The sequence below is a fragment of the Lentibacillus halophilus genome (assembly GCF_039522485.1).
GTDB classification, from domain to species: Bacteria; Bacillota; Bacilli; order Bacillales; family Amphibacillaceae; genus Lentibacillus; species Lentibacillus halophilus.
Genome location: NZ_BAAADM010000054.1, coordinates 496310 through 553980 on the forward strand (window position 1 = coordinate 496310; position 57671 = coordinate 553980).

The 57671-nt window shown below is 43.7% G+C and carries 59 protein-coding genes and 1 other annotated feature (1 of these 60 cut by a window edge); of the genes, 5 read left to right on the forward strand and 54 right to left on the reverse strand.

Annotated elements, in window-relative coordinates; all coding sequences use genetic code 11:
• The 40 genes from ABDZ72_RS12240 to ABDZ72_RS12435 form a co-directional block, all read right to left on the reverse strand.
• A partial coding sequence (locus ABDZ72_RS12240) for an Ohr family peroxiredoxin (RefSeq protein WP_343753487.1) occupies positions 1-423 on the reverse strand: 423 nt, incomplete at its 3' end.
• Between the two features lie 60 nt (positions 424-483).
• The gene (locus ABDZ72_RS12245; protein ID WP_343753489.1) at positions 484-1341 is read right to left on the reverse strand and encodes a LysR family transcriptional regulator; all 858 of its coding nucleotides are present in this window, start codon (positions 1339-1341) and stop codon (positions 484-486) included.
• A gap of 92 nt (positions 1342-1433) precedes the next feature.
• Positions 1434-2042, reverse strand: a complete 609-nt coding sequence (gene pyrE, locus ABDZ72_RS12250; protein ID WP_343753756.1) for an orotate phosphoribosyltransferase — start codon at positions 2040-2042, stop codon at positions 1434-1436.
• Entirely contained in the window at positions 2035-2748 is a 714-nt protein-coding gene (gene pyrF, locus ABDZ72_RS12255) for an orotidine-5'-phosphate decarboxylase (protein WP_343753491.1), read from the reverse strand. The genes pyrE and pyrF overlap by 8 nt, the downstream gene beginning before the upstream one ends.
• Complete coding sequence (locus tag ABDZ72_RS12260) at positions 2745-3659, reverse strand: dihydroorotate dehydrogenase (RefSeq protein ID WP_343753493.1); 915 nt, start codon at positions 3657-3659, stop codon at positions 2745-2747. The genes pyrF and ABDZ72_RS12260 overlap by 4 nt, the downstream gene beginning before the upstream one ends.
• Positions 3656-4411: a dihydroorotate dehydrogenase electron transfer subunit gene (locus ABDZ72_RS12265; protein WP_343753495.1), complete on the reverse strand. Its 756-nt coding sequence runs from the start codon at positions 4409-4411 to the stop codon at positions 3656-3658. Before ABDZ72_RS12265 ends, ABDZ72_RS12260 begins: the two co-directional genes overlap by 4 nt.
• A complete protein-coding gene (gene carB / locus ABDZ72_RS12270) occupies positions 4408-7608 on the reverse strand; it encodes a carbamoyl-phosphate synthase large subunit (RefSeq protein ID WP_343753497.1) in 3201 nt (1066 codons plus the stop codon). Before carB ends, ABDZ72_RS12265 begins: the two co-directional genes overlap by 4 nt.
• Positions 7601-8701: a carbamoyl phosphate synthase small subunit gene (locus ABDZ72_RS12275; protein WP_343753499.1), complete on the reverse strand. Its 1101-nt coding sequence runs from the start codon at positions 8699-8701 to the stop codon at positions 7601-7603. The genes carB and ABDZ72_RS12275 overlap by 8 nt, the downstream gene beginning before the upstream one ends.
• Positions 8694-9977, reverse strand: a complete 1284-nt coding sequence (locus ABDZ72_RS12280; RefSeq protein WP_343753501.1) for a dihydroorotase — start codon at positions 9975-9977, stop codon at positions 8694-8696. The genes ABDZ72_RS12275 and ABDZ72_RS12280 overlap by 8 nt, the downstream gene beginning before the upstream one ends.
• Complete coding sequence (locus ABDZ72_RS12285) at positions 9977-10864, reverse strand: aspartate carbamoyltransferase catalytic subunit (RefSeq protein ID WP_343753503.1); 888 nt, start codon at positions 10862-10864, stop codon at positions 9977-9979. The genes ABDZ72_RS12280 and ABDZ72_RS12285 overlap by 1 nt, the downstream gene beginning before the upstream one ends.
• 31 nt (positions 10865-10895) lie before the next feature.
• Positions 10896-12290, reverse strand: a complete 1395-nt coding sequence (locus tag ABDZ72_RS12290) for a uracil-xanthine permease family protein (protein ID WP_343753505.1) — start codon at positions 12288-12290, stop codon at positions 10896-10898.
• Positions 12291-12449: 159 nt separating this feature from the next.
• The gene (gene pyrR / locus ABDZ72_RS12295) at positions 12450-12992 is read right to left on the reverse strand and encodes a bifunctional pyr operon transcriptional regulator/uracil phosphoribosyltransferase PyrR (RefSeq protein ID WP_343753507.1); all 543 of its coding nucleotides are present in this window, start codon (positions 12990-12992) and stop codon (positions 12450-12452) included.
• A 174-nt stretch (positions 12993-13166) separates the two neighbouring features.
• A complete protein-coding gene (locus tag ABDZ72_RS12300) occupies positions 13167-14075 on the reverse strand; it encodes an RluA family pseudouridine synthase (protein ID WP_343753509.1) in 909 nt (302 codons plus the stop codon).
• Entirely contained in the window at positions 14026-14538 is a 513-nt protein-coding gene (lspA, locus tag ABDZ72_RS12305) for a signal peptidase II (protein ID WP_343753511.1), read from the reverse strand. Before lspA ends, ABDZ72_RS12300 begins: the two co-directional genes overlap by 50 nt.
• Positions 14539-14662: 124 nt before the next feature.
• A complete protein-coding gene (gene ileS / locus ABDZ72_RS12310; RefSeq protein ID WP_343753513.1) occupies positions 14663-17422 on the reverse strand; it encodes an isoleucine--tRNA ligase in 2760 nt (919 codons plus the stop codon).
• A 74-nt stretch (positions 17423-17496) separates the two neighbouring features.
• Positions 17497-17720: a binding site (T-box leader), on the reverse strand.
• A gap of 60 nt (positions 17721-17780) precedes the next feature.
• Positions 17781-18296 carry a DivIVA domain-containing protein gene (locus ABDZ72_RS12315; RefSeq protein ID WP_343753515.1) on the reverse strand — a complete coding sequence of 172 codons (516 nt, stop codon included), beginning with the start codon at positions 18294-18296 and terminating at the stop codon, positions 17781-17783.
• A 67-nt stretch (positions 18297-18363) separates the two neighbouring features.
• On the reverse strand, positions 18364-19140 hold the full coding sequence (locus ABDZ72_RS12320) for a YlmH family RNA-binding protein (RefSeq protein WP_343753517.1): 777 nt from the start codon (positions 19138-19140) through the stop codon (positions 18364-18366).
• 10 nt (positions 19141-19150) lie between these two features.
• Positions 19151-19411 carry a YggT family protein gene (locus ABDZ72_RS12325; RefSeq protein ID WP_343753520.1) on the reverse strand — a complete coding sequence of 87 codons (261 nt, stop codon included), beginning with the start codon at positions 19409-19411 and terminating at the stop codon, positions 19151-19153.
• 6 nt (positions 19412-19417) lie between these two features.
• The gene (locus tag ABDZ72_RS12330; RefSeq protein WP_343753522.1) at positions 19418-19861 is read right to left on the reverse strand and encodes a cell division protein SepF; all 444 of its coding nucleotides are present in this window, start codon (positions 19859-19861) and stop codon (positions 19418-19420) included.
• A gap of 5 nt (positions 19862-19866) precedes the next feature.
• Positions 19867-20550 carry a YggS family pyridoxal phosphate-dependent enzyme gene (locus ABDZ72_RS12335; RefSeq protein ID WP_343753524.1) on the reverse strand — a complete coding sequence of 228 codons (684 nt, stop codon included), beginning with the start codon at positions 20548-20550 and terminating at the stop codon, positions 19867-19869.
• An 18-nt stretch (positions 20551-20568) separates the two neighbouring features.
• Entirely contained in the window at positions 20569-21384 is an 816-nt protein-coding gene (gene pgeF / locus ABDZ72_RS12340) for a peptidoglycan editing factor PgeF (protein WP_343753526.1), read from the reverse strand.
• A gap of 103 nt (positions 21385-21487) precedes the next feature.
• The gene (locus ABDZ72_RS12345) at positions 21488-21760 is read right to left on the reverse strand and encodes a YlmC/YmxH family sporulation protein (protein ID WP_343753528.1); all 273 of its coding nucleotides are present in this window, start codon (positions 21758-21760) and stop codon (positions 21488-21490) included.
• Between the two features lie 197 nt (positions 21761-21957).
• Entirely contained in the window at positions 21958-22737 is a 780-nt protein-coding gene (sigG, locus tag ABDZ72_RS12350) for an RNA polymerase sporulation sigma factor SigG (protein ID WP_343753530.1), read from the reverse strand.
• Between the two features lie 121 nt (positions 22738-22858).
• Positions 22859-23578 (reverse strand): RNA polymerase sporulation sigma factor SigE, encoded by a 720-nt coding sequence (gene sigE / locus ABDZ72_RS12355; RefSeq protein ID WP_343753532.1) that lies wholly within the window; start codon positions 23576-23578, stop codon positions 22859-22861.
• Positions 23579-23655: 77 nt separating this feature from the next.
• Positions 23656-24576: a sigma-E processing peptidase SpoIIGA gene (gene spoIIGA, locus ABDZ72_RS12360; protein WP_343753533.1), complete on the reverse strand. Its 921-nt coding sequence runs from the start codon at positions 24574-24576 to the stop codon at positions 23656-23658.
• A gap of 276 nt (positions 24577-24852) precedes the next feature.
• Positions 24853-26016 (reverse strand): cell division protein FtsZ, encoded by a 1164-nt coding sequence (ftsZ, locus tag ABDZ72_RS12365; protein WP_343753535.1) that lies wholly within the window; start codon positions 26014-26016, stop codon positions 24853-24855.
• A gap of 122 nt (positions 26017-26138) precedes the next feature.
• A complete protein-coding gene (gene ftsA, locus ABDZ72_RS12370; protein WP_343753537.1) occupies positions 26139-27428 on the reverse strand; it encodes a cell division protein FtsA in 1290 nt (429 codons plus the stop codon).
• Positions 27429-27617: 189 nt separating this feature from the next.
• A complete protein-coding gene (locus ABDZ72_RS12375; protein ID WP_343753539.1) occupies positions 27618-28409 on the reverse strand; it encodes a cell division protein FtsQ/DivIB in 792 nt (263 codons plus the stop codon).
• 146 nt (positions 28410-28555) lie between these two features.
• A complete protein-coding gene (spoVE, locus tag ABDZ72_RS12380; RefSeq protein WP_425542380.1) occupies positions 28556-29668 on the reverse strand; it encodes a stage V sporulation protein E in 1113 nt (370 codons plus the stop codon).
• A 143-nt stretch (positions 29669-29811) separates the two neighbouring features.
• On the reverse strand, positions 29812-31158 hold the full coding sequence (gene murD, locus ABDZ72_RS12385; RefSeq protein ID WP_343753541.1) for a UDP-N-acetylmuramoyl-L-alanine--D-glutamate ligase: 1347 nt from the start codon (positions 31156-31158) through the stop codon (positions 29812-29814).
• The gene (mraY, locus tag ABDZ72_RS12390) at positions 31155-32141 is read right to left on the reverse strand and encodes a phospho-N-acetylmuramoyl-pentapeptide-transferase (protein WP_343753543.1); all 987 of its coding nucleotides are present in this window, start codon (positions 32139-32141) and stop codon (positions 31155-31157) included. The genes murD and mraY overlap by 4 nt, the downstream gene beginning before the upstream one ends.
• A gap of 35 nt (positions 32142-32176) precedes the next feature.
• Entirely contained in the window at positions 32177-33562 is a 1386-nt protein-coding gene (locus ABDZ72_RS12395; RefSeq protein ID WP_343753545.1) for a UDP-N-acetylmuramoyl-tripeptide--D-alanyl-D-alanine ligase, read from the reverse strand.
• A 52-nt stretch (positions 33563-33614) separates the two neighbouring features.
• Complete coding sequence (locus tag ABDZ72_RS12400; RefSeq protein ID WP_343753547.1) at positions 33615-35087, reverse strand: UDP-N-acetylmuramoyl-L-alanyl-D-glutamate--2,6-diaminopimelate ligase; 1473 nt, start codon at positions 35085-35087, stop codon at positions 33615-33617.
• Between the two features lie 132 nt (positions 35088-35219).
• Positions 35220-37154, reverse strand: a complete 1935-nt coding sequence (locus ABDZ72_RS12405; protein WP_343753549.1) for a stage V sporulation protein D — start codon at positions 37152-37154, stop codon at positions 35220-35222.
• A gap of 471 nt (positions 37155-37625) precedes the next feature.
• Positions 37626-39794 carry a penicillin-binding transpeptidase domain-containing protein gene (locus ABDZ72_RS12410; RefSeq protein ID WP_343753551.1) on the reverse strand — a complete coding sequence of 723 codons (2169 nt, stop codon included), beginning with the start codon at positions 39792-39794 and terminating at the stop codon, positions 37626-37628.
• A gap of 11 nt (positions 39795-39805) precedes the next feature.
• Positions 39806-40186 carry a cell division protein FtsL gene (gene ftsL / locus ABDZ72_RS12415; protein ID WP_343753553.1) on the reverse strand — a complete coding sequence of 127 codons (381 nt, stop codon included), beginning with the start codon at positions 40184-40186 and terminating at the stop codon, positions 39806-39808.
• Between the two features lie 2 nt (positions 40187-40188).
• Positions 40189-41163, reverse strand: coding sequence for a 16S rRNA (cytosine(1402)-N(4))-methyltransferase RsmH (rsmH, locus tag ABDZ72_RS12420; RefSeq protein ID WP_343753555.1), 975 nt, complete (start codon positions 41161-41163; stop codon positions 40189-40191).
• 27 nt (positions 41164-41190) lie between these two features.
• Entirely contained in the window at positions 41191-41622 is a 432-nt protein-coding gene (gene mraZ / locus ABDZ72_RS12425; RefSeq protein WP_343753557.1) for a division/cell wall cluster transcriptional repressor MraZ, read from the reverse strand.
• A gap of 271 nt (positions 41623-41893) precedes the next feature.
• Complete coding sequence (gene bshC / locus ABDZ72_RS12430; RefSeq protein WP_343753559.1) at positions 41894-43516, reverse strand: bacillithiol biosynthesis cysteine-adding enzyme BshC; 1623 nt, start codon at positions 43514-43516, stop codon at positions 41894-41896.
• A 114-nt stretch (positions 43517-43630) separates the two neighbouring features.
• Positions 43631-44011, reverse strand: a complete 381-nt coding sequence (locus tag ABDZ72_RS12435; protein WP_343753561.1) for a DUF3397 domain-containing protein — start codon at positions 44009-44011, stop codon at positions 43631-43633.
• 156 nt (positions 44012-44167) lie between these two features.
• On the opposite strand from ABDZ72_RS12435, the gene ABDZ72_RS12440 reads away from it, so the two are divergent.
• Complete coding sequence (locus ABDZ72_RS12440; protein ID WP_343753563.1) at positions 44168-44656, forward strand: N-acetyltransferase; 489 nt, start codon at positions 44168-44170, stop codon at positions 44654-44656.
• Positions 44657-44760: 104 nt separating this feature from the next.
• Here ABDZ72_RS12440 and ABDZ72_RS12445 read toward each other — a convergent pair whose 3' ends face one another.
• From ABDZ72_RS12445 to ABDZ72_RS12455, 3 genes are all read right to left on the reverse strand, one after another.
• Positions 44761-45249 carry an RsfA family transcriptional regulator gene (locus ABDZ72_RS12445; protein ID WP_343753565.1) on the reverse strand — a complete coding sequence of 163 codons (489 nt, stop codon included), beginning with the start codon at positions 45247-45249 and terminating at the stop codon, positions 44761-44763.
• Positions 45250-45531: 282 nt separating this feature from the next.
• Positions 45532-45708 (reverse strand): 50S ribosomal protein L32, encoded by a 177-nt coding sequence (gene rpmF, locus ABDZ72_RS12450; protein WP_343753567.1) that lies wholly within the window; start codon positions 45706-45708, stop codon positions 45532-45534.
• Positions 45709-45746: 38 nt separating this feature from the next.
• Positions 45747-46265 (reverse strand): YceD family protein, encoded by a 519-nt coding sequence (locus tag ABDZ72_RS12455; protein WP_343753569.1) that lies wholly within the window; start codon positions 46263-46265, stop codon positions 45747-45749.
• Between the two features lie 197 nt (positions 46266-46462).
• On the opposite strand from ABDZ72_RS12455, the gene ABDZ72_RS12460 reads away from it, so the two are divergent.
• On the forward strand, positions 46463-47677 hold the full coding sequence (locus tag ABDZ72_RS12460) for a nucleotidyltransferase (protein ID WP_343753571.1): 1215 nt from the start codon (positions 46463-46465) through the stop codon (positions 47675-47677).
• A gap of 52 nt (positions 47678-47729) precedes the next feature.
• Here the strand turns inward: ABDZ72_RS12460 and ABDZ72_RS12465 are convergent, their stop codons facing one another.
• Positions 47730-48758 carry a SepM family pheromone-processing serine protease gene (locus ABDZ72_RS12465; protein WP_343753573.1) on the reverse strand — a complete coding sequence of 343 codons (1029 nt, stop codon included), beginning with the start codon at positions 48756-48758 and terminating at the stop codon, positions 47730-47732.
• 219 nt (positions 48759-48977) lie between these two features.
• Here ABDZ72_RS12465 and ylbJ point away from each other — a divergent pair, with 219 nt between their 5' ends.
• On the forward strand, positions 48978-50192 hold the full coding sequence (ylbJ, locus tag ABDZ72_RS12470; RefSeq protein WP_343753574.1) for a sporulation integral membrane protein YlbJ: 1215 nt from the start codon (positions 48978-48980) through the stop codon (positions 50190-50192).
• 33 nt (positions 50193-50225) lie between these two features.
• Here the strand turns inward: ylbJ and coaD are convergent, their stop codons facing one another.
• From coaD to ABDZ72_RS12510, 8 genes are all read right to left on the reverse strand, one after another.
• A complete protein-coding gene (gene coaD, locus ABDZ72_RS12475) occupies positions 50226-50711 on the reverse strand; it encodes a pantetheine-phosphate adenylyltransferase (RefSeq protein WP_343753576.1) in 486 nt (161 codons plus the stop codon).
• A gap of 15 nt (positions 50712-50726) precedes the next feature.
• On the reverse strand, positions 50727-51287 hold the full coding sequence (gene rsmD / locus ABDZ72_RS12480) for a 16S rRNA (guanine(966)-N(2))-methyltransferase RsmD (protein ID WP_343753578.1): 561 nt from the start codon (positions 51285-51287) through the stop codon (positions 50727-50729).
• 411 nt (positions 51288-51698) lie between these two features.
• Positions 51699-51974, reverse strand: coding sequence for a YlbG family protein (locus ABDZ72_RS12485; RefSeq protein WP_343753580.1), 276 nt, complete (start codon positions 51972-51974; stop codon positions 51699-51701).
• A gap of 66 nt (positions 51975-52040) precedes the next feature.
• Complete coding sequence (locus ABDZ72_RS12490) at positions 52041-52472, reverse strand: YlbF/YmcA family competence regulator (protein ID WP_343753582.1); 432 nt, start codon at positions 52470-52472, stop codon at positions 52041-52043.
• A gap of 65 nt (positions 52473-52537) precedes the next feature.
• Entirely contained in the window at positions 52538-52774 is a 237-nt protein-coding gene (locus ABDZ72_RS12495) for a YlbE-like family protein (RefSeq protein WP_343753584.1), read from the reverse strand.
• A 6-nt stretch (positions 52775-52780) separates the two neighbouring features.
• A complete protein-coding gene (gene ylbD, locus ABDZ72_RS12500; RefSeq protein ID WP_343753586.1) occupies positions 52781-53185 on the reverse strand; it encodes a YlbD family protein in 405 nt (134 codons plus the stop codon).
• A gap of 131 nt (positions 53186-53316) precedes the next feature.
• Positions 53317-54381, reverse strand: a complete 1065-nt coding sequence (locus ABDZ72_RS12505; RefSeq protein WP_343753588.1) for a CAP domain-containing protein — start codon at positions 54379-54381, stop codon at positions 53317-53319.
• A 272-nt stretch (positions 54382-54653) separates the two neighbouring features.
• A complete protein-coding gene (locus tag ABDZ72_RS12510) occupies positions 54654-55082 on the reverse strand; it encodes a CBS domain-containing protein (protein WP_343753590.1) in 429 nt (142 codons plus the stop codon).
• A gap of 155 nt (positions 55083-55237) precedes the next feature.
• Here ABDZ72_RS12510 and ABDZ72_RS12515 point away from each other — a divergent pair, with 155 nt between their 5' ends.
• Positions 55238-55603, forward strand: coding sequence for a YugN family protein (locus ABDZ72_RS12515; RefSeq protein WP_343753592.1), 366 nt, complete (start codon positions 55238-55240; stop codon positions 55601-55603).
• Between the two features lie 185 nt (positions 55604-55788).
• Positions 55789-56847 (forward strand): sporulation integral membrane protein YtvI, encoded by a 1059-nt coding sequence (gene ytvI, locus ABDZ72_RS12520; protein WP_343753594.1) that lies wholly within the window; start codon positions 55789-55791, stop codon positions 56845-56847.
• Between the two features lie 32 nt (positions 56848-56879).
• Here ytvI and ABDZ72_RS12525 read toward each other — a convergent pair whose 3' ends face one another.
• A complete protein-coding gene (locus ABDZ72_RS12525; RefSeq protein ID WP_343753760.1) occupies positions 56880-57335 on the reverse strand; it encodes a DUF420 domain-containing protein in 456 nt (151 codons plus the stop codon).
• A 78-nt stretch (positions 57336-57413) separates the two neighbouring features.
• On the reverse strand, positions 57414-57671 hold the final stretch of the coding sequence (gene ctaG, locus ABDZ72_RS12530; protein WP_343753596.1) for a cytochrome c oxidase assembly factor CtaG. 654 nt of this gene lie beyond the right edge of the window; the window shows 258 of its 912 coding nt (coding positions 655-912); the start codon falls outside the window, past its right edge; the stop codon is at positions 57414-57416.

Sequence of the window (57671 nt, forward strand, 5' to 3'; positions counted from 1 at the left end):
TTTTTCCACAGCCATTGGATTCAATGTGACATTAATATTATTTCCGATGGCTTTGGAGTACGGGCAAATCAGATAAGCTTCATTGGCCAATTCTTCTGCTTCTTCCGGATTGGCTCCTTCGATTCGCACGTCCAGATTAACAGCGATTTTGTATCCGCCATCGTCCGCATCGTTGCATAAACTTACTTCAACCGTTGTTTCCGAGTCCACACTTTCATGTTTCTTTTCTGCCGCGAGCTGAACGGCTCTGTCAAAGCAGGCGGCATAAGCTGCGGCAAAAAGCTGTTCCGGATCAGCGCCTTCATCCCCATTCGGGATTAGAGGATTAACAAGGTTCAAATCAATATATCCGTCTGCTGAACGTACATGACCGTCGCGACCATTTGCTGCAATAGCTTTGGACGTAAATAGAACGTCACTCATGATTACACTCCTATCTCATCTGTGTACAGGTTGTATTCCTGCTTTCCTCCCTGTTTAAACTTATAGAAATGCTTTTTGTTCGATCCCCTCAATAAAACGGTCCACTTGTGGCAAATTGCGGACACCTTCTTGATAACATATCCAAGTCTTACGCGTGACTGGACGTCCGTCCAACTGAAGGGCTACATGCGGATATTTATCCATTAGCGAGCTGGATACACTTTCCGGCAAAACAGCCATTCCCAACCCTTCCTGCATGAATTGTTTGCACGTTTCGATTTGGTCGACACTGATTTTTTTGACTGTTTTAATGTCTTGATGATAATACAGCCAGGTATCAACTTGATTATGCATACTATCATCGCTTTTAAACGAAATAAGCGGACGTTCTTTCAATTGATGATCCGGAAACGGTTCGGTATCAAATATATATAAAGCATCTTCAAATAATAGCTTGCTGATGGATTCCTTCAACGTCTCCCCGCGTATGATACAGACATGATAATGATTATGTTCGCGCTTAATGTCCTCACTGAGCCCAGTCACTAAATCAATTTCAACGTTCGGAAATGCTTGCGTGTATTCACCCAAAATAGACGGGAGAAAACGCTGGCTGACAAGCGATGAACAAGCCACCGATAATGTGCCTTGCACCTCACCGCTTGACCGCGCAAGTGTGTTTTTAATGGCCTTTTCCTGGGTGGTTACTTGGCGGGCATGACCTAGAACTATTTCTCCTGCCGGCGTCGGGACCAGGGTTTTGGGTGTCCGTATAAATAATTGTTCACCAAAATAGTTTTCCATATATTTTAGACGCTGCGTCACAGCCGGTTGTGAAATGAGAACGTCTTTGGCAGTACCGCGAACGGTGCCAATTTTCTGCAGTTTTAAGAGTAACTCATAATCGTCTATTTTCATGCCCATTCCCTCACTTAATACATTATACCGTATTATGCTGCGTATCACACTTATCACTAAGACTGGAATTAACAACAGCAGTTCTAAAAAAGTCAGAGATGGGCGCGCCATTCTTTTAATTCGTTCTGCTCTGTGTCTGTCAACGTCCCATCATTTGCCAAGAGCTGAACAACGGTATCGAAATCCGTAACGGTCCAAAAATCCAGGTTTGCCTCGTCAAATTGTTGATGGGCTTTTTTTAGACCATACGTAAAAATAGCCGCCACCCCCAGCACGTCAGCCCCAGCTTGTCGCAATGCTTCTGCTGCTTCAATCGACGAGCCACCGGTGGATATGAGGTCTTCCACAACAAGTACACGCTCACCCTTATGTAAATGTCCTTCAATGCGATTTTCTAATCCGTGCTTTTTCGGCTTTGAACGGACATACACCATAGGCAAATCAAGTTCCTCGGCCAACCAAGCAGCATGCGGAATTCCGGCTGTGGCACAACCGGCTATAACGTCTGGCTGCTCATTCATTTCGTCTATTATCCCGGTGAATCCGGACACAATTTGTTTGCGCACATCAGGATAGGACATCGTCAAACGATTATCACAATAAATGGGAGAACGAATACCTGATGTCCAAGTGAAATAATCATCCGTTTTAATTTGGATCGCCTTTATGTCCAACAATTCTCGTGCCATCGTATCATGCATTTCCATTATTCCACTCCTCTATCACATGGTTATAAGCGACTGCGGGATCAGGCGCATCACGCACCGTCCGTCCAAGAACGAGGATGTCAGCCCCATTTTCCCGGGCTCGGGACGGCGTGGACGGGCGTTTTTGATCATCTGCGGAGACTCCTTTTAAACGAATGCCCGGTGTAACAGCCAGAAGCGATGATCCACAAGCCTTTTTTATTGCTGGTACTTCGTCGACCGACGAAACCACGCCATCGGCACCATTCCGATGGGCTAATGATGCCAAATGGACGGCATGATCTTCCACATTGCCCGTAATTTTTAACTCATTATTCATCACAGCTGCATCGGCCGAAGTGAGCATCGTGACAGCAATCAGTTTGGGTGGACGTCCGGATGAAGCACCGGCCATCAGTCCTTCTTTTGCTTGTTGGATCATGGCACTGCCACCGGATGCATGAATGGTAATCATATCCACATCCAGTCCGGCGATATTTTTCATCGCTTTGTTGACCGTTGTCGGAATATCATGCAATTTCAAATCAAGGAAAATGCGGTGACCATTTTTCTTCAACGTCTCTATAAATGTTGGACCTTCCCGATAAAAAAGTTCCATTCCCACTTTTACCGGGATGCCCTGCAAATCATTTGCATCTATAAACTGTTCAGCTTCCTTTTGACCGGAGAAATCCAATGCAAAATATATCTGTTCCTTCATTCGTTATGACCCCTTCCGATCGCGTCTTGGACCGACTCATATCCATATTGCTGTAACACACCGGGCAAACGGTTGATCATCTCCGGGCATGTATACGGATTCGTGAAATTAGCCGTTCCAACGGCAACCGCACTGGCTCCTGCCAACATAAATTCCAGAACATCTTCCGCTTCAGCAATACCACCCATCCCGATAATTGGAATGGATATATGCGGTTTCACTGCATAGATCATCCGGATGGCAACCGGTTTGATGGCCTGCCCGGAAAGACCACCTGTTTTATTGGCCAGGGTCGGTTTTTGACTAGCCAAATGAATCTGCATCCCGGTCAGCGTATTGATCATGGACAGGCCGTCCGCACCTGCCTGCTCCACCGCTTTGGCCATTGCAACGATATCAGACGTATTTGGTGATAATTTGACATAAACGGGCAAATGGCTAACAGCTTTGACGTGTTCGGTCACCTTAGCAGCCATATCCGGATCAGAGCCGAACTGAATGCCACCTTCTTTTACATTCGGACACGAAATATTCAATTCCAAAGCACTTACCGATGGTGTCTTATTAAATGCTTCTGCAACAGTCACATATTCTTGAATCGTACTACCTGCGACATTCGCTACCACCGGAACATGGTACCCTTCCAAAAAAGACACTTCACTGGCGATAATCTGTTCTACTCCGGGATTCTGCAGGCCGATCGCATTCAGCATGCCTGAGGCGGTTTCAGCGACACGAGGTGTTGCATTTCCTAAACGGGCTTCTCCGGTGGCCGCTTTCATAATAACGGCTCCGAGCTTATTCAAATCATAGAAATCACTGTATTCCCGCCCGAATCCGAAACAACCTGATGCAGGCATAACCGGATTCTTCAGGCGCAGCCCCGGTAGGTCAACAGCCAAATTAGTCATAATATCACCCCATTCGCACCAAAGACTGGTCCATCTGAGCAAATTTTTTTGTAGCCACTCGCCGAATCATCCCGTATCATGCAAGCAAGACATGCTCCTGTACCACAGCCCATACGCTCCTCCAATGAAATGGAGCCGGGTTGGTCCTGTAATTGATGCGTCACGGCTTTGAGCATCGGAACCGGCCCGCAGGAAAAATAGTAATCAAACTCTCCCGCCTCATCCACTATATCCGTGACAAGCCCGTGATGACCGAGGCTTCCGTCATCAGTAACAACATACGTTTGACCGATGCGTTCAAACCGTTCTTTGTAGAATACGTGCGCTTTGGATTGAAAACCTAGGATTGTCTTTACGTTCACCCCTTGTTCATGCAATGCGTGAGCAAGACCGTACAGAGGAGGAACGCCAATGCCTCCTCCTATCAGCAAAGCTGTCTGCAGTGATGTCTCCTGCAAAGCAAACCCATTGCCGGATGGTCCTACTGTATCCAACGTCATACCAGGTTTCAAACGCGCCAGACAACGTGTTCCGTCGCCGATAATTTTAAACAGAATTGTTACGGTTTCCTGCTCGCTATCAATCGACGCAATGGAAATGGGTCTTCTCAACGTGTGCCCCTCCGCCAATACGTATAAAAATTGTCCGGGCTTGGCGGCCGCTGCAATATACGGATGATGCAGCGTCATTTCCATCGTATCCAAAGCGATCTCCTTGACAGATAAAATGGTCATATCCACACGTTCTTTCATGAACGGACCTCCTGATGAGAAGTCATTGGTGTGGCTTTAAACGTTGTCGAATCAATGACATTCAAAATGGCATTGGCTGTATCAAGGTTGGTAAGGCATGCAATACCGTGTTCCACTGCCTCCCGGCGGATCATAAACCCATCTGAACGCGGCTGTTTCCCAGAGGTCAGCGTATTAACGACAAGCTGAACTTCCAAATTCTCAATAATGGAGATGACATTTCGCTCAGCCGAGCCAATTTTGGCGACTTCTGTAACGGGGATACCAGCGTTTTGCATATAGGCTGCTGTTCCTTTGGTGGCATACAAATGGAAACCAAGCTCGTGAAACCGTTTAGCGGATGCCAATGCTTCTTGCTTATCTTTGTCCGCAACGGTCAATAAGACAGCACCATCTTTCGGCACAGGCATACTGGCCGCTTTTAATCCCTTGTACAATGCTTTTTCCAATGTTTCATCGTGGCCGATTGCTTCTCCGGTCGACTTCATCTCAGGACCAAGTGTCGTATCCACGCTGCGTAACTTTTCAAAGGAGAAGACCGGAACTTTTACCGAAACAGCATCTTGTTCAGGCAGAATTCCGGTTGCATAGCCCATCTGCTGCAAGGATTCTCCCAAGATGCAGCGGGTGGCAAGAGCTGCCATCGTCACACCGGTAATTTTGCTCAGGAATGGTATCGTACGACTGGCTCGCGGATTTACCTCGAGAACGTATACGTCACCTTGATCAATGATGAACTGCAGATTGATCAAACCGACAGCATTCATACGACGGGTTATTTTGATGGCTGCATCCAGACATTTCTCTTTGACATCTTGACTGATTCGCTGCGGCGGATATACCGCAATGGAGTCACCGGAGTGAACACCGGAACGTTCGATGTGTTCCATAATACCCGGGACAATCACGGTTTCCCCATCACTGATGGCATCGACTTCGATTTCAATGCCGGTTAAATACTTGTCAATCAAAATGGGATGTTCGCTATCCGCTCCATCCGACTTCGCTAAATAAGCGTCGAGTTCCTCCTCATCATGCACAACATCCATTCGGCTGCCGCCAATAACATAAGAAGGCCGGACGAGCACCGGATAACCGAGTTCTCTGGCAGCATCAAAAGCATCATCAAGTTGAGGGACTGCTTTGCCTTTTGGCCGTAACAAATTAAGTTCATTCAGCAACGCTTCAAATTTATCACGGTCTTCGGCTTTATCAATCGCCTCCAAATTCGTACCCAAAATGGTAACGTTCCGTCGTTTCAGCCCATCGGCCAAGTTGATTGCTGTCTGACCACCAAATTGGAGAATGACGCCTTCAGGCTGCTCCAGATCAATGACATGCATGACATCTTCCAATGTGAGCGGTTCGAAGTAAAGTTTGTCCGATATACTGAAATCGGTTGAAATCGTTTCCGGATTGTTGTTCATAATGATGGCTTCATAACCCATTTCCTGAATGGCCATCACGGAATGGACAGTGGCATAATCAAATTCAATCCCTTGACCAATCCGTATGGGTCCGGAGCCGATAACGAGTATTTTTTTACGTTCGGACGGCTGGGATTCATTTTCATCTTCATAGGTGCTGTAAAAATACGGTGTATCCGATTCGAACTCCGCCGCACACGTATCCACCATTTTGTAAACGGGTGTAATGGATTGTTCCATGCGGAATGTATAGATTTGATCGACTGATACATCCCATAACCGTGCAATATGTGTATCCGACAAACCGGCTTCTTTTGCTTGTTTCATCACTCCAGGAGAAAAAGGTTGGGCAGAAAGACTTTCTTCCAAACCAATCAGTTGCTGCAGTTTCACAAGATAAAAGCGGTCAATCTGTGTCAGCCGGTACAATTCATCAATGGGGACATCTCTGCGAATCACCTCAGCCAAAACAAACAAGCGTTCATCATCGGCTTTTTGAAGTCGATTTTTCAGTTCGTCAACCGTCAGCTCAACAAGACTTGGAAGCCATAGTTCTTCCGTGCCGATTTCCAGGGACCGGATTCCTTTAAGTAACGATTCCTCGAAACTTCGACCAATAGCCATCACTTCGCCGGTTGCTTTCATCTGTGTTCCGAGATAGCGGTTTCCGGTTACAAACTTATCAAATGGGAAGCGTGGAATTTTCGTTACCACATAATCCAAGGACGGTTCAAAACAAGCATAGGTTGTACCTGTAATCGGGTTGACGATTTCATCAAGCGTCAAGCCAATGGCGATTTTGGCAGCGATTTTCGCAATCGGATAACCGGTTGCTTTTGATGCTAAGGCTGACGACCTGCTTAGACGCGGATTTACCTCAATAACGTAGTATGCAAAACTGTTCGGGTCGATGGCCAGTTGTACGTTACAGCCGCCTTCGATTTCCAGGGCACGAATAATGTTGAGCGATGCATTCCGCAATAGCTGATATTCACGGTCACTCAATGTCTGTGATGGAGCAGCTACAATGGAATCGCCTGTATGAATTCCTACCGGATCAATGTTTTCCATATTGCAAACAGCAATAGCCAAGTCCTGTTTATCCCGCACCACTTCATATTCTATTTCTTTAAAACCGGCAATATTTTTCTCAATCAGACATTGATTGACCGGTGAAATGGCTAGACCATTCCGGACGATTTCTTCCAATTCATTTGCGTTATAGCACATTCCTCCGCCGGTGCCGCCTAATGTGTAAGCAGGACGAACAATAATCGGATATCCGATAGATGCAGCAAAATTTGAAGCCGCCTCGACAGAATTAACAATCGTGCTTTCAGGAACGGGTTCGCCGAGGTCATTCATCAACGAACGGAACACTTCTCTGTCTTCTGCTTTTTGAATAGCGCTCAGGGATGATCCCAAAAGTTCAACGTTATACGCATCCAATATACCACTTCTATCCAATTCAACTGCCATATTCAGACCGGTTTGTCCGCCCAGTGTCGGCAGTATGGCATCAGGCTGTTCTTTCCGGATAATTTTTGTCAAAAAGTCTGCCGTTAATGGCTCCATATAAACTTTATCCGCCATAGTATGATCGGTCATGATCGTGGCAGGATTGGAGTTAGCCAGAATAACCGTATAGCCTTCCTCTGACAGTGCCTGGCATGCCTGTGAGCCAGAATAATCAAATTCAGCGGCCTGACCGATCACAATCGGGCCCGATCCAATAACGAGAATGGTCTGTATATTCGTTTTTTTAGGCATACATATCCTCCTTACCATTGCGTGTGCAGTCTGTAATCAACTGTAAAAATTCATCATATATGTGCTTCATATCTTCGGATCCCGGTGAACTTTCTGGCTGATATTGAACGGAAAAAGCCGGGTGGACCGTGTGCCGGATACCTTCTACGGAATGATCATGAACGGAAACCTGTGTCAGTTCCAAGTCAGTTTTTGCTAATGAATCACGGGATACGGCATAGCCATGATTTTGCGACGTTATGAATACCTTATCATTTGTGAGGTCCTTCACTGGATGGCTCGGACCTCTATGACCGAATGAAAGCCTTTCTGTGTCTGCTCCAGTGGCCAGAGCCAACAGTTGATGACCCAAACCGATGCCGAACACAGGATAGCTGCCAACCATTGACCGGATGGTTGCAACCGAATCAGGAATATCTTTTGGATCACCTGGTCCGTTCGAAAGCAAGATCCCATCCGGCTTCAGTCGCAAAATGGCCTCCCATCCATAGTTATATGGAACAACAGTCACATGACAATCACGTTTGGTCAGCTCCCGTAAAATGCCATGCTTCATTCCGAAATCGATAAGAACGATTCGCTTGCCACCGCCTGGTACCACATAAGGCTTCAAGGTGGATGTTTTTTGAACTAAATCGCTTTCCCGCTCCGAATGGCGCAATCGTTCCAGTGCTTGTTCTGCGTTTTCACCAATTCCACTCATGGCTGCTCGCATCGTGCCATGTGCGCGAATTCGTTTCGTTAACATTCGGGTGTCAATCCCTGAGAGTCCGGGAATATTATTGGCCCGCAAATAATCATGGAGCGTCTCTTCACTACGAAAATTGGACGGAGATGAGCAGAATTCCTTTGCAACAAATCCATATACGAACGGGGTGACGGTTTCGAAGTCATCCCTATTGATGCCATAATTGCCTGCCAAAGGATATGTTTGCATCACAATCTCTCCGCAGTACGATGGGTCTGATACTATTTCCTGATAGCCGGTCATACCGGTGTGAAACACCATTTCTCCACTGGTGCCGTTATCAGCACCGAAGCCTTCACCTTTCAACGTCGTTCCATCTTCCAAAACTAAGAAACGTTCAGTCATATACATCCTCCTTGTAAACGATATGTCCGCCCACCACTGTCATAACTGGCATGGCTTGTACATGCCAGCCTTGAAACGGGGTGTTCTTTCCCTTGGACGACAATGCATGTTTGTCGATGATGCCTTCTTTATTGAGATTGACAACCGTAAAATCAGCAACGCCACCTTCTTCTAATGTTCCGTATGGCAATTGGAAAATGTGGGCAGGGTTGACGGTCAACCAATCAACAAGTTGTTTCAATGGAACCTTTCCCGTCTGGACCAAGTAAGTATATAAAAGCGGAAAAGCCGTTTCCATCCCGGTGATTCCAAATGGAGCATCACGGAATCCGCCCGCCTTTTCATGAGCTGCATGCGGGGCATGGTCTGTCGCAATACAATCAATGGTTCCATCAAGCAACCCTTCCAGCAACGCTTGTTGATCTTCTGTACTGCGCAAAGGCGGATTCATTTTAAAATCAGCATCATCAGCTGTGACAGCTTGTTCATTCATTAACAGGTGGTGCGGTGTAACTTCGGCTGTAACACGAATCCCTGCCTTTTTGGCATCACGAATGACACGAACAGACTCCTTTGTGCTGACATGACACACATGATAATGGCAGCCACTTGCCTCAGCCAGAAGCACATCACGGGCAATCTGTACGGATTCACTCAGTGACGGGATACCCGGCAAGTTCATCCGTTCACTTACGTCACCTCGGTGCACAACACCGTTATACACCAATGAATTATCTTCACAATGGGCAACCACTGGCATTCCATTGGCGGCGGCTTCCGACATAGCCCGAAGCATGTGATCGGCCGTCTGCACCCCGACCCCGTCATCAGTGAAAGCAAACACGTTCATTCCGGAAAGTTCTTTAATAGGTGTCAAATCATCCCCCTTTAGCCCTTTCGTAATGGAGGCATATGGCAACACATTTACGTAAGCATCCCGACTTATTCGATCCAGCAGCTGACGCACCGTTTCCGGATTGTCCGGAACAGGGTTGGTGTTTGGCATGGCGCATATGGTTGTAAATCCGCCGCGGGCAGCTGCCGTTGTTCCAGTAGCTATGGTTTCTTTATGTTCCCCGCCTGGCTCACGTAAATGCACATGAACATCGACAAATCCCGGAAGGAGCAGCTGATCCATGCAATCAATAGTGCAAGCCGATTCATCACTTATAACTGGAGCCATCGTTGTGATCATACCATCTTCCACCAAAAGTTCACATGGTTCTGTTTCCCCGTTCTGTAATAGCTGACGTGCATGTTTAAATAGATAACGCATTATAAGATTCCGCCTCCTTCGTCTAATAACCGTTGAATAATAGCCATTCGTACTGGTACCCCGTTTTCCATTTGTTTAAAAATCCGTGATCGATCACACTCGACCAGCCTTGTATCCATTTCAACGCCACGGTTCACCGGTGCAGGGTGTAATATGATGGCATGATTCTGCATATTCCTTTCCCGTTCCATCGTTAATCCATAATCTGCCAAATAGGATGATGTATCATAAGCGGATAATCCATGCCGTTCATGCTGAATGCGGAGCAGCATCAGCACATCACACATCTCACATGCCTCATCCATTGTCACATACGGAATGCCTAGTGTTTCATCTTTAAATCCCGGTACTTCTACAAAATAGACGTTGGCACCCATCGTCCTGAGCGCACTGGCATGCGAATACGCCACTCTGCTGTGCTTGATGTCACCGGCAATCGCAACATTAAGGCCTTTAAAAGCACCGAATTCCTGTTTAATGGTGAGCAAATCCAGCATGCATTGCGTCGGATGATCTTTTTTCCCGGAACCGGCATTAATAAGGGGAATGGAAATGTTTCCGGACAACTGGTCATACCACGTGTCCTGGCAATGTCGGATAACCAATAGATCCGCACCGACCGCTTCATAAGTTCGGGCCGTGTCGTAAAGGGATTCCCCTTTTGACATACTGGACGTATTCGTCTGTAAATCAAGTGTCTCCATTCCCAGCTTTTTTTCCGCCACAAGAAAGCTTGTCTTTGTACGTGTGCTCGGTTCAAAAAACAAATTTGCAGCAAAATAGCCTTTGGCATTCGGTGATGGATTATTGCCAACCTCTTCTGCTCGTTGCAAAATTGAGTGTATGGCATTGGATGAGAGATCGTTTACTGATAAAAAGTGCTGCATGCTTTTTCATCCTTTCTCTTGGTTTGACTGTTTATGCCACATGGTGATCGTGACTGTGACTGTCAGTTGAAAGACTGCTGTCATCAAACAAAGCTCCGTTGCCATAACCGCTTTCCTTGCCGGGAAGCACAAGGTTCAAGAGAACACCTATGATAGCTGACAATGCCATCCCGGCAATTTGTAAGTTATCCGATAATTGGATGAATGCTCCACCGACACCAATGACAAGGATGACCGAAGCGATAACAAGATTTCGTTTGTGACTGAGATCAATCTGGTTATCAATGAGCATCCGCAGACCATTCGAAGCAATAATACCAAACAAGAGAATGGAGACACCGCCCATGACTGCCGATGGAATCGAGCTGATCGTGGCAGTGACAATCCCGAGGAAGCCGAACAGGATAGCAAAGAGAGCCGCACCGCCTACAACGAAGACACTGAATACACGTGTAATGGATAAAACGCCAATGTTTTCACCGTACGTTGTATTCGGCGGACCACCGAGAAATGATGCGATCATCGTTGCAACCCCATCACCGAGAATGGAACGGTGAAGTCCAGGCGTTTTAAGAAAGTTTTTTCCGGCAACTTTGGAGAGCACCATTTGATCACCGATATGTTCGGCAATAGTTACGAGCGCCACAGGAACCATCAACAAAACTATCTCTCCGTTCATCACATCCAATGGCGCGTAGTCCAGAAACGGAACAACGAAATCCGGTGATTGAAACAATGCAACAAAAGCACCCCAAACGGATCCTGCTGATGCAATGGCTGTCCACTGCTCATTGATGCTTGATGTGTCAACAATACCTTGAAAAAGTGCGAATACATACCCGGATACAATTCCAATAAGAATCGGAATGAGATTTAAGAACCCTCGAAAAAAAATGGTGGCAATAATCGTTACGGCCAACGTAAACAGTGCCACACTGAAATGCGTCCCGCTATATACATCGTCATCCAATCCGGGCACATACATGGACATATCAATCGCCGTGGAAGCCAATCCGAGTCCAATAACGATGATCACCGGACCAACGACAATCGGTGGCAGTATGCGCATAAGCCAATTCAGTCCAAGCAGTCCGATCAAAAGCGCGACACCGCCATATACCAACCCTGCCAGGAAGGTGCCAATCATCGCGCCGGCCGGTCCACTGGCTGAACTGGCACCGATAATCGGAGCGATAAATGCGAAACTGGACCCTAAATAGGCTGGAATTTTTCCTTTGGTAACGACAAGATAAGCCAGTGTCCCTAAACCGCTTGATATCAATGCGACTGCCGGGGACAATCCGGTCAAAAACGGAACCAATATCGTAGAGCCGAACATCGCGAATAAATGCTGCAGACTGAGAGCGATCCACCGCTGCCATTTTGGCACGTCATGTACATCCATTACCATTTCCTGTTTTTTCATCGTTATCTCCTCCAAATTTTTCATGGCTTTTCATAACCACCAAAAAAATGCCTCTTTGCGAAAAGGCCGCAAAGAGGCACACGTGGTCATCAAATCAAGTACGCGTTTCCTGGAAGCGACCTTATTAATCTCACCGGATTCACTTAAAGGTCTATCTATTTATTTATCATAAATACTCACTTCATCATGGGCATCCACATCATTCAGCTGAACAACGATGATTTCACTTTCCGATGTGGGGATGTTTTTGCCAACATAATCGGCTCGAACTGGAAGCTCGCGGTGTCCCCGATCAACAAGAACACCAAGCTGAATTTGGGATGGCCGTCCGATATCCATTACCGCGTCCATTGCCGCACGGACGGTTCTGCCGGTATACAACACATCATCGATTAAAATAACTTTTTTGTCTTGTAAATCAGCATCAATTTTCGTTTCTTTCAACTCCGGATCCGCACTGACGGTTACTGTCTCCAAATCATCCCGGTATAGCGTTATATCAAGTTCTCCAACAGGGACAGTGACACCTTCAATTTGTTTAATTTTATCTTGCAGCCGTTTTGTCAGCGGAATTCCTCTTGTTTTAATACCAGCAAGAACAAGATTATGACCACCTTTGTTCTTTTCGACAATTTCATGGGCAATTCGTGTTATAGCCCGTCCTATGGCTGCCTGATCAAGCAATACGGTCTTCTTTTGCAAATGCAACCTCCCCTTCGTACCGAAAAAATCCCTTTTTCCTAGGAGGGAAAAAGGGATTTGGATATACGTGACGTGTCAGCGCATGACATTTCCGGTACCTTTTTAGCCTCACAGGACTATATTAAAGGTTCTTTATTTATTTCCTTTTTATTATCGCAGACGTTACTACTGCTGTCAATCGATTTTTTCCAGTTGTGTCAAAAGATCACGAAAATAAGGGGGCGCTTCCACTGTGAATTGAACTCTTTCTTCTGTTTTTGGATGGATAAAGGCCAGAGATTTTGCGTGTAATGCCTGTCCGTCTATCGCCATCGTTTTACGTTTTCCGTATTTGGGATCGCCTGCAATCGGGAAACCGATATAATTCATATGGACACGAATTTGATGGGTACGGCCCGTTTCCAGCTGACATTCAATATGTGTAGCATGTTCGAATCGTTGCAACACGCGGAAATGGGTGACGGCCTCCTTACCATTATCAACGACACCCATTTTTTGCCGGTTATTTTGATCTCTGCCAATCGGAGCATCAATGATACCCGTGTTATGGTCGATGACCCCATGTACGATCGCTTCATACTCGCGGTCCACGTTGTTAGCAGAGAGCTGATCTGCCAAATGTCTGTGCACGGTATCCGTTTTGGCGACGACCAATAGACCACTCGTATCTTTATCGATGCGATGAACGATGCCGGGACGTTCTTCGCCGTTTATCTGTGACAAATGATCACAGTGGTTAAGCAACGCATTCACGAGTGATCCGGATGAATGACCGGCTGATGGGTGGACGACCATTCCACGTGGTTTATTGACAACAAGCAAGTAATTATCTTCGTAGACAACCTCCAATGGAATTTGTTCCGCTTCAATTGTTAATGAATCAGGTTCGGGAACCGTCCATTCAACAACGTCACCTGTTTGACATTTATAATTGGTTTTTACGTTTTTGCCGTTAACATGTACATATCCATCTGTTATCCATGACTGAAGCTGTGAACGGGATGTATCAGAAAGCAGCCCAGTCAGCAGTTTGTCAATCCGTTTTTGATGTTCCGTTTCTGTTACCGTGTGTTGGTGTATCATGGTTACGTTTGTCCTTTCGCTCTTCAATAATCGTTGTTATGATCACGAGTATCACACCGACAACCAGAGATGCGTCGGCAATATTAAAAATGGGGTAGTCGTATCCAAAAATGACAAAATCAAAAAAATCGACCACTTCCTGTCGGAACAATCGGTCAATGAAATTGCCGATGGCACCGCCCAGAATCAGACTTAACGCCACCGCCAGCCATCGATTTTCCTTAGCATGTGTCTGCATGAAATAAACTATCCCAATCACAACGATGACGGTAATAATGTAAAAAAAGATCATTTTGCCCTGAAGGATTCCCCAGGCCGCCCCGCTATTACGATGGGACGTCATATAGAAAAAACCGCCAATAACAGTCAGTCGTTCCCCAATTTCCATGGTCTGTACAACAAACCACTTACTCAGTTGATCCATCACAATAACGAGGAATGCCAATAAATAATAGAAATACATGCCCGTGCCTCCAGTGTCTCAATCCCAATGTTTTATAGTTTACCACAATAAACCCGTTCAATAAAAATAGGAATGCCGTAACGCAAGCATTCCCATTTTATCGACGCCTGTGTCGTTGGTTGCGTTAAGACACCGTATAATGCTCATTCACAATGTCCGCACAGCGTAAGCATAAATCCGGGTGATTCTGATCCTGGCCAACCGTTTCAGAAGCCGTCCAGCAGCGTGCACACTTCTCTCCGGGATGTTTCTCCACAAGTACATATACGTATTGATACTCGTTCGCTTCCGGTGCGTCATCGGTAATAACAGCTTCAGAAACGATAAACAATTGATGAACATGAGGAATATTTTCCAAAACGTCTTTCGTCTCTTGATCTTTCGGAACAATGGTGATTTTGGCTTCCAGCGATTTTCCAATGTCTTTTGTTTCACGAGCTTCCTCCAGCGCTTTCAGGACATCATTTCGCACCTGCATAAAGTGATCCCACTTCGCATACAGCTTGTCAAAGCCCGTTATGTCACGTGGTTCCGGAATATCAGTCAGTTGCACACTTTCCTCTTCCACACCGGGGATATACTCCCAAATCTCATCGGTTGTATGCGGGATAACCGGTGTCAACAATTTTACCAAGGTGGTCACAATCTCATAATAAGCTGTCTGAATGCTCCTGCGACGCTCATTATCCGCCGCTTCGATATATAAAATATCCTTAGCAAAATCGAGATAAAACGAACTTAAATCAATGGTACAGAAATTATGAATTTCCGAATAAACCTGAGCAAATTCATATTCATCGTAACTGTTCCTGACGTTTGTTAACATATTTTGCAGGCGATGCAGCATATAGCGATCTACTTCAGCCATTTCTGCTTCAGGTAACGCATCCTTTGCCGGATCAAAATCATTTAAGTTTCCAAGCATAAAACGCACCGTGTTTCTGATTTTCCGGTAGCCTTCTGAAATCTGTTTCAAAATTTCCTGCGAAATCCGCACATCAGCCTGATAATCTACAGACGACACCCAAAGACGCAATATATCCGACCCGAGCTGTTTTTGAATTTTCATCGGATCCATGACGTTGCCGAGTGACTTACTCATTTTGCGTCCATTTCCATCCAGTGTGAAGCCATGGCTAATAATGGTTTCAAATGGTGCCTTACCAGTCACCGCCACCGCTGTTGAGATGGATGAATTAAACCAGCCACGATACTGATCGCTTCCTTCCAGATAGACATCAGCCGGGCGCTTCTGATCATCCCTCTCCACCAATACGGCTTCATGGGAAGACCCTGAATCAAACCACACGTCCATAATATCCGTTTCTTTTGTAAAGGTTCCATTCGGGCTATGTTCCGATGTAAACCCGTCCGGAAGTAAGTCGGTTGCATCCCATTCAAACCAGATATTTGATCCGTGTTGTGCGAACAATTGGGAAACATGATCAATCGTTTCATCATTAATAATTGGCGTTCCATCTTCTGCATAAAAAACAGGTATAGGAACACCCCATGTCCGCTGCCGAGAGATACACCAATCTTCCCGGTCACGCACCATGTTATAAAGTCGTGTTTCTCCCCAAGCCGGATACCAACTGATTCGTTTGATTTCATTCAAAATATCCTGACGAAAATCTTTAATGGAAGCGAACCATTGCGATGTTGCCCGAAAAATCGTCGGTTTTTTTGTACGCCAATCGTGTGGGTACGAGTGTGTAATGAATGTCAGTTTCAACAGTTTTCCGTTTTCACTTAATTTATCGGTAATGACTTTGTTGGCCTGATCATAAAACACACCTTCCAATCCGGGAGCTTCATCTGTGAAATATCCTTTATAATCAACAGGAGACAGTGGATCGAGGCCGTAAGTGCGCGCCATATGAAAGTCGTCTTCGCCATGACCCGGTGCTGTATGAACACAGCCAGTACCGGCATCAGTCGTCACATGCTCACCAAGCATCACAAGCGAATCACGATCATAGAACGGATGCTTAGCGGTCATCCTATCTGCTTGGTGTCCTTGAAATGTTTGAACAACTTCCGGATTTTCCCATTCCAATTCCGCTGTGATTGTTTCCACCAAGTCATGAGCAACAACATATTTTTCACCGTTAACAGCGACAACAGCATAATCCAGTTCCGGATGGAGCGCAATACCAAGATTAGCCGGAATCGTCCATGGTGTTGTCGTCCAAATAATAAATTTCTCTCCACCATTTAATATATGTTTGCCATCCTTTACGTCAAACGCAACATAAATCGATGGCGAGCGTTTATCATGGTATTCGATCTCCGCCTCAGCCAGTGCTGATTCCGATGATGGAGACCAGTATACTGGCTTCAATCCTCGATAAATGTAACCATTTTTGGCCATGTCACCGAACACTCTGATTTGGGCGGCTTCATAATCGTTCGTCAATGTAACATACGGGTTATTCCAATCGCCGCGGACACCGAGTTTCTTGAATTGGGTCCGTTGATTATCAAGCTGACCCATAGCATATTCGGCGCACTTCTGACGAAACTCGGCTATGCTCATTTTTTTGCGGTCGACGTTTTTCTTTTTTGTCAAGGCAGTTTCCACCGGCAGTCCATGTGTATCCCAGCCGGGGACGTATGGCGCATGGAATCCACTCATAGATTTATACCGAGTAATAAAATCTTTTAAGATCTTGTTAAGGGCATGACCAATATGCAAATCGCCATTGGCATACGGAGGACCGTCATGCAAAATAAACATCGGACGATCGTTTGTCCGTTCCAGATTCTTTTCGTAAATGTGTTCATCATCCCATTTTTTCTGGCGTTCCGGTTCTTTATTTGGTAAATTCCCACGCATCGGAAACGTTGTTTTAGGCATCAGCAGTGTATCTTTATAATCCAATGTACTTCCTCCTATTCATTTTTGTTTACTTATTTAGACCACAGTCTGAATATAAAAAAATCCTCTCTATCCCGGAAAGGGACGAGAAGACTCGCGGTACCACCCTTATCAATTTAAAATCGATGTTTATTTTAAATTTACTCGATATCCGTAACGTGGATAAACCGTCCATTTTTACTCGCTTCCAAATGGACACTCGGGAGTGATTTTCTGAATGACCTTGCCGTATCAGGCTTTCACCATCCCTGATTCGCTGAAGCAATAGCAACATTCATACTGTCTCCGTCATCATGATTGTGTATTTGTTCAGACCTTTATCATAATGAATTATATGTAATATTTCGGAAAGCGTCAAGGCCTAAGCATTGCTGTCAACATAGTTGGATGTTTCTTCCTTTTCCTCTTCTGTTTCGTCATTAAATAAGTCTTCCCAATCGTTTGTATTGATCACTTCGAGTTGTGCTTCTACAAGCATTTTTAGACGGGATCGGAACACTTTGGCCTGTTTTTTCAGTTCCTCGATATCCATTTCAATTCTTCTCGATTTATTTAATGATTCATTCACAATTCGATCGGCATTTTTTTCAGCTTCTTTAATAATCAATTTCGATTCTTTTTGCGCATTGCCTTTCACTTCCTCAGCGGTTTCCTGCGCCGTTAGAATGGAGTTATTCAACGTGCTTTCAATATTCGTGAAGTGCGAAAGCCTTTCATTCAACTGCTCCACCTGCTCCTGCAATTCCTTCTTTTCACGAATGGTCATTTCGTAATCTTTTATAACCTGATCAAGAAATTCGTTGACCTCATCTTCGTCATAGCCCCGAAAGCTCCGTGTAAACTCTTTATTGTGTATATCGAGCGGTGATAATGACATACAGCCACCTCCTTTTATCCAAATTGATTCGACAAAAACAACAAAAATCCTTCATCGTGTACCGGAATTATTTTAATACAGCTACAGTGATGTTTATATGACCTTTTTTTGTATAACCGTTGTTGTGCACCAATTTGCTTCGGCCCTTTCCTCGAAGCGACAATATATCACCTTCTTGAAGGGTGAATTTTTTGTCGTCTATAATTTTATGATTCACCTTCACCAAACCTTGTGAGATCATGTCAGAGGCTTTTGTTCTGGACAATTTATAAATAGCTTTCACAACCGTATCCAACCGTAATGACGACACGGTATGCGTGGATTCTATCCAATCGGTTTTGCTTTCGATCATTGTTGAAAGCGGCTTTTCATCCAGGCGGATACTCGTTTTTTTGATAGTTGTCAAATTTGCAAGCACATATGGGATAATTTCATCGGCGACCACCATCTGAACAAGCCCATCTTCCACGATAATATCGCCCAATTTTTTACGCTTGATGCCCAGGGATAAAAATGCGCCCATGACATCACTGTGTGTAAGCGAAACGAATTTGGAATGATAGAACCCTTGCAAGAGAGCAAGTTGAAAGGTGTCTTCCGTGATCGGTTCATATCTTGGTGCAATGACAATCCGATTCCGTTCAGTAGACGGATGGCCGCCATGTTTCAACACGGTTATATCCTCTAGACTGGTCCCGGCCAACATGTCGACAATTTGCTGCTCTCTTGGATTTAAAAAGTCTGTCAGTTTCGGCTGAAAGGTCTTCTCTACATCGTCTATCCAAGACAAGGCTTGATCAATGAATGGCTTCTCGTCTTTTCGAAAATGTTGGTATATATCCATTGCAAACCGCCTAGAACCAGCCGAATAAAACCGGGACACCCATCCTGGCAAAATAAAGAACCATAATAGCAACAATCGGTGACAAATCAATCATGCCGAGTGGTGGTATTATTTTTCTGAATGGCTCAAGATACGGTTCGCATATTTTCGTCAACATATTTCCGAAGGCTGATTCACGAGCTCCGGGAAACCAGGACATGAAAATGTAAATAATCAGTGCAAAACTGTAAAGCTGCAATGCCCCGGACAATAAAACAAATAGTAAATCCATCGTCTGCTACCATCCTTTATATGATTCGTCGTTTTCTGTTAAAACATCGGTGATACTTCCGGAAACATCCACATTCTCTGGTGTGCACAAAAATGTTCCGGTACCAAGTTTCTGAATATCCCCATTCACAGCATATACGGTTCCGCTCAAAAAATCGACAATACGCTTGGCCTCCTGGTGATCAATACGCTGCAAATTAATGACCACGGCACGTCGATTAACAACATTATCAGCAATTTCCTGTGCTTCATTATAATTGCGCGGTTCACATAACACGACCTTCGAGGAAGGCTGCTGAATACTTGTTAAATTAACGACATTTTCCTTACTCCGATGGTGAGCCGTTTGGCCAGAACCGTCATCACTCCTGTTCATCTCCGTTTCATCATCCATATAGATTTCTTCTTCATCCATGGTGAAGAACGTTTTCAATTTATTCATAATGCTCAATACGCTCACTCCGTTTCCGCAGAACCAACCAACGACGATCCAACACGGATATGGGTGGCTCCTTCTTCTATTGCGATATGATAATCGTTGCTCATGCCCATCGATAAATAATCGCACGGAGCGTTCGGCAACTGTTCGGCCTGTACGGTATTCCTGAGCGACGCCAACGAACGGAAAAAAGACCGCAGGCGTTCTTCATCATCGATGTGTGGAGCCATTGTCATAAGACCGGCCACACGAATGTTTTTATAGTTTTCCAGTTTCTTAATGAACGGAAGAACCTCGTCCGGCGAAAGACCATGTTTCGATGCTTCGCCGCTGACATTAACCTGTACCAGGCATTGTGTGGGATTGGTGGCCCGTTTATCAATTTCTTTAGCCAGTGACATCCGATCCAGCGAATGAATCATATCTGCCTTGTCGATGACATCTTTCGCTTTTCGTGACTGCAATGTTCCGATAAAATGCCAACAAGCATCGTCCTGTATGTATTCGTATTTATCCAAAAATCCTTCCAGACGGTTTTCGCCAATATGAGTGACCCCGGCAGCAATCGCTTCCTGCGCCCGTTCGATGGTAACATATTTCGTAACACCGATAATGGTTATGTCTTCCGGATCCCGATTGCTGTTTGCGCATGCCTGTCCAATATGCTGACGAACATGTTCCAGATTGGTTGCCACATCCATTGTATCCATTCCTCCCCATCATAATCCATTAACAAAACCTATATAACCGAGCATTCGTCCAGTTTTTGCATAATCCCGTCGATGAGAGAAAAACAACGATTCATCACGGAAAGTACAATATTGTGTCACGTCTATATTACGACGTATAACACCCTGCTGTAAAAGAATTTCTGCATTTAATTGTTTTAAATCCAATAAAAAGCGTCCATTGCCCTGATCGGTGACTGTTTTTGCGCACCATTCATCAGGAATATACCGGATAACATGCTCATCCACTTCATAAGCCTCACCGGAAATGCACGGACCAATCACTGCGAGCAAGTCAGACGGATTCGTTCCCTTTGCTTGAAACGATTGCACCATTTTTTCGCAGATTCGATGCACGGTTCCGCGCCAGCCTGCATGCGCAATGCCGGCCATTTTGGATACAGGGTCTACGAAGTAAATGGGAACACAGTCGGCAAAGTAAGCCGTACATAAGATACCGCTTTCCTCTGTGATAAGTCCGTCAACACCAGGTAGCGCCGTTTTATAAAGGTGTGCTCCTTTTCCCATGTCCTCCGGTGTGACTGCATGAACGGTTGTTTGATGGGTTTGCTCTCCCGACACCCACGATGATAATGGAAAAGGAACGGTGGCCGTCAGTCGTTGTCGGTTGGTGACGACATTTTCCTGAATGTCCGAAACATGCATACCCAGATTCAATGAATGGAAAGGGGTTGAACTGCACCCACCCTGTCGTGTTGTAAATCCTGCTCGCAGATCCGGGCAAATGGCTTGCCACTTTTCAATCGCCAGTACAGATTGTGTCAGCTGCTGGAATGGTTCCGTCATTTGTGTCCCCCCCGGAATAATATTATTTCCATTCTATCACATTTTCGTTGCAATGGATAAATGGATTATATCATTCAACCATAGATGACAACCCATTCATCTGCTATTCGATTAAATATTGATCTGGATAAAGAGTAGGTGTACTCGTTTCCTTAACCAATATGACGTCCGTACCGATGACTTCAATATAATTCCACGGAATAATCAGTTCATCTGCTTTTCCAAACAACCCCGACTTTTTATTTTTTGCGTAAAGGATCAACGCTGTAATTCGTCCATTGGTTGTATCAATCTCCAAGTCAGAAATATGTCCAAGCCGTTTTCCGTCATTCAACATAATGACTTCCTTTATTTGTAAATCTGATAACGTCACCACGTGTTTTCACCTGCCTTATTACCCATCATATGCAGGCAGAGTCTTAAAATATTATGCTCGAATATGTTCTTGTACGATGATCCCCTCCATCACATTAAAAAATCGACACCACAAGATATGTTATGGTGCCGATAATCGTTTATCATTATACCTTATTAATGACTTCACTTAGACGATCAATACGCAATTGAAACGACTTATTCGAACATTTCCTTATTCATCTGATCAATGGCTGTTTTTTCAAGCCGGGAAACCTGAGCTTGGGAAATACCGATTTCATCCGCTACTTCCATCTGTGTTTTTCCCTGAAAAAATCGTTTGTTCAATATGGATTTTTCTCGTCCTTCCAATTGGTGCATCCCTTCTTTTAATGACAATTTATCCACCCAAAGGTAATCGGTATCATTGTCATCACTCAACTGATCCATAACATAAATCGGGTCTCCGCCATCATTATAAATCGGTTCAAACAAGGAGACAGGGTCCTGTATAGCATCCAATGCAAAAACAATGTCTGAATGCGAAACCCCCATTTCTTCCGCTATTTCCATTGGTGTTGGTTCTTTGGATGTTTGATTGATCAATTTTTCACGGACTTGGAGAGCTTTGTACGCGTTATCCCGCAATGACCGTGACACTCTGATTGGATTATTGTCACGTAAATATCGCCTGATTTCTCCAATAATCATTGGAACAGCATATGTGGAGAACCGTACATTATGTCCTAAATCAAAATTATCGATTGATTTCATAAGCCCTATACAGCCAACCTGAAATAAGTCATCACCATATTCACCCCGGTTATTAAATCGCTGAATGACACTCAGGACAAGACGTAAATTGCCGTTAACCAGTTCCTCACGTGCTTCGAGATCGCCTTCCTGCATTTGCTTAAATAATTGACGCATTTCATCATTTTTTAAAACGGGTAATGTTGACGTATCAACACCGCAAATTTCAACTTTATGTTTTGTCATATTCTACCCTCCCGGTTGGAGATGCTGTCCATGGTCAGTATCTCCCCGTGGGAGGGATTTTATGCAGTCAGGTATGGTTCACAGATGGCTTGAAACCTCTGGAATTCACGTCAGATCAGGGTCATACCATTTTATTAAATTCTTTTTGCAGACGTCGTATAATTTTCTTCTCAAGTCGTGAAATATACGACTGAGATATTCCAAGCATTTCAGCCACATCTTTCTGTGTTTTTTCCTCTTGACCAACAAGCCCGAAGCGAAGTTCCATAATTTGTTTTTCTCTCGGATTCAACTGGTGAAGCGCATCTTTTAACAGATGTTTATCCACTTTTGATTCCATATCTTTCGTTGTCACATCATCATCGGTTCCCATCACATCCGACAAAAGCAATTCATTGCCGTCCCAGTCAATATTCAACGGTTCATCAAACGATATTTCGGATTTTAATTTATTATTTCTCCTCAAATACATAAGTATTTCATTTTCAATACACCGTGATGCATAGGTGGCAAGCTTGATTTTCTTTTCCGGGTTAAATGTATTAACCGCCTTAATCAGCCCAATCGTTCCAATGCTGATGAGATCCTCAATGTTAATACCAGTATTCTCGAATTTGCGGGCAATATAGACAACTAAACGAAGATTACGTTCAATAAGCATAGCTCTTGCTGTTTTATCTCCGTCTGTCAGCAATTCCAGCAGTCGTTGTTCTTCTTCCTTCGACAATGGCGGAGGAAGAGCTTCACTGCCACCTATGTAATAAATTTCATCTGTTTTCAAACCGAGTTTAAATAATAATTTATACCACCATAAACGCAATCGAAGTCTTAGTAATGTCACATTGAGCCGCTCCTTTTTGCTAGTTTTGCAATCAATGGCAGTATAAGCCATTTAACGTTAGTTTCCGAAGAACCTCGTCAAGCCGTTGTCGCTCTTGCCATCTTGATAAGCTGTGGATGCAGCAGACAATGGTAGGACTGATCTTTCGAAAGTGCTGCAAATTGAATGCCTATCAATGCTTTGTGTGTCACAATTTCTTTATCGTCATACTCAATGACGATTTTATCCGGTTTCAATGCCAGCATAAATGTGCGATTGCCGTCCACGCCTTGATATGGAACAATCTGACACTTTTTTTCCCATTTTATTGGAAGTTCTTCAAAGTCGAGTGTTTCATGAGCCGTTTTCAATGCGTGCCAGTCATTTTCTGTGAACCATTGTTTCAAAAAGTGTTGATCACAAATGATGACCGGTTTTTTTGTTAGTGGGTCCGTTAATTGGTTGCCACTGTCAATATAGGCTGTTGTTGCATGTTCCCATTCTTTAATTTGAATGCTGATGGGGCACAGTTGATCATAACGGATTTTTTCCACGGCATGCTTGTCCATACGGATCTTTGTAAACAACCATGAAAGCGGGAATCCAATCACGACAAACAGCCAGCTGACCGGATCCCCATAACCGCTGTTAAATGTGAGAATGCCATTCGCTGACAGGTTGACCGGATTTTGAACGAGAAAGTGTATGGCTATCAATCCACCTCCTATGGAAAACGTTACAAAATAAAATAAGAAAAACAATTGCATCATCCGATAAATCGATCGAAATGAAAAGCTGCAAACAATAATCATGACAGAATAAATAAGTTTGCCGATCAGACTAGTGAAAAATGAATCTGGATAATAAATCGACACTGGAACCAATAACGAAGCAATAAATGCACCAAAAATAATACGCGGTTTTCCTGTGCTGTCTTTTGCGATGGCTTGCGTAAGCATAAGAAGCATCATATCCAGCAATAAATTCAGTAGCCAGACAGCATCAAGATAAATGGTCACATCCTTCTTCCTTTCTTGGAGCTGATCATTCACATCGAGTATAGAAGGATTGGACAGCAAAGTCTGTCAATTCGTGTAGGACTATTGGGGCTAATTTTATCTGCTTATCAGAGACTTTGTCGGAGATAGCTTATCGGGATAGCACTTAACGTTTTGAGCACAAAAAACACCACTATGGCCGTTTATACAACATTGCCATAGTGGTGTTTTTTGGACCCACTATACCGATTCGCATTCGTTTTGTACGAAAAATATTTACCTGTCAAACGGGTTGATTTAACGATTACGGTTGCGGTTACGCAAAAAGGTAGGGATGTCCAGTTCATCGTCCTGCTGATTTGGACTCGGACGGTTTTGCTGTTGCTGGCTTTGCTGTTGGTTTTTCCCCTCTTCATGATCACTCGAGCCATCGTCTTTCTCTCTTGTCGCTGCTGTCTGATTGTGACCGATGGAAGGACGTTGCCGTGTTTGATTTTCTTCCTGACTGGATTCGTCAAATCCAGTAGCGATAACCGTAACGATCAGTTCGTCTTTTAAGTTCTCATTTATAACCGAGCCAAAGATAACGTTTACTTCCTGGTCTGCTGCTGATGTCACAAGATCAGCAGCTTCCTGCACTTCATACAAACTCAAATTCTCGCCGCCTGTTATGTTCATCAGTACGCCATGAGCCCCATCAATCGAGGTTTCCAGAAGTGGGGACGAAACAGCTTTTTTCGATGCTTCAGACGCTCGGTTTTCACCGGTGGCAATACCAATCCCCATCAGCGCAGACCCTTTATCAAACATGATGGTCTTGACGTCAGCAAAATCCACGTTAATAAGGCCGGGTTTGGCAATCAAATCAGAAATGCCCTGCACACCCTGGCGCAATACGTTGTCTGCTTCCCGGAACGCTTCCAGCATTGGTGTGTTTTTATCCACAATTTCAAGAAGACGGTCATTCGGAATAACAATAAGTGTATCAACATTTGCTTTTAATGCATCAATACCTGTTCCAGCCTGTGTTGATCTCCTTTTTCCCTCAAATGTAAACGGACGGGTTACAACACCAACAGTCAGTGCTCCCAGATCCTTTGCTGTCTGAGCAATCACCGGAGCAGCACCTGTTCCGGTACCTCCGCCCATACCAGCTGTGACAAAAATCATGTCTGCTCCCTGCAAAGCCTCTTCAATCTGTTCCTCATTCTCTTCAGCAGCTTTCCGACCCACTTCCGGATTCGAACCTGCTCCGAGCCCGCGTGTCAGTTTTTCACCCAATTGCAACTTTGTTTCCGCATTTGACAGATTGAGAGCCTGTGCATCCGTATTAACGGCAATAAATTCAACGCCTTCCACACCATGTTCAATCATACGGTTGACAGCATTGCTTCCACCGCCGCCAACGCCGATGACTTTTATTGTAGCAAGTTGGTCCATGTTTGTATCAAAATCTAACATACATCCGTTCCTCCTAATATGCTGACTAATATGCTGAATTCAACGTATTCAAATGCTCCGAACCATGGCGCGGCGACAAGCAAACCATCTATCCGGGAGCATTGCTTAAACCGATTATTCGCTTAATCAAAGAAATACTTAAACAGATTGGCCAGTCCGGATTCTTTTTTCTTGTTTTTGGCTGGTTGATCCTCTTCGGGCAACTGTTTTGAACGTTTTGTCCTTGTTGCCTTTACGTCATCCTGTTCCGGTGCTACTGATGGTAATAATTCTTTTCCCTGTATTTTCGCATTACGGTGGGCAAATTGCAAGATGCCTACACCGGCGGCAAATTGTGGTTCACGCACGCCTATGTAGTCGGGAATGGCAATACGGACATTTGACTGGAATAAATCCTGTGCCAATTCAAGAACACCCGGCATTTTCATGGTACCACCCGTCAACACGTACCCTCCCGGCAATTGTTGGAAACCCATGCGCCGGATTTCCCGCTCAGCATAAGCATATATTTCTTCAAGACGCGCCTCTATCATATCAGCAATCTGCAGCTGGTTATATGTTTCTGAGTGATTGCTGCCTATGATAGATACATCGAAAGTCTCGTCTTCCTGAGCATCATCATAAAACCCATGCCCATAATTCCGTTTAATATCTTCTGCTTCCTCGGTTGATGTGCGCAAGCCAATGGACAAGTCTTTCGTTATATTGTCCCCTCCAAGTGGAACAACGCTTGTACTTGCCAAATGTTCATTTTGAAAAACAGAGACAGTGGTGGAACCGCCTCCTATATCAATTAATGTCACACCAAGACTTTTTTCATCTTTTGATAAGGCAACTGTCCCAGCTGCAAGTGGTTGGAGGCAGATATCGGACACGTTGAGGTTGGCACGTTCCACACATTTCAGAATGTTATGTAGGACGGTTTTGGAACACGTAATAATGGTTCCTTCCATTTCCAACCGCACACCAATCATCCCGCGCGGATCCGTTATTTCATCCAGTCCATCAACAATAAACTGCTTCGGAGTAACATCAATGATTTCACGCTCCGGCGGAATGGAGACCACTTGGGCACCGTCAATAACGCGAGTAATATCGTCATTGCCAATTTCCCGATTTTCGCTCTGAACAGCCACAACGCCGTGACACGGCTGCAGTTGTATATGCTTGCCGTCAATACCGACCACAACGCTGTCAATTTCCATGCCTACCATTCGCTCCGCTTGTTCAACGGCAGTCCGGATAGACTGGACCGTCTGATCAATATCCACAATTGCACCTTTCTTCATGCCATTGGAGTGTGCTGTCCCTACCCCGATAATATTTAGGGTATCATTTAAAACTTCGCCAATGATAACTTTAATGTTTGATGTACCTATGTCAAGACTCACTAGTATTTCGCTGTTATTCAAAGAAAGGCACCTCCTGATCGAGAAGCATACGCTCAACCGTCCGCAACATATGCAGCCGGATGGATTATCTTACTCTATTATTAGCCTTTAATCTATTATTTTAAAGGAATTATCACAAAAAGAAAATATGTATCCATTAATTCGACATAAAAACAATAAAATCCTTTTCATTCATCGTTTTATATCAGTCTAATTATCATGACTGGATCGCTCTCCTGCCTCTGATTCCTTGCTTTCGAATTCTTCAAAATAGGCCCCGACACCAATATGAAGAATCCCTTCTTTATCCGGATCCAACTGGGAAACAATGGATGGATAAACACTTATCTTATCCGCAAAATGCCGGATAGTCCCATCCACCAAATTTCCGTCATTCATATAGAGCAGAATGTTATGCTTATTATCCTTTTCCGGCTTCCAATGTATTTCCGATATGAGCTTGCGGATGCTCACGGGCAATGAACGAAGCTCTTTTGCCATATCTTTCAAATAAGTCTTTTCAGAGAAGTTTATAAGGAGCGGGGCATTTCCATTCGCCGTTGATGACTCCGGTCGTTCTGTCAATACGTTCCCGTTACCGAGAACCGGATAAACATCATCATTCTTATGGACATAACCGACCAGCTCTGTTTCAGTTATATGCAATTCAATTGTCCAAGGCAATTGGCGCTCTACATCCACATCTTTGATGGCGGGATTGGAAGATGCTGCCTGTATTATTCCATTTTTATCAACAGTCCAAATGTTCGTCCCCTCAGATAAATCAATGGCTTCTTTAACGCGCTTGTCGCTTACAAATGAATTGCCGGTAATCGTAATCGTGCGGACATCGCTTAATGGGGACTGAAGATAAACAATGACGGAAAGCAATAGGAAAAAAATAGAAACATAAAATAGAAGACGGCGATTTGCTTTTTTCTTTCGTTCTTGCTTTAGGGTTGGTATGCGATCCTCAATGGAAACAACATTCTTTTTCCTCAATTCTATTTCTTCCTTTGTCAGGTAATTAATATCTGTGAAATGATGAAAACGGCACGATACCATGCCGTTTTATCACTTTCCATTATAGCACATATGAAGATAGAATATGTAGTAAACTTGTACCAGTTTTTGCAAATCTATCTCTATTATAATTTCGCATACCGGCTGATATTCAGTAGAATTCCGGCCAAGCAAAGCGTCAATGTTAAAGATGATCCGCCATAGCTTAAAAACGGCAAGGTGACCCCAGTGACAGGAATTAAACCAATAACAACACTGATGTTCATCATAACCTGAATGGTAAGTATCGCTACAATACCAAGGGCTAAAAACTTCCCGAAGTTATCAGGAGCCTGCAACGCAATGCGCATACCTCGCCAAAACAGCAGCACAAACAATCCAATCACAAAGGTACTGCCTAGAAAACCAAATTCTTCACCAATGATTGCAAAAATAAAATCATTCTGCGGTTCCGGAAGATAAAAATATTTCTGAATGCTTTCTCCGAATCCGAGCCCCATTAACCCCCCAGGGCCAATGGCATACAAGGACTGGATAATTTGAAACCCATCACCGCTCGGATCTTCCCATGGATTTAGAAAGGCTGTAATCCGACTGATGCGATATGGCGCGGAAAGAATCAGACCGGCTAATCCAATGAGTCCAATCGCCAAAATTCCTGCAAAGTGCTTCACTTTGGCTCCTGCTGCATAAATCATGATCATACACGCCGCAACAAGTACAGCTCCTGTTCCGAGATCCGGCTGGAGCATAATGAGGCCGAATACCGTAAATACGAGAAGAAGACACGGTAAAAATCCTTTTTTTAAAGACGTAATAAATTTTTGGTGCATCGTTAAATAAGCAGCTAAATAGATAATCAAACCAAGCTTCATAAACTCAGACGGTTGCACACTGAAAGCACCGACGCCAATCCAGCTTTGCGCCCCGCCGCGTTCCATACCGATCCCCGGTATCAACACGAGCAAAAGCATGATAAAGCAGACTAAAAGAGCGATATGGCTGTATTTTTTCCATGTAGTATACGGAATGGCCATGAAGAAAACCAGTGCAACAACACCTATGCCACTGAACAGCAATTGCCGTTTTAGAAAAAAATACGGATCAGCATACTTATATTCCGCCCAAATGTAGGAAGAACTATAAACCATGACAGCCCCTATTGCGATTAACATCAGAATGACGGCAAGTAATGTATAGTCCGGTGCATTTTTAGACTTGAACAAGTTCCGTAGCATGCAAACACCCCGTTCCGAAAGGTTGGAATAGGGGCGTCGTTTCCGTTTTCTGTTCCGGATGTGCCCGGAATGGACATCTAGTAATAGCCAGGCTGCTGCGTTATGATACCAACACCTGCTATGCTTGTGTCTGAAACAAGCCCCTAATCTATTTTATGCACAGCTTGTTCAAACATGTCTCCTCTTTCTTCAAACGTGCGGTATTGATCCCAGCTTGCACACGCAGGGGACAACAAAATAATATCTCCACGTTCCGACTGAGTGAAGGCGAGTTTAACAGCTTCATCGAGATGGTCTGTTGTTTGTATAAACGGCACCGCTGCTTCAACAGCGATTCGCTGCAGCTTTTCTTTCGTTTCACCAAACAGAACCATTGCTTTGACGTTGTCTAAATACGGCTTCAGATCATCAAATTCATTGCCTCTGTCAAGGCCACCTGCAAGTAGAATCACCGGGTTTTGAAAAGCGGATAGGGCCTTCTGCGTTGCCAGTAGATTGGTTGCTTTAGAATCGTTGTAAAACAAGCGTTCGTTGATCGTTGCAACATGCTGAAGACGATGCTTAACACCCGAAAACGTCTGCAATACATGCCGTATCGCGTCATTAGTAACCCCACTTAATTTGGCAGCACATACGGCAGCAAGTATATTTTCCAGGTTATGATCGCCGACAAGGACGATATCTTTTTTATCAGCTATTTTTTCTTCATTAAAATAAATGCAGGTTTCATCCGACCATGCACCATGTGTCACTCGCTGTGAAACAGAAAACGGAATCTTTATAGCAGCTGCATCCGCGACTGACGCATTCACGACTGGATTATCGGCATTATAAACGAGATAATCATCACTCGATTGTTCAGCAAATATATTGCATTTTGCCTGTCTGTAATTTTCAAATGTTTTATGATAGTCAAGGTGGGCCTCATAAATATTCAAAAGAACGGCAATGTTTGGATGAAATGTGTTGACACCCATTAATTGAAATGATGACAATTCCAGGATTAATGTTTCATTGACCTGCAATGTCTGTGCCACGTCTGTTGCGACAGAACCGATGTTACCGGCTAGCTTTGCCGTTCGATCCCCTTCATTGATCATTGCTGTGGTTAATGTTGCCGTCGTCGTTTTACCGTTCGATCCGGTGATTCCGACGATATCATTATCTACAAGAAGTCCTGCCAATTCAATTTCAGTCAATATGGGAAGTTCACGTTGTACCGCTTCTGTCAATATCGGGTGATCATAGGAAATTCCGGGATTTTTAATAATCACATCCATATCGTCCAAAACAGATAATGGATGGGAACCGGTAATCAATTCCGCTCCAAGGGCGTGCAAGTCATCCAGCACGTCTTCATCCGGTGCTTGCTGATCGTTCACCCGAACCTTTCTCCCGGTCGACAATAAATACTTTGCTGCAGCTGTTCCACTTTTAGCCAGTCCCAATACAAGCACACGACTGTATGGGAAATGTTTTAATCCTTTCAAACGATCCACACCTCAATGTATACACCCAATGCTGCAAAAATCAATCCCATCAACCAGAATGTTGTCACGACACGCCATTCCGACCACCCAAGCAACTCATAGTGATGGTGCAGCGGGCTCATTTTAAAAATTCTTTTTCCGGTTGTTTTAAACGAAATCACTTGAATAATGACGGATAGCGTCTCCAGCACAAACACACCGCCAATAATAACTAAAATAACTTCCAGTTTTGTCAATATGGCGACAGCAGCAATGCTGCCGCCTAGAGCAAGAGAGCCGGTATCCCCCATAAACACCTTCGCCGGGTGGGCATTGAACACCAAAAAACCGAGCAGGGATCCGACGGCCGCCAGTGAGAAGATGGTCACCTCTACTTGTGGAAATCCATACCACGCCAAGACCCCAAACGCACCAAATGCGATGGCAGCTGTTCCTGCCAGCAAGCCATCCAGTCCATCGGTTAAATTGACAGCATTGGACGCCCCGACAAGCATGAAAACAATCAGCAATGCATAGCCCCAACCAAGTTCAAATGTCACGGGTGTTCCCGGAATATGAATATACGTCGCAAAATCGTGGTATCTTAAAATAATATAGAATACGAGTGCAATAATCAGCTGCCCCGCCATCTTCTGTTTGGACGTCAGCCCCAGATTTCGTTTCATTGCAATTTTGATAAAATCGTCCAGAAAACCGAGCAGCCCATAGCCAACCATGACGAACAAGAGCAGCCATAATTCATAACTAACAGCACCTACACCCGTTTTACTGATCATAATCAGGGACGTTGCCGCTACACTGACAACAATCATCATGCCGCCCATCGTCGGTGTGCCTGTTTTTTTCATATGGGATTGTGGGCCCTCTTCTCGGATGCTTTGTCCAAACTTCAGACGCCGCAGGAATGGGATGAAGATGGGTGATGTCAGGACGGTTATTAAAAAAGCTACGGCGATTGTTATTATTAATACAACGATATTCACTGTCAATCCTCCTCTTGCAGCGACCGCCCAGGATACTATGTTGACTCAGCTATTTGCTCGATATAGGATTCAAATTGCATGCCCCGGGATGCTTTGAAAAGAATAAGCGTTCCCTGCGCCATATAGGAGTCAATAGCTTGGAGCAACGTTTCTCCGGATGTGAAGTGTCTATTATCTATTTTATCAGTGCGTTCACGGACAGCCTCTGTTATAGATGTCGCCTGCTCACCAAACGTAAAGACAGCATCAATCGATTCATCAATTCCGCTTGCAGCTGATTGGTGCAAGTTTATTGCATCTTTTCCGAGTTCAAACATATCACCTAGAACCAGCACCTTCCGGTTAAACCCTTCCATCTGTTTAACCACATCAATGGCTGCTTTCATGGATGTCGGGGAAGCGTTATACGCATCATTAATAATGGCTGATCCGTTCATTCCATCCAAAAACTCAAAACGCATCGACGTCCATTCCAATGTCCCGAGCGCTGTTTTTATTGTATGATCAGGTATTTTCAAACGTCTGGCCACGGTGACGGCAAATGTAGCGTTCAATGCATGATGGCTTCCAGGAAGCGGAATCGAATACACGTCTGTTTCATGATTGAGCTGAAATTCAGTATGTTGGTTCGTTAAGGTCACGTTTTGAATAACGGTATCATTGGATGAATGGAATCCGCACAAAATAGTAGGTCCGTGCCATGTGGTTTTTTGCAACAACGGTTCATCCCCATCGATAATGAGATACCCGTCACCCGGCATTCCCCGGATAATTTCCATCTTTGCAGCAGCAATGGCTTCTCTGGATCCTAATTGAGCGATATGCGATTCACCAATATTGGTGATCACCCCATAGTCAGGTTTGGCAATGCCGGTCAGCGTTTCAATCTCACCACTATGATTCATACCCATTTCCACAACAAGCACGTCCGTTTGTGCCGGCATGGATAAAATCGTGAGAGGGAGGCCAATGTGATTATTCCAATTGCCTTGAGTCGCATGAGTCCGGTACGTTTCGCTCGTAACAGCTGCGATCAAATCTTTTGTTGTCGTTTTGCCATTGGAACCGGTGACACCGATAACGAGTGGATCTATTTTTTGCCTGTACGCTGATGCGAGTTGTTGCAGGGCTGTCAATGTATCCTCAACAAAAAACACCGGAAAATCTGCTGGCACATCATCCGGCAATGGTTTCCCTTTTTCCCACAATGTTGCTACTGCCCCGTGACGAAGTGCTTCCTTCACATAATCATGACCGTCAAAATGCGCACCGGACAACGGAACAAACAGTGAGTGGTGCATGTCTTTGCGACTATCCGTCACTACGTCATCGATCGCGATTCCATCAGACGGGGAGTTAGGAGACGGGCCCCCCTGGTGGTCACTGAATAATGTTGTAAGCCAACCGGTTGTAAATAGCATAATCTGTCCCCTTTATCATCATCAAACACATAAACAAACAAGTGTTGCCGGATTAATGTCCAGCATACACTTGCATAGCTTGCCTTGCTACGTTACGGTCATCAAAATCATATCTAATATCGCCAATTTCCTGATAGGTTTCATGCCCTTTACCGGCAATCAGTATAATATCACCTTTTTCAGCAAGTTGGACGGCATGAGTGATCGCATCGTTACGGTCTTCAATAACCTCAAAACCATCTCCGGTCAAACCACTGGTCATGTCGGCTAAGATCGCATTCGGATCCTCTGTTCGAGGGTTATCAGACGTAAATATAACATGATCGGCATGTGATGTGGCGACTGATGCCATCATTGGGCGTTTTTGTTTATCCCGATCACCACCACAGCCAACAACAACATACACGTTATTTTCCACGAACCCGTTAATGGTTTCAAGCACATTTTCCAACGAATCCGGTGTATGAGCATAATCCACAACCACGGCAAAATCGGTATGGCCATGAACAGGCTCAAACCGTCCGCTTACCCCTTTCATCTGCTTTAATGATTGTTGAATAACGGAAAGAGGAACTCCCGCACTAATTGCTGCGGCTCCGGCTGCAAGCATGTTGTAAACATTGAATTGACCGATCAGGTTGCTGTCAATCCGAATCGAACCGACCGGTGTTTCCATCGTGAAAGTCGTGTGGGTCACATCAAGTTCGATATTTGTTGCTCGGACTTGTGCAGACGGCTCACAGCCATAGGTGACGACATGCTGTGCCGTACTTTTCCGTAAAACGACAGACGCCGGATCATCATCATTAACGACAGCGAATTTTTTTCGATCACTCGCATACGTATTTCCGAGCTGTGCAAACAATAGACTTTTAGCGTGCAAGTAATCATTCATATCCTTATGATAGTCGAGATGATCCTGCGATAAATTTGTAAACACGGCTATATCAAAATCGCAACCATGAACACGTCCCAGATCCAAAGCGTGTGATGATACTTCCATAACCGCTGTATCAACATGGTCCTTTTGCATTTGCTGAAATGTTTTTTGCAGTAACAGAGCATCTGGAGTTGTATTGTTTACAGGATAAGCATCCTGGCCGATCTTCATTTGAATCGTTCCTATCAGCCCTGTTTTCCGTCCCCATTCGTTCAGAATGGATTCCAACAAATATGTGACCGTTGTCTTTCCGTTTGTGCCTGTCACACCAATAAGAGGAAAATGACGGGTCGGATTTCCATGGAATGCTGCGGCAAGAACAGCTGCCGCCCGCTGAGTACTTTCCACATGGATAACCGGTACGGACGTATCCATAGGTTTTTCTGCTAAAATAGCGGAAGCACCATTGGAAACGGCTTGTTGAGCAAAATCATGACCATCCACTGTATACCCTTTGACACAGACAAACAGTCCGCCGTCTCCCACCTTTCTCGAATCGGCTTCCAAGTGAGAGATTTCCATATCTCCCAACGGTTCCGATACATTATAAAATGGCAAAACGGAAAGCAATGGTTTCAATTTCATGATTATCATCCTATACTTGCATTATTTTTCCCAATCGATACCGAAACACGGCAGGTGCTTCTTGACCTGTGTCATATTGGAACGGTCACCGTTAAAGCAATCTTTCATTATTATAGCAAACATTCGTCTGAATCACGATGGATTTTTATCAGATAGATAAATTCTTATTTTTTCGCCTTGTTCGACTTTTGTACCGGCGCTTGGCTGCTGGTCGATAATATATTTACCGGATCCGCTCGTTTCAATGGATAACGTCGTTAAATATTCCGACAATTCCTGTTTAGTTGATCCAATCAAATCCGGCACTTCAACTTTTGGTTTATCAGGCCACGTATACTCTTTTTCCAGGCCTCCCTTACGCTTTTCAACGCCCATTGCCTGCAAGCTGTCATGAATGATCGTGCCCACAATTGGGGCTGTGACCACACCGCCGAACTGGGATGTTTTTTTTGGATTATCAACCGCAACATAAACGACTATTTCCGGATCATCCGCCGGTGCAAATCCAATAAAAGACAAAATATAATTGTTCGCTAGATAATTCCCATCCGGCCCCACTTTCTGGGCCGTTCCAGTTTTGCCACCGACACGATAGCCATCAACATATGCCGAACGGCCGGTTCCTTTTGCGACAACACTTTCCAACGTTTGGCGAATTTCCTTGGATGTGGATGATGAAATAACGTTCTCTTTTATAGTTGGTTTGATGGTATCCACAACGTTATCAGTTTGTGGATCAATCCATTTCCGGGCAATGTGCGGTTTGTATAATTTTCCCCCATTAATCGCAGCTGTCACGGCCATTATCTGTTGAATCGGTGTCACCGATACCCCTTGACCGAACGACGTTGTTCCAAGTTCCACTGGGCCTATATTATCCGGGTCAAACAAGATGCCTCTCCCTTCTCCATTTAAATCAATGCCTGTTTTTTCTCCAAATCCGAAATCATCGATATAACTAAACAATCGTTCCTTGCCAAGCTTTTGACCCATCTTCACAAATCCCGGATTGCAGGAATTTTGAACGACTTCAAGATACGTCTGGTTTCCATGTCCACCACTTTTCCAACAATGCAGTTTCGTGCCACCGACTGAAATATCGCCGTCGTCGTTGTATTCATCGTCCTGCAAATCGACTACATTTTCTTCAAGAGCGGACGCCAGTGTAATGATTTTGAAAGTCGATCCTGGCTCAAACGTGCTCCATATTGGCAAATTGCGGTTATATATTTCCGGATCAACTTGCTGATAATTCTCGGGATTGAAATTCGGTCGGGTTGCCATCCCAAGAATCCCGCCATTATCCGGGTCAACAGCTATAGCCAATGCACCTTCGGGATTGTATTTCGATTCGGCAAGATCCAGTTCACGTTCCATAATGGTTTGAATTTTGGCATCGATGGTCGTTTCTAGATTCAATCCATCTTCCGGCGGTTTATAGTCATCGGCTATCTGTTCCAGTTTTCCTCCTTTAGCATCGGAGTAAAAAGACAGGCTTCCTTCCTCCCCATCCAGTTTGTCATTATAATACAGTTCCAGTCCCATCAGCCCTTGATTATCAATTCCTGCGAAACCGAGCACATGGGACAAATAATTATCAAACGGATAATGGCGTTCGGAATCCTTGGCGAGGTAGACACCATCGAGATTAAGTGTCTGAAATGCTTCTTCCTGTTTTTCTGAAATTTTTCTGCCTTCCGGATGAACACGCGTATACACGGCATCTTCAGTCACGTACTCGTATGCCGTTTTTTCCGATATGTCCAATATATCAGCCATCTCCCCGGCTGTTTTTTGTGGATTTTTGATTTGTCTCGGCACAACAATCACCGAAGGAGCCGACACATTCTCTGCCAGAATTTCGCCGTGCCTGTCCACTATTTTTCCGCGTTCCGGTTCAAATGTAATGTCCCTACTCCAGGATTCATTGGCGAGTTTCATCAATTCATCACCAATCCAAAATTGAACATAACCTAATCTGGCATCAATGATGGTAAAGAATAACAACCCGCAAAGAAAAATAATAACCATTCGTTTCCTTACAGTGACAGTCGATACACGTTTCATTCCATATCCCCTTTTCATAGGCTGGCTTGTATCCACTATATGTTTTTTAGAAAACAAATAGAACATAATTTGGATCGGGAGAAAGGAATAGTCTTATAAAAACGAAGCTGAGACAAAAGACGTGTAGTCAAATAAAAATCCGAACTATGATTCGAAAAAGATCTGAATCAGTTCGGATTTTTCGTTTAGCGCAGGAAAAACACGGAGACTCCTGCGGGATGAAAAGCCTAGATAAGACCCCGCAGTGCGATGAGCACAAAGCAAAGCTTCCATGAGTAGGCTTCGACCTGCGAGGAGCGTAGGCTTCGACGAATAAGCTTGCAACGCGACGAGCACGAGGAGGCTTATCAGCGCCCGGGGAAAGCGCAGTGTTTTTCCGGAGCGATGGCCACGCCTTAAATATATCGTTCGTATTTGGAAGCGATTTGTTCAGTCTTGTCCCAGCCCCGTTGTCGTTTTTCGTATGACTGACTAGTCTTCGTGTCCGTTTGTTGATTCTTCAACCGATTCGGGTGGCTTCAATTCCACAGACAGGTAATCCTTTCCTTGAAGAGAGGTTCCTTCTTTAATGCTCTGTTTGGTTACATAACCCGTTCCTATTGTTTCCGCCTTTAAATCCAAGAGATCAGCAAGTTGTAACACATCTCTCTTGGACCATCCTATAACGTCTGCCATGACCGGCTTATTAGTCAGAAGAATGACACGATCGCCCTTAAGAAGCTTATCGCCTTTGTCCGCACTAGCCGCTTGCACTGTACCGTCCGAACCAATCATAGATACAGTCAATCCTTTATCCGTAAGTGTTTGTTTTATGGACGATGCGTTTTGCCCCGTTAGTTTCGGCAGTTTCACCGGCTTTACGTGATTGGCATCATTTTTATCCGGTTCAATATCCAAATAATGCAAGGCCTTTTGCATGACATTTTTGAAAATAAAAGCCACTGGTGCCGACCCGCTCTCATTGCCTTCGATATCCGGTTTCTTGACAGATACATACATCATCAGCTTTGGATCTTCTTTTGGTGCCATACCAAGAAACGAATAAATGTAGTTACCGTGCCCGTACAAATAGTTACCATTTTCATAGATTTGAGCGGTTCCCGTTTTTCCCGCCACAGAATAATTGGGTAGTTTATATTCCTGTCCTGTTCCATGTTCTGATGAAATGACGGACCCCATTAAATTCAGAACATGATCGGCCGTTTTTTCGGAAATGGGTTCACTCACCACTTCAGGTGTTTTTTCATTGATTACGTCGCCAGTTTCCGGATCAACCGATTTTGAAATGACGTAAGGCTTCATCATTTTTCCGTTATTAGCAATGGCAGTCGCTGCTTTCATTTGTTGGATCGGAGTGATGGTAGTCGCTTGGCCGAACGCTGTGGTAATCTTATCACGAGGATAATTATAAACCAGTTTTCCTTTCCGTTCATTCGGCAAGTCAATACCGGTCTTTTCATCAAAATCAAATGCCTTCAGATAATTCAGATACGCATCCGTCCCCATCTTTTCCCAGACGAGTCGGGCGGCAGCAACATTTGACGACCGTGTAAAACCTTGATCAAATGTAATGGAACCCCAGTCCTTTTTCCAATCACTCACCCGTCTGACACGGTCACTGATCTTATATGAACCCGATTTGAACTGTTCATTCCCATTATAATCGCCTTCTTCAATGGCAGCTGCCCACGTGAACATCTTCATGGTCGAACCAGGTTCATACGGAGAAGAAATCATGTTATTAAACCAGTTTTCCACATCTTCCAGCTTATTTGGGTTGTAGCTTGGCCGATTGCTCATAGCCAGAACTTCACCAGTTTTCGGATCCATAACAGCCGCCGTCATCTGCTCGGGACTATATTGATTATTCACCTGTGTCATGACATCTTCAAGAAGCGTCTGAACTTTTTGATCCAACGTCAAGTACACATCGGATCCATCTTGAGGTTTTTCCATAACTTGATCCGGGTTCAGAAGCTTATCGTTGTATTGATCCTGCTCATACGAAATATGGCCATCTTTTCCTTTAAGCTTCTCATTCATTTCTTTTTCAATGCCATTAACACCTGTGATGGTCTTATTATTTTCCTTGGCATATCCGATCGTATGAGCTGCAAACTGGCCGTTGGGGTAATAGCGAATCGCTTCTTCCTTGAAACGAATCCCGGGTAGATTAAGTTTCTCAATCTTTTCTTTTGTCTGTTGGGATATCTCTTTACCGGCACTCCCGAATTCCACTTGAAATCGATCTTCTTCTATGGCTTTTTGCAGCCGTCTTAATATATAGCTTTTATCCACATCCAGCACAGGAGCCAGTTCTTCAGCCGTTTTTTTCGGATTCTTTACATGCCTTGGCTCGTCAGGGTCAGAGGTATACGATTTTCTGACGATAGCCTGAATCCGGTAAGCCGGCCGATCATACGCTAAGGTCATACCGTTTCGGCCATATATATTTCCACGTTTGGCATCAAGAGTATAAGACGCCTCACGCTGCTTTTCAGCCCATTTTTCCAATGAAATGTTGCTAATCTCCCCTGTGGCCTGAATATAGAGAAATCGGCCGGCAATTAGCAAAAATGCTCCTGAAAACACAATAATAAGAATACTGGACATGAAATGGGTTCGTTTGTTCTTTTTCATAACCATCCGCCTTAGTTGCTGTTATACACGGTCGCTTGTTTGACATGGGCGTCTTGAATCTTCAAGCCATTCTCCTTGGCAATTCGTGCAATACGTTCCGGACGGCTTAATTGTTTCTTTTGGTACAGCAAACCTTCATTGGTAACTTGCTGTTGCTCTACGGTCTCCTCCAGTGATTGCACTTTCCGGTTGAGGGTATCGGTTGATGAGGCAAATGAAACCACATAGATGCATGTGGCAATCAATAAAAATCCTATGACGGAATAAATGAGTTTTTCTCCTTTTGTAATCCAGCGTTTTTTCTGAACATGAACCGTGGTTGTCTGCTTCTCCTGTTCAGGTATGTAGGAGGTATACGATTGATCCCATTTACGCGCTGCATTTCCATCCATCACTATTTCCACCCTTCTTCATATGTAAATGTTTCATCCCATTCACGCACCTTTTCAGCAATACGCAGTTTCGCTGATCGGGAGCGGCGATTCGTATCGAGTTCCTGCTCACTCGCAATAATCGGCTTTTTGTTTACTAATTGAAATGGAGGCTTATGGTCATCAGGAATAACCGGTAAATTCTTGGGTACCGGTTTGGTGGTGCTCCATTTTTTGAATGCTTGCTTACAAAGCCTGTCCTCAAGTGAATGAAATGTGATGACGGCAATTCGTCCATGGATTCCCGTCATTCGTGCCGCTTGGTGTAATGCATCGTTAAATGCTGTCAGTTCGTCGTTGACGGCAATTCGCAATGCTTGAAAAATGCGTTTCGCCGGATGTCCGCCCTTCCTGCGGGCAGGTGCCGGTATGGCATCTTTAATGATGTGTACTAATTGATGTGTTGTTTCAATTGGCTGTTTGCTTCGTTCCGCTTCGATTTTTCTGGCTATCTGTTTGGAAAACTTCTCCTCACCATAATGAAAAAATATTTTGGTAAGATATTCATAGGATCGTTCATTGACAATATCCCGGGCATCCAGGTCCTGATCCTGATTCATGCGCATATCCAGTCTGGCATCCTGTTGATAACTAAAGCCACGGTCGCCCCGATCCAGTTGCGGGGACGAAACACCGAGATCAAACAGAATCCCATCAGCGCTTTTCAATTGCCGGATGGTCATTTGTTGTTCGAGTTCCTGAAAGTTCGCATGAATGAATTCCACACGGTCCCCATATGTCTGGAGCCGGTTTTTTGCAGCCTCAAGCGCTTCCCAGTCCTGATCAAACGCCATCAGCATGCCTTCTTCTCCCAAGCACCCTACTATTGACTCCGCATGTCCACCGCCGCCGACGGTACAATCAACATACGTTCCATCCGGCCGGATATTCAGTCCTTGCAACACATCATCGCGTAGTACACTGTCATGTTTAAACATTGTTACACCTGCTTTTTAATCTTCTCCTTAAATATCAAAATCCATTAAATTCTCAGCAATGTCACCAAATGATTCCTGGGCATCTTCAAAGTATTCATTCCAACTATCACTTGCCCAGAATTCAACTCTGTTTGAAACACCGATGACAACGCATTCCTTATCCAGTTCTGCGTAATTCCGTAACGGTTGTGGAATGTTTATCCTTCCCTGTTTATCCACGTCACATTCAACGGCGCCCGAGAAGAAAAAACGTGTGAAAGCTCGTGCGTCTTTTTTGGTGAGTGGCAATTTTTTCAGTTTTTCTTCCAGTTGCTTCCACTCATCCATAGGGTAGGCGAACAGACATTTATCCAGTCCACGGGTGACTACAAAACTTTCTCCAAGCCCTTCACGAAACTTGGCCGGCACAATAATTCGTCCCTTGGCATCGATATTGTGCTGGAATTCACCCATGAACATAGAGCTCGCCCCACTTTCTTACACACATGTTACCACATTGCCCCACTATTCACCACTTATTTTTAAAAATTTCTTCGATGTTTTTTAAAATGGGACGAAAGATCCAGTATGGTATACAGAAAAACTCACGAGTCAGTTGCCATTCACACCCTGTTTGAACACTTGCCTGAGCGCAGGCTTAAATATATTTTTATCCAAACGTTAAAAAACCCCCACTTTTTACCGCGCTCGTTGTAAGCGTGGGAAAAAGTGGGGGCATCGGATATATCCGTTACAGATAAACAATGTAGTGGTTGTTTCTGAACGAAAATGGTTCCCTTGCCATCTCCCGAATAAAACAGGGGCCATAGTTATTCATAAACGGCAATGGGTTCCAGATACGTTCCTGAAGTCCATTTGCCGGATGTATAGCATGATGAGCAAGGTCAAATTGCCTTATTTCATTGTCGTATTTTTCTTCCACAGCTTGGCGTAGTCGTTTTTCAATGAAATCAATATTGCTGTGGAGATAATACAAATTTTTATCGCCCAATTCACCAAGATTAGCACCCATGTCGTTAGCCATTTGACGCAATGGCTCATGCACACCGCGAATGGCGTCCTTCACTTCTTGAGCAACGCGCTCCACAGGTGGATTATGTTGCGCAGCCAACCACGTCACTTTTGAATCTTCCAGACCGTATTCAACAGCGTATTCTGCGTTAATACCGAACTTGGTTAATGTTTTTTCCACATTCCGGTCAATCAATGTAAACGATAAACGCGGCTGAACCGGTGGCATTTCCATACCTAATGCATGAAATGCCGGTTTTAACGCAGCCCAGTAACCAACTTCACCCGGACCACCAATAAATGCCAGTGTCGGAAACAACCATTCCTGCATGATTGGTCTGGTCACCACATTGTTGCTCAAGCGTTCCGGGGTCTCCCTAGCTGTCTGCAACACTTCCTGGGTTGTCAGCAACACTTCATTCTGTTTCCCGACCCAGTTGCCTTCATCATCACGAACAAGTAACACTCGTTCATTGTTTAAATGATAGAAAAGATGCGCATCATTAGGCCCAACATCGAGTGATGGGCTATACCCTTGCTCCTGCAATTGCTGAATGGCGGAATGGACACCATGACTAATGTCTTCCTGTTGTTCAATCAAATGGGAAAAAGCCTCTTGTTCCAGATGGCGCATGGCCGGATGGCCCGAATCAGCGAGAATGATTGGTTCTCCGTCCAATAGCTGGTAAAGAAACCGGGCAAAAAAATCAACATAAGTCGATGATTGCTCCCAGCAGTCCTGTATCATATGATAAAGCTGTTTCGTGTGCTCTGTTTCGGGCAACGTTTCAAACAATTGATCAACCCAGGACGTGAGAGCTTCTCCATCAATCGGTATGTCAGAAACAGGTTGTTTTCCCTCTGGCTGTTGTGTCAATGAATGCTTTTTTAATCTCATTTGTTCAGATACAAATACATGATTAACTTCATCAAAATCATGATCCTCACCCGCTATCCAAAACACTGGAACAATGGGAACCCCTAATTGGCTTTCCTGCTGTTTAGCAAACTGTATCACCGAAATAACTTTGTTAATCGTATACATCGGGCCCGTCAGCAATCCTGCCTGCTGACCGCCAATGACGACGGCACTATGTTTTTCTTTCAACCGTTCTATTGCATCATATGTTGAACCGGGGGCGCCCCACTGGTTATTCATTTCTGTTAATGCTTGAATTAATTTATCACGGTCCATATTTTTTTCCTGCAATGCCTGCAAACGCTCAGAATACGTTGTTTCCGTATATGGATCATAATCAAAGTGCTTCATAACGCGCGATTGTTGATTTTGGTAATCATTTATGAGTGGATTGTGTTGTTGTTTCATTGAACTGAACTGCATAGCGTGCATACTCCTTTTACTTTAATGAATCGATCCCATACGTATTGTATAAAAAAAATATATCAATTGCACTTATTCTGTCTGTTTTCCAATAATCGTCAATGAGCTGCTGTGTCATAAAAAGTGACCGATAATTCCTGTTATCGCCAACAAACCATATAAACATGCAAACAGCAAAAAACAAACACGCCAAAAAATTTTAAAAGCTTTGCTAAAAACAACTTCCGTATGCCGCTTCCACCGAATAACAACAATGACAATAAATAACGTCATCAAAAAAACGGGAATCATTTCAACATAATCTATACCGAACATCATATAAAGCATTGTTGATACAGCCAATATGTATAAAAGGGTTGTCCAGTTCGCCGCGGTATGAATGGCTTTCCATTGGTTCCACCCAGCCCCGGAAGCTATATAATAAACACCCCAGGTTGCCAACATCGGCAGCGTAACGATGATGCCAATGATAAAAGCAATCACATCAATGATCATACGTATTTCACCCTCTCCTTCCACTTATCACACCAATCCGACACCGTCAGTACGAAAAGTGTCTCAATTATGGTTCCGCCATTCCCTTCCTTTCCTTTTTATATTATAATAAAAGATATAGATATGCTAAATGATTTTGTTAAAGGGGGAAATGACATGATTAATGATACGGATGTGGAAAAGCTTTTCATTAATTATAAAACGTTAGAGCAGTTCAAACGATTCAAAGAATACGGAAATCAGGAACTTTCGATGATTGAGGATTTGCAAAACAATATTGTTGAAAACAACAGCGAATCACCGTTTTACGGAATCTACTTCGGAGACAATCTCATTGCCCGCATGAGTTTGTACAAAGTGAAAGCAAAATACGACAACTATTTTAATCCACCTCAGGAGTATCTTGAATTATGGAAACTGGAGGTATTGCCTGATCATCGTGGAGAGGGGTATGGCAAACGAATGGTCGACTTCGCCAAAAGCTTTAACCTGCCGATTAAAACAAATCCGCGGATTAAGTCGCACGGTTTTTGGGAAAAGATGGGCTTTCAAAAAGCGAAATATGAAATGGAGCGGGACCTCGGGGAAAATCCTCTTATCTGGTTGCCAAAAGGTGTTTCCGAGAAAACATCTGACAATTCATAAAGAGATACGCCTATCAACAGGCGTTTTTACTCCCACTGATGGCCGGTATGATGCGATAAATAAAAGACATGAATGGCATATACGGACATTCATGTCTTTTCCTCTCATTGTTTCGATTCCCTTACCCAGTTCCATAGTTTACCCATTTCCCGCCATGCTTGTTCGTAATGATGCAGCTGCTGTTTAAGTACTTCATTTTCCTTTTCCAGCTGTTTAATCGTCGTTTCTTTTTCATAAAGGGCCAAGGTACTCTCATCCAAATAGCCTGCACGTACCTTTTCAAGCATAGCTATCGCGTGATCAATGGGATTTTCTCCCGTACTCAGATCTTTCATCGGTTCGTCATACCCGATGGACTGTGATCTATTTTGATTTTTTCGATCTTCTTTAGCCCGCTCAATATCCTGGGCATATGTTTTACGGATAGCGGCGTTCCATCGAAAGCCACATGCCGCCGAGGTCCTCGACAATTGCTGAGCAACATCCTGAAAAGCTTCCAGTTGTGTTTTGCCGTCTCTGACATAGCTCAGGACCGTTTTAGCAAGCAGTTGGTCTTCATCTTCTGACCACGCATCCTGACGTGCAACATTCATAACACCCCTCCTTATCAGTTGCTATCAATGTATGCAAAAAATAGGAGTGATAGAATCGCCCAGATGAAATTGTTTGGAAGCACAAAGATACTCATGACCTCCAAACGGCACAAATAAACGTTCCATATTAGCGGTTTTTCCGATGGGATTTTGATGGGATTTTGCTTTGATCCTGTCTTGTCAATACCAACTCAGCTTTTGGATCCACATAAACAATGGACCATACATAAAAAAACAGATCACTGTCTGTCAGTGATCTGCTCGTTAACGTATGAATTCTTATCAGTCGTTAGCCACGACCTGTTTTCCGTCATAATGTCCGCATGATCTGCACACGTGATGTGGTTTTGTCAGCTCACCACAGTTGGAGCACTCCACCATGCCGGGCACATGCAATTTTTTATGCGTGCGGCGTTGATTTTTCACCTTTTTCGATGTTCTGCGCTTCGGTACTGCCACGACTTACACCTCCTTCAATAGCTGACTTGCCAGATGTACTACTCGTCTTCATCGTTCAATAACTGTTCGAGTTTTTTCATACGTGGATCCGTCTTTTTTTGCTGTTGATCTTCGGTCGTGAAATTCCATCCCTCACCCTCAAACACAGCTTGATCAATGATTTCGTCATCATCAGAGAATACCCGGTAAGGCACTTCCAATAAGATATTCTCTTTAATAAGCGGGGTTAAGTCGAGGACTTCCTCCTCAATGGGGTGAATGTCATTCTCCGTCTCATCATTGGATGGTGATTCCGAAAATATTTCAACTGCATCCACGTTAAATGAATAAGGGACATCGGCCAATGTACGAGCACATGGAAGCACCATATCCCCTTCAATGTTGAACGTAAACACGATATCATTGCCCTGATCGTCTGCCGAACCATGGACATGAACAGAACCAATGTTACGTATATCATTATTCATGGTTTCCAATTCAGAAACATCCACCTGTTCATCAAACCAGTAAGGGCCATTGCTGTCGTTTTTCTTAATATGTCCTATTGGAATCTTCATCAACTATCACCTCAAGGCAACAAGAATTATTTTAAAAGGAATCCGGGTTTTTGTCAACATTTTTCCTTTACACGCTATATTATATACTACAATTATATCATGATTATCAAAATGTTCATTATCACGTATCTAACCATGCGATGGGGATTCTTTTTTGATACAATGAGAACGAATCTTTAAACAGGGGCTGAGCGTATATGAAAGCTTGCGGACTGATTGTTGAATACAATCCGTTTCACAATGGCCACGTCCACCATATGAAGCAATCCAGACAGGAATCCGGCGCCGATTGCCTGATTGCCGTGATGAGCGGTCCATTTCTTCAACGCGGTGAGCCGGCCATTATGGATAAATTCCACCGAACCAAAGCAGCATTGGCAGAAGGCGTGGATATCGTGTTGGAACTTCCTTATTTATATGCTGTCCAAGGCAGTGATTGGTTTGCTGAAGGGGCTGTTCGCACATTGTATCAAAGTGGTGTTTCCAGTATATGCTTTGGGAGTGAGTCCGGCAACTCCCGTGCGTTCACAGACGGTTATGCCATGTTTAAAAAGAATGAAGCGACATACCGAAGCGTTCTTAAACATTCTCTGAATGCAGGAGCTGCTTTTCCGGATGCGAGTCAATTGGCCTTCCAGCACATCGGTTTGAATGGTGGAAACATGGATTTGGAACAGCCAAACAACATTCTCGGCTTCAGTTATGTCCGAACCATCATGGATAACAACCTTCCCATTACCCCACTTGCCATCAAACGGAAAAAAAGCCATTACCATGATCAGACAATGGTCGGATCAATTGCCAGCGCAACAAGCATCCGGAACAAATTGCTTCAGGATCGGAGCGTTTCAGAAGCGATTGCTGATACACTTCCAGAGGAAACCATTCGTCAGCTGTTTGCTTATCTGGAAAAAACCGGATCATGGCATACGTGGGAGGACTACTTCCACCTCGTCCATTATCGTGTCATGACGATGACCATTGCTGAACTTGCTGCCATACACGGGGTTGATGAAGGATTGGAATACCGGATTAAACGAACAGCACGAGTTGCATCATCCTTCTATGACTGGATCCAACGAATAAAAACAAAACGCTACACATGGACCCGCCTGCAGCGAATGTTTGTACACATTTTGACCAATACGACTAAAACAGATATGCACCGAGTGAAACAATTACGAGAGGTTCCATACGTCAGGATTCTCGGAATGACAAAAATGGGACAAGCTTATTTAAACAGGCAGAAAAAAAGAATGGATGTTCCCCTTATTTCTAAATTGGGAAAAACCATGGATCCGCTCCTGTCAATTGAAGAAAAAGTGAGCGACGCCTATTACAGCATGCTTCCAGCAGACAAATGGGAAAAAGGGCATCAGCAGGAATTACAACCCCCGATCATCATGGACTGAATGGCTGTATGATCCCGGAGGAAGAGCATATGGATCCGTTTTCTCCCTTTCGCTATTTCTCTTTTGCCTGTAATTGTTGTAAATAATTTAATGCGTCCGAAAATGTATCAACCGGAACTATGGTCATATCGGTGCCAATGTCATCAGCAGCTTCCATGGCTGCTTCATAATTTGAATCGTTGGCACCATTCTCATTCGGCGCAAAAAATATGGCACATCCTTCATCATCTGCGGCAATGACCTTTTTCTTAACACCACCAATACGCAGTATGTTGCCTTGATAGTCAATTTCACCTGTACCGGCTACTTGAAATCCATTGGTTACATCCGTCTTTGTCAGCTGATCATAGATTTCCAACGAAAACATCAGACCGGCACTCGGACCACCAATGTCACCACTTGAAAATTGAACATCTGGATCGACCTGAACTGCCCTATCCGTTGCCAGTCGGATACCAATCCCCGTCTTATTTTTATCGTCTGGAAATGGTTTCAGTTTGATGTCTTTCGTCAGTGTCTGGTCATCCCTTTTTATATCCACTTCGATCGTGTCACCCGCCTGTTTCTTTTCCACGTAGCTGATTAATTCATCGGCCTTTTGAATGGTTGTATCATCAATACCTGTAATACGATCCCCCCGTTGCAACACATCACTGGCTGGCATCTCATCCACGACAGAAACAACATATACGCCTTTATAATCGATATCAATATCTTTATCTGCTGCTTGATACGCCACAACCTTTGCTTTTTCCTGTGAACTCTCCATCATTTGCAGTTGTACATGAAGAAATTCATCTTTTGATACACCTTCAGGCCTCACTTTCCGAAGTGGAAGAACTTGCTGGTGGGGTAGGACTTTTGCCCATAAATATTGAACTGGTGTAGCTTGTCCCCCTTGAATCGTGACCAGATGCATATCTCCCTGGCTTTTATAACCTCCTTCGACCTCCACAATGGGATTCAATGCGTCGGCCCCACCAGGTTTATATATATAATAAGGCATCTTGTACATGGAAACAAACAAAGCAATGCCTATGACAATAATTAAAAAAATGAACTGTTTTTTTGTAAATAGCACCGTAAAACTCCTTTCACCTTCTCACCAGCACGACTGACCCTTTAATGTATTCAAAAGTGTATGTCATAAAAATGGGATGTATGTGCGTATATTGATATAGACTTGTACTATTTATTCATCCAGTCTAAAACGTAAAATCGATCTGAAATGAAGCTGGCAATAATTTTACTACCGTAAGCCATAAAAGTACAGAATCAGCACTTATTAGGAGGCCCGGCATTGAAACAGCAAATAACAACCATTGCACTTGCAGGAATAACTGCCTTTATTGCCATTTCTTTAATAAAGTTCCCCGATCAGTCATTGGAAGCCAGCATAAGAGGATTAAATATGTGGTGGGAAATTGTCTTTCCGTCATTATTGCCTTTTTTTATTACGGCTGAGTTGCTGATCGGTTTCGGCTTTGTAAAATTTATCGGTGTACTGTTTGAACCGATCATGCGTCCCGTATTCAAAGTTCCCGGATCCGGAAGTTTTGCATGGGCAATGGGTATGGCCAGTGGGTATCCAACCGGTGCTAAAATCACAACCCGTCTCCGGGAAGACCGGCAGCTGACACGCATACAGGCTGAGCGACTTGTATCATTCACCAATGCATCCAGTCCACTTTTCATTTTTGGAGCTGTATCAGTTGGATTTTTTTATGATGCAAAACTCGGAATTATCCTCGCGGCTGCCCATTATATCGGGAATGCCCTAGTCGGTGTCTGTATGCGTTTTTATGGACGAAACGAAGAAAAGTACGACCCTATTTCCAAAACAGGCAAACAACGATTCTCCATCCTTAGGGCCTTCAAAGAAATGCACCGTACCAGGATGGACGACCCACGCCCGTTCGGGAGAATTGTTGGGGATGCCGTTTTAAACTCCATTCAAACGCTTGTTATGGTCGGCGGGTTTATTATACTTTTCTCTGTTTTCACAAAGCTGTTATATATTGCAGGGATATCACAGACCATCGGTGTTTTGTTTCAATATGTACTGAAAATGGTTTCCTTACCTGGGGATCTGGCCATCCCCATGCTATCCGGCCTATTTGAAATTACATTAGGAGTGAATTTAATTTCATCGAATGATGCCGCCCACCTTCTGGAAAAAATTATTGTCGTCAGTTTTATCCTTGGCTTCAACGGACTGTCCGTTCAGGCGCAGGTCGCAAGCATTATATCATCATCCGATATTCGGTTTTATCCGTACTTTTTCGCACGTATTCTGCATGGTTTGTTTGCAGCTATACTGACTGTTGCTTTTTATACACCGCTGTATTTAAACAAAACATCGTTTGATTTTAAAGGTATTCCCGTTTCCAACCATATACAGGAGGGAACGTGGCGGTATGTACTTCAGACATTAGCCGATATAGGCCCTATAATAACAGTCATTTTTCTGTTTATCGCCATCCTTATTCTGATGAACCGTCAGTACAAACGTTAAAAAGATGTTGCCCCATGCAACATCTTTTTTTGGTCATGTGACGCGATATTTCTTCTTCAGGGCTGTCTGAACGACTTCAGGGACCAAATCGGAAACATCCGCCTGATACTTTGCTACTTCTTTAACAACGCTTGAACTCAGGAAGGAATATTGATTGTTGGTCATCATGAAAAGTGTCTCTATATTGTCATCCAATTTTCTGTTCATGGCTGTAATCTGTAATTCATATTCAAAATCACTGACCGCACGAAGGCCGCGTAAAATAGCATCAGCACTATGTTGTCTAGCATAGTCAATCAGCAGTTCACTGCTTCTGTCAACCGATACATTCGATAAATAGCTGGTTGTTTCTGACAGAAGGGAAACTCGTTCATCCACTGAAAATAAGGGATCCTTGGATTGATTATTAAAAACAACAACGATAACTTGATCAAAGATTTCAGAACCCCGTTCAATAATGTCAAGATGTCCATTGGTTACGGGATCAAAACTGCCTGGGCAAATCGCTAATCGGGTCAATGGTACTTCTCCCTTCTATTCTTGCTTCTTTTGATAAATGGTGACACCAGTCGTTTCGCCATATAATCCAGTTTTAAGGATGTCATAGCGATCATCGTGGATGGCTACATGGTCATTAGCATCATGTTCACAAAAAATCATGCCATGGTCATCAAGCAAATCCCGTTTAATCACGTCATTCAAAAGTTTCGTGTAATTCATCGTATTATACGGGGGGTCAAGCAATATTAAATCGAATCGGAGGCCTCGTTTAGCTGCACTGTTCAAGGCCCGGGAGGCATCTGTTCTGAATATTTCCGCATTGTCTTCCAATTGCAGCATCCGAATATTGTCATAAATCGTATGTATAGCTTGCGGATGTTTATCGACAAATATTCCTTTCTTCATGCCTCTGCTTAGTGCTTCCACACCTAATGCCCCACTTCCGGCAAATAAATCAAGACAAACACCTTGATCAAAAAAAGGGCCCAGTATTTGAAAAACCGCTTCCTTAACTTTATCCGTTGTAGGCCTGGCTGTTTTACCAGGGACCGCTTTTAGTTTACGCCCTTTATACGAACCTGCTATAACCCGCATGCAACCACCTCAATAAATCATAATAAGTGTAACCGGATCAAAGCGCAAGACATACGATTTAACCATTATTATTTTTTATACATGATGGCCTTAAAAATGGATTAGTTATGTATAATATACGAATCAATGGTTATACTAAGCTAATGAAGCAGCTTAAACATTGCTTGGCTGTTTCAAAAACTCGGAGAAGACTTACACTTCCCCATAAGTTCTTTCTCCGGTTTCTCCTCTCCCTTTGCCTTTTTGTTTTCCAGCGTGAAAACAAAAGGACCTGCAGAGTTATATCTGCAGGTTTTTTGTTTTTCCTGAACAGGCCCGTATCTGACCCAGCGAATGGAAACGATTCTCCAAATTCATCAACACTATTGCAAAAAACCTTTGCGAGTAAAGCTATGTAGCTTCCGCAAAGGTTTAAATATCCATTTTATAGTCATATTGTTTGGCTTTATCAGGTTTTGCATTTTCAAAATTTGTTTGAACAAATGGCTTTTGTGAACGTTCCACACTTATGATAAACGGTAACTTCAGTAATTCAGCCTCTGTTTGATCAAGTGAATCCTGATCAGCATAAAGCACAGCATATTTTAATCTTTTTGATGAATGAACCAAATGTCCAAACCGTTTGATGTGTCTGGTATTTTTCATATGTTTAAACCAGACAATAAGTCCTTGCCGTTTTGTTCTCATACAGTATCCTCACTATTCCCTATTTATGGATAAGTGTACCAGAATAAGGCGTGGGCTTCAATCCATTTATGCACTGCACCCGCATGATCCCCCGTTACCACATCCATCGTCGGTCAGCGCAGCGCCATCTTTTGGTGCTTTTATCTGATCGCTAACGCTATAAGCGATATATTCACTCACTTCATCAAGCATTTTCTGTAAATTGCGTTCAGCCACTTTAAAGGCGGCAACTTTATCATTCATGTCCATTTCGCGTTTGGATGAACGAACCTTTTTCATAATGGCATTGTAATCCGGATGGTACCGCCCAAAACGTTGCACTTCTTCATATTGTTCTTTTATATCATTAAACGCATGGATTAGCTGTTGCGCTTCCTTATCTTCATCCATGGATTGACGAGCCCTTTCATAGGATTCCACGACATCCGACTGTAAAATCATATTACTGATCTGTTCGGAATAATCCAATGCTTCTGCATACTCCATTGTTCCTATCACTATTACACCTCCTATTTTTTATCTTATCATGGAATCGTTGTGAATAAAACCGGTATCCTGGCTCGTTAATCTTTCATCATATCGGCAAATTGAACCAACATTGCAGTCATTTGCATATGATGTTTGATTTTGTCCGCTTTCTGGGGCCATGTTTTTCCATAGAAGGATTTGGATACCTTTTCAAGTTCCGCCACCCTCGTCGGATCCCGTGTCAAGTACCGGTACCAAATAGGATTGAATCGAACGAAATGAGCCAATCTTGGATTTTGTTGCAAAAATTGCTGCACTGATGTTTGCATCATCTCACCTCAATCCCGGAATCCGCCAAATGGCCGGTTAGTGTTTCTAAAAGATGAACCGAATGGCTGCCGATGAGATTGATCCGATGGCTGAAATTGGTGCAACAGTTCCTGAACGGTTGAAATCGCACTATTAATGTTATCAACTTGCGATTGAAATTTGTCCATATCAATGTTTTCCGACATGTGTATGAGTCGATCCATTATTTCCCTTTTTCCATCTTTTGGCGTACTCGTTGACTCCTGTTTACCACGGTATTTGTCCCACATGGGATCATCTTCGCCAAGCAAGGCCCATTTCTCATACGTTTCTTGCCATCCCTTGCCACTCCGTCTGACTTTCTCAACCAATGTCGGGTGCCGCTGCAGGAAATCTTTAAAATCTTTTACACTTGGATGGAGGTTCTCACTCAAGTCCATTCACCTCTTTAGCAACTGATGTGTTGTTACTAATCAGCGTATGAACAAGGCGAGAAAACTGTGTTTGATACAGACATCGTGTATGAAACACGGCGAAAAACGTGTTTCGACACAGGTGTTTTCCATTATTGTTTTGTTACAAAGTTTTGCGTGTAATACAGCTTGTACACCCCTGCACCTAAATGAGTATATTCGTCTTTTAACAATGCCTCTCTGTGCCCTTCACTGTTCAACCATCCGTGCATCGCAGCCTGAGCATCGGGATACTGAGCAGCAATATTTTCTCCCGCCGATTTGTAAAAAACATCTTTTGTAGCCAATCGCTCTTTTAACCCATCACCATCCTTGTTGTAGTGGGAAAAATAATTATTATCAGCCATATCTTTGCTGTGACGATAGGCCACTTTTCCAACAGCTTCATCCCATTTTAATGGTTGCTTTTTGTGTTGATTCCGGATAACGTTCGTCATAAGAAATATTTGACGCTCCATTCCCTGATCGATTTGTTGTTGTTCGTCACTGGTATGCCTCGGCTTTTCCGGTAACTCCCCGCGATAATTGAGCTCATATGGTCGGCGAAGCAACAACACATCAGCCGTCAGTGCACGAACACCTACTAATTTATCGGTATACCTGTCAAAATACAACTGCATAAAAATATCGTCTGTAACTTTGACAAGAGGACGAGATGCAAGCTCATCATCACGGAGGTGAAACGAGTAAGTTGGGGAATCTTCGCTGTAATTCACCTCTTCGGAAAAAGAGAGCTCCTCCTTCACCGATGCATAGCTTTGTCCTATATGAATAGGGTCAAGCGACAATTGATCACCAGTCGCATAAACCGACGTTACGGTTTGATTGTCAAGGGCAAATTGAATATAATTTTTCTTGCCGTTCGTATACACCCACGATTCATACCCATAAGGGCTTAAATCTTTACGTACTGGTTTGCCGAATTCATCTTCCAGAGCATCCGTTTCCTTCCCGATCCATTGGAAAAGTTGTCCCTCATATGGTATTTCTGGACGAACATCGGGAGTGGATTTTGTTTTTAATGTGTTGTTTTTTTGTTTCATTGTCTGTTGCTGTGGCTGATTCATCCTATCTGACATCCATTCCGATTCAAGACCAATGTAATAAATGCCGGATATAACCAGTACTGCTAAAATGACTATTCGTATAAAACGCATATAGGCTTCCCCTTCTATTAAAACGTATTGGTTCCATGGTATGCTGTCGTTAATAGATACATGCTTTTTTTATTATTTTGACCATAGAGATTCAGGACAACGAATGGAATCAAAGAAAAATCCGAACAATGATTCAAAAGTCATCGGTGGAATTTCGAATCAGTTCGGATTTTATGGTGTAACAGCGTTTAAATCAATTCATGGGTCGTTTTTTGTGGTGATGATCGCTAAAAGTCATTATTTTTGTAAGACGTCATCCCTATATCATGTGATTAATGAACTTCCGGCCGTTCTGAAATATCTTCAAGAGCACTACCTGCCGCCTCATTCGACTTTTCCTCCAATGAGAGGTCGCCAAGCGAAACAATACCTGTTAACTTATCATTTTCAACAATCGGCAGACGGCGGATTTGCTTTTGAGCCATTGTATCTGCCGCCTCTTGGACGGATGTTTCCGATGACTCATAAAACAATTCGCCGCTCATTACGTCCTTGACAGCTGTTGTATCCGGCTTACGCTCAGCATACCCACGTAATACGAGATCCCGGTCCGTTATGACACCGAGCAATGTTTTGTCTTCCGAGCATACTGGTATGACCCCTGTATTTCGTTCTTTCATTTTCATGGCGGAATCGTAAAGCGTATCTTCTTTACGGCAAACAGCCACATCGGTGCTCATTACATCTTTTAACGATTTCATGATGTTAACCTCCTTAAGATAGTTCGATGCTTACATTCCTTATTTCTTCCCAAACATCGCATTATCTTTCATTAAATACGAATTCTTTTCCATTGAAACTTGGACTTTTTTCGATTATCATAACGTTGAAAGGATATATTTGTGAGGTGGATAAAATGAAACTGGAAAACACAGGAATTGACGACGCAATCATAAATGTGGAACCGTTGGACCGGCTAATGGGAAGACAGGCTTTTATCCGGGGAGGACAATGGGACTACGAACGGGTGACATACGATTATAAAATTGCTTCCAAGGAAAAGAACGTTACATATTATATCCGTATTCAGGGATACGCTGTTGAAGGAGACGTCGATCAAGGCGATGCGCTCATTCAACTGAAAACACCATTCCTTGGTAAACATTATTATCCGCACGGTGTTGAATATGGAGAAGATGAAAATTTTCCTGAAAATCTGGTTGACCGCGCCATTAATTTGGTAACGAAAATCAAAGAAGACGTTGATCAATACAAACAATAAGAGTATGTCCACTGCTCGTCACTTTTACGAGCAGTTTGTTTTTTCAAGACGAACGGGCATAAATGCACCCGGCCTGATTTGTCCCTTACCGATTACGGTTACCCATCGGTGCAATTATCACGTTAGTCATCTTAAGAATTGATCATGGACATCATTCCTGCAATGAAAGGGGACTTTTTTTAACATTGTTTCGTTCAATAACAAAACGCCAATGGTCTCTCATCTTTTTACTGCTTATCCTGATCCTGTTTATCCTGTTCATATTACCGGTATCCATTCCACTGGTTCTGGCATTGGTTACAGCCTTAATTCTCAACCCTGTGATCCGGTTTACGCAGCGAAAAATAAAACTAAGCCGAAAAACAGCAGTCATTATTGTTTTTCTGCTATTTTTGATTTTCCTGAGTTTGAGTGGGACGTTTATCGTGACGAATGCCGTAACCCAAGTCGTTACGTTTGTTGAAGATATCCCCTCCTATGTGACACAGCTTAACAGTGCTTATAAAGATTGGGAGTCCAGTTTTAAAAAATATACCGAAAACCTTCCAGATGAATTTTACCAACGGGTATCGAACACCATTGAATCACAGCTTACAAACATGAGTATGACATTAAAGGAAACAATCACCATTGAACGAATATCCCAGGTGGTTGCACAGGTTCCACAATACTTAATCAGCTTTCTGGTGTACTTGATTGCTCTATTTTTATTCATGCTCGAACTGCCGCTGCTTCAATCAAAACTGTACAGCATTATGACAAAAGAAACGACCGAAAAAGTGTCATTTATGAATCGAAGACTTTCCACTGTGATTCTTGGGTTTTTTAAAGCACAGTTTCTTGTCAGCATCATTATCTTTGTTGTCACCTTAATCGGGTTGCTTTTGATCATACCGGATGTGGCGATTATTATGTCGATTATCATCTGGTTGATTGATTTTATCCCAATAATCGGTTCCATTGCCATACTTGGACCATGGTCGGTATTTGCCCTCCTAGGCGGAAATATTTTTCTTGGGGTACAGCTTGCCGTTCTGGCTATTATTTTGCTGGCGATCCGGCGAACGGTTGAGCCGAAAGTCATGGGACAGCATATCGGCCTGTCACCGCTGGCCACATTGATTGCCATGTTTCTTGGGATTAAACTGCTTGGATTACTGGGATTCATACTCGGTCCCCTCTGTCTCATTGCATTCAATTCAGCAAAGGAAGCAGGCATTATCAAATGGAATACAAAAATTTAACGTGTGCAGACATCGTTGTCCGCACACGTTTTTTAACTGCCTAAAATAGCCTTGAGCATACTGGTGGTTTCACCGCCATCGTAAATGATGTACAAAAGAAGATAAACAGCCACACCCGTAATGGCGCTGCAAAACCAAATAATACTCGTAATCGGACCAATTTTTCGGTGTATTGATATTTTCCTTTTCAATGCCAGTGTAATCGTTACAACACCGAACACCGCTCCTGTCGTGGCCAGGAAGATATGAAAAATCAGGAATATGGTGTAATAGATCTTGATATCATCCGGGCCGCCAAAACTCGTATTACCTATGAAGGCTGTTCGGGACACATAAATAATAAAGAATAATAAAGCACTGACGGCTCCTGACAACATCGTCCGTTTATGTGCTTTTGGCTTGTTATTTACAATTAATATCCAACCAATCGCCACTAATACGGCGCTTGTAACAATAAAAAACGTACTTATCGTTGGTAAAAATGGCATACTGCTGCTAGTCATTCCTTTCCACAAACGAATAAAACACGACACCCAATAAAGGATGCCATATTTGATTCCGTTCATTTATTGTTCTTCATATGCATTCGCAGGAATTGGGTCCACACCGCGATTTTCTTTAGAAAACCATTCCGCAATAACGGACAAGAGAACCGCACCATACGTTATTTCCTGCATGAGTTTCATAACAATACCACCAAGTTGCTGATCTTCACGGATTGACATTGGTGAAAAGAATTCCGGGCCGGAAATAGAACCGGGAAGTCCTTGCAGTACACCGGTTGGAACGCATAAAGATAACGCCTGCATCCAAGCTCCGCCTTG

Bases quoted from the DNA above. Each gene is read 5' to 3' on its own strand.
- rsmH (WP_343753555.1), bottom strand. From the start codon at position 41,163: ATGTTTAAACATGACAGTGTACTACGCGATGATGTGTTGCAAGGACTG.
- ABDZ72_RS12325 (WP_343753520.1), bottom strand. From the start codon at position 19,411: ATGGATTTACTATTTGTTTTATTGTCCGGGGCATTGCAGCTTTACAGT.
- ftsL (WP_343753553.1), bottom strand. From the start codon at position 40,186: ATGGATGGAAATGCAGCGCGTAAATGGGATCAATCGTATACCTCCTAC.
- ABDZ72_RS12410 (WP_343753551.1), bottom strand. From the start codon at position 39,794: ATGAAAAAGAACAAACGAACCCATTTCATGTCCAGTATTCTTATTATT.
- ABDZ72_RS12395 (WP_343753545.1), bottom strand. From the start codon at position 33,562: ATGCTATTTACAACCGGTTGGCTTACAACATTATTCAGTGACCACCAG.
- carB (WP_343753497.1), bottom strand. From the start codon at position 7,608: ATGCCTAAAAAAACGAATATACAGACCATTCTCGTTATTGGATCGGGC.
- ABDZ72_RS12275 (WP_343753499.1), bottom strand. From the start codon at position 8,701: ATGACTGAACGTTTCTTAGTTTTGGAAGATGGAACGACGTTGAAAGGT.
- ABDZ72_RS12525 (WP_343753760.1), bottom strand. From the start codon at position 57,335: ATGCCATTTTTACCAACGATAAGTACGTTTTTTATTGTTACAAGCGCC.
- ABDZ72_RS12320 (WP_343753517.1), bottom strand. From the start codon at position 19,140: ATGGATATATACCAACATTTTCGAAAAGACGAGAAGCCATTCATTGAT.
- ABDZ72_RS12335 (WP_343753524.1), bottom strand. From the start codon at position 20,550: ATGGATGTGGCAACCAATCTGGAACATGTTCGTCAGCATATTGGACAG.
- ABDZ72_RS12510 (WP_343753590.1), bottom strand. From the start codon at position 55,082: ATGAAATCGTTAAAAGATGTAATGAGCACCGATGTGGCTGTTTGCCGT.
- ABDZ72_RS12245 (WP_343753489.1), bottom strand. From the start codon at position 1,341: ATGAAAATAGACGATTATGAGTTACTCTTAAAACTGCAGAAAATTGGC.
- ABDZ72_RS12260 (WP_343753493.1), bottom strand. From the start codon at position 3,659: ATGACTAATTTGGCTGTTGACCTACCGGGGCTGCGCCTGAAGAATCCG.
- bshC (WP_343753559.1), bottom strand. From the start codon at position 43,516: ATGCAGTTCAGTTCAATGAAACAACAACACAATCCACTCATAAATGAT.
- ABDZ72_RS12405 (WP_343753549.1), bottom strand. From the start codon at position 37,154: ATGAAACGTGTATCGACTGTCACTGTAAGGAAACGAATGGTTATTATT.
- ABDZ72_RS12285 (WP_343753503.1), bottom strand. From the start codon at position 10,864: ATGCAGCACTTTTTATCAGTAAACGATCTCTCATCCAATGCCATACAC.
- pyrF (WP_343753491.1), bottom strand. From the start codon at position 2,748: ATGAAGGAACAGATATATTTTGCATTGGATTTCTCCGGTCAAAAGGAA.
- ABDZ72_RS12505 (WP_343753588.1), bottom strand. From the start codon at position 54,381: ATGCGTTTTATACGAATAGTCATTTTAGCAGTACTGGTTATATCCGGC.
- ABDZ72_RS12290 (WP_343753505.1), bottom strand. From the start codon at position 12,290: ATGAAAAAACAGGAAATGGTAATGGATGTACATGACGTGCCAAAATGG.
- ABDZ72_RS12445 (WP_343753565.1), bottom strand. From the start codon at position 45,249: ATGAATGTTGCACGTCAGGATGCGTGGTCAGAAGATGAAGACCAACTG.
- ABDZ72_RS12485 (WP_343753580.1), bottom strand. From the start codon at position 51,974: ATGAGAACAAAACGGCAAGGACTTATTGTCTGGTTTAAACATATGAAA.
- ABDZ72_RS12440 (WP_343753563.1), top strand. From the start codon at position 44,168: ATGATTAATGATACGGATGTGGAAAAGCTTTTCATTAATTATAAAACG.
- ABDZ72_RS12300 (WP_343753509.1), bottom strand. From the start codon at position 14,075: ATGATACACCAACACACGGTAACAGAAACGGAACATCAAAAACGGATT.
- ABDZ72_RS12495 (WP_343753584.1), bottom strand. From the start codon at position 52,774: ATGATGCAAACATCAGTGCAGCAATTTTTGCAACAAAATCCAAGATTG.
- ABDZ72_RS12460 (WP_343753571.1), top strand. From the start codon at position 46,463: ATGAAAGCTTGCGGACTGATTGTTGAATACAATCCGTTTCACAATGGC.
- lspA (WP_343753511.1), bottom strand. From the start codon at position 14,538: ATGTATTTCTATTATTTATTGGCATTCCTCGTTATTGTGATGGATCAA.
- spoVE (WP_425542380.1), bottom strand. From the start codon at position 29,668: ATGCTACGGAACTTGTTCAAGTCTAAAAATGCACCGGACTATACATTA.
- ABDZ72_RS12435 (WP_343753561.1), bottom strand. From the start codon at position 44,011: ATGATCATTGATGTGATTGCTTTTATCATTGGCATCATCGTTACGCTG.
- mraZ (WP_343753557.1), bottom strand. From the start codon at position 41,622: ATGTTCATGGGTGAATTCCAGCACAATATCGATGCCAAGGGACGAATT.
- rsmD (WP_343753578.1), bottom strand. From the start codon at position 51,287: ATGCGGGTTATAGCAGGTTCGTATAAAGGGCGTAAACTAAAAGCGGTC.
- sigG (WP_343753530.1), bottom strand. From the start codon at position 22,737: ATGACAAAACATAAAGTTGAAATTTGCGGTGTTGATACGTCAACATTA.
- ABDZ72_RS12265 (WP_343753495.1), bottom strand. From the start codon at position 4,411: ATGAAAGAACGTGTGGATATGACCATTTTATCTGTCAAGGAGATCGCT.
- ftsZ (WP_343753535.1), bottom strand. From the start codon at position 26,016: ATGTTAGATTTTGATACAAACATGGACCAACTTGCTACAATAAAAGTC.
- ABDZ72_RS12455 (WP_343753569.1), bottom strand. From the start codon at position 46,265: ATGAAGATTCCAATAGGACATATTAAGAAAAACGACAGCAATGGCCCT.
- ABDZ72_RS12315 (WP_343753515.1), bottom strand. From the start codon at position 18,296: ATGTCATTATCACCGCTCGATATACACAATAAAGAGTTTACACGGAGC.
- pgeF (WP_343753526.1), bottom strand. From the start codon at position 21,384: ATGACGGAACCATTCCAGCAGCTGACACAATCTGTACTGGCGATTGAA.
- ABDZ72_RS12280 (WP_343753501.1), bottom strand. From the start codon at position 9,977: ATGCGTTATCTATTTAAACATGCACGTCAGCTATTACAGAACGGGGAA.
- ABDZ72_RS12400 (WP_343753547.1), bottom strand. From the start codon at position 35,087: ATGAAATTGAAACCATTGCTTTCCGTTTTGCCATTTTATAATGTATCG.
- pyrE (WP_343753756.1), bottom strand. From the start codon at position 2,042: ATGCATGATACGATGGCACGAGAATTGTTGGACATAAAGGCGATCCAA.
- ABDZ72_RS12515 (WP_343753592.1), top strand. From the start codon at position 55,238: ATGAAACTGGAAAACACAGGAATTGACGACGCAATCATAAATGTGGAA.